The sequence below is a fragment of the Burkholderia metallica genome, assembly GCF_902832845.1.
GTDB lineage: Bacteria > Pseudomonadota > Gammaproteobacteria > Burkholderiales > Burkholderiaceae > Burkholderia > Burkholderia metallica.
The window spans coordinates 461374-519044 of sequence record NZ_CADFDB010000002.1 but is presented as its reverse complement, the minus strand read 5'-3'; the positions used below and the strand labels follow the sequence as shown (position 1 = coordinate 519044).

The following is a 57671-nucleotide window of genomic DNA, read 5'->3' as shown; positions in this document are numbered from 1 at the left end:
ATTTAGGTGATTCAGGACGTAGCGGACGGCAAGCTCAAGCCGTGGCGTGCGGCTGAGCGGCCTGGCGGCTTGATAGCGGTAACACAGGCGGTGCTACCGCAGTTCAGCGAGCGCCCGGCCGGCGTCGTCGTCAACATGACACAAGCCGTCACGCTGCGGGCACGCCCTCCGGTCTCTGCGTATACTGGCGAGCAAGGCGGCGGTGAACGCGTTCACCGAGTCGATGGCGCTCGAACCCGGGCAGTTCGGCGTGCACGCGCACCTTGTGATGCCGGGGCGCGTGCCCGAAACCCGCTTCGCAGAAAATGGACGGCCGCATTTGCAGGGGCATGAGGCCTGAACCGCGCCGGTGCAAAGCGTCATGCCGGGATTGAGCGGGCCGGGCCCGATCACGCCTTCGCACGATGGCGCCGAAGCGGGGCGGCGTGCGGCGACCAATGCAGCGAGTCCGCTGCGGATTCCTGCGGGCGCCGACGCGATGGACTGGGCGGTGGCGAAATGCCCACTCACACGCCGCGCCATAAAGCTTGTCACGGCGCCGACGTCAGTGGACTGAACTCGAGCGACCACCGCCGCGCTCTGCGAAGCACGCGAGCGGGCAAACTGCGATGGCGGGGCGTGCTGACAACACTTGAATGTACCTTTCAGGACCGTAAAGGAGATTCAGATGCTGTACGAACTCACGACGCTTTCGTGCTCCCTTCTGGAACAGGACGCCGTATCCGACGGTGCGCGCCGCTGGGTGTCCGATACCAGCGCGACGGGCATCGTTCTTGGGTCGTGGCGCACGGAGATTGGCGAGCTCGGTCGAATCATCGTCCTGCGCAAGTTCGAGACCCTGTCCGAACTCCAGCATGAACGTGAGCGGGCTTATCTGGACCAGCGGCCGTTTCATGCCGAGAACCCGCGGATCCGGATAGACATGGAAAGCTATGCGCTGTTTCCTTTTTTGCCGGAAGTCGAACCCGCGACATTGGGCAGATTCTACGAGTTTCGCCGCTACGCGTTGAAGGCCGGTGGAATTGCGCCAACCATCGCGGCCTGGGAGAAGGCCGTCGGCCCGGCCAAAGCGTACACATCGCATCTGGTCGCGAACATGTACGCACTCGACGGCCCGCCTCGCATCACCCACATCTGGGGATTCTCCAGCCTCGAGGAGCGTATGGCGTTACGCGCACGTCACTATGCCGAGGGGTTATGGCCGCCTGACGGCGGCCCGCAGCAGATCGAGCAGGCGACCTCGACGATTTGCCTGCCTGAAACGTGGTCGCCCATGTGCTGAAGTCATGCGCGTGACGTGCAGATCCAGCGCACGTCACCGGCGAATATCGATGGATGCACCTGCAAGCTTCCAAACCCGTACAGACTACCGGGACGACAATGACGATGACAGACAATCCAACGATCGCCCTCGTTGGGCCGGGGGCAATCGGCACGACCGTGGCAGCGGCTCTCCATGAGGTCGGCCGCACACCGGCCATTTTTGGCCGCTCGGCGCACGAACACCTGGAACTGCGCTTCGACGGCGGTCGCATCGCGGTGCCGGGACCCGTGCGAACCGATCCCGCTGAGGTCGAAAGCACGTTCGACCTGGTCTTTGTCGCCGTGAAATCCACGCAGGTGGAGGCGGCGGCGCCGTGGCTGTCTGCGTTGTGCGGCAACGGGACTGTGGTCTGCGTGTTGCAGAACGGCGTTGAACAGAAAGCGCTCTTCGCGCCTTACGTGCCCGCCAGCGCAGTCCTGCCTTCGGTGGTATGGTTTCCTGCCCAACGCGAATCCGACGCCTCGGTCTGGCTTCGTGGCAACGCGCGCGTTACGTTGCCGGACACGCCGGAGAGCAACGTTGTCGTTTCGGCATTGAGCGGCACCCGGTGTTCGGTCGACGTATCGGCCGATTTCACGTCCGTCGCGTGGCGCAAGCTGCTACAGAACGCGGTCGCCGGTTTAATGGTTCTTGCGGGCCGTCGCGCCGGCATGTATTCCCGCGCCGACATCGCCGCGCTGGCCCTTGCTTATCTCCGGGAGTGTCTTGAGGTTGCCCGGGCCGACGGCGCGACGCTGGGCGACGAGGTTCCGCAAGAGATCGTCGATGCATTCCAGCGTTATCCGGCCGACCTCGGCACGTCGATCCTCGCTGACCGGCAGGCAGGCCGCCCGCTCGAATGGGATTGCCGAAATGGAATCGTGCAACGACGTGGTCGACTGCATCGCATCCCTACGCCGATCAGCGATCTGGTCGTGCCGCTTCTGGCGGCCGCGAGTGATGGGCCCGGCTGACACTGACCTGCCCCCAGCAAACCGGGCCAGTCGGTATCGAGTAGACCGCTACGGAAGCCCCGGCAGGCCCCGCTACCGAAACGCCCGCATCTGCCCCGTCATCATCTGCAGCATCTTGTTGGCGGCCACCGAGAGCTTGCGGCCCACGCGCGTGACCATGTGCGCTTCGGCGTTCTCGAGAATCGGATGCGCGATCTCGATCGCGAACAGCTCCCTGGCCTGCAGTTCGGCCGTCACCGCGAAGGCCGGCATGACCGAGATGCCGAGTCCCGATTTCACGAACTCCTTCAGGATTGCAAAGGAATTGGTGGTGACAACCGGCGTGAGCCGCACGCGCTCGGCGTATTCCACCGCCTCCATCATCTGCCGCGTGCCGTAGGACGGGTGAGTGGCCGCCAGCGGGTAGGTGGCGAGCTGCTGCACGGTCAGCACCTTGTGGCTGCGGCGCGGAAAGTCGGGGCCGACGATCGCCATCATCGGCTGCCGCTTCGACGCACGCGACACCAGCTTGGGCTCGGCGGGCGGGTTGTACACCAGGCCGATCTCGCCCTCGTCGTTCGAGATCTTGCGGATCACGTCATTGGTGCTGCCCACGTCGAGGTTGACGCGGATCCCGGGGAACTGCCGGCAGAACTGCTGCATCGGCCCGGCCAGCAGGTCCGAGACGAAGCCCTCGCCGAGCACCAGGCTGACCTCGCCGGTCTTGAGGCCGCGCAGTTCCTGCAGGCGCGAGATCAGGTCGTCGCGGTGCGCGAGCTGCTCGCGGAAATACTCGATCACGCAGCGGCCCGCCTCGGTGGGCGTCACGCCGCGCGCGTGGCGCTCCATCAGGGTGGCGTCGAGCTCCTTCTCCAGCAACCCGATCTGGCGGCTCACGGCCGAGGGCGCCACGTCGAGCCAGTCGGCCGCGGCGCGGATCGTGCCGCAGCGCACGGCCTCGTAGAAATAGACGATCCGGCTGTCGGTCAGGGTATCGCTCATGATCCTGGTGTTCTAAAAAAGAGAACAAACTCAATATTGGCGTTGATTGATTATACGGATTGCCCGACCGAACATCGTGACCATGCAAGGCGTGCGCAAGCTGGCGCGCCGGCCTCGAACCAACAGCTAACGGAGTCGTCGGATGAAAACGGTGGGCGTGATCGGTCTGGGTAACATGGGGCGCGGCATGGCGGGGTCGCTGCGACGCGGCGACTACACGGTGCTCGGCTACGACGCGGCGCCCGGTGTGGCGCTCGCGTTGGCCGAACAGGTGGGACTGTCGGCGCGCGATTCGGTGGCCGAGATTGCGCGCGACGCCGACGTGCTGCTGCTGTCGCTGCCGACGTCGGCGGTGGTCGAGGCGGTGGTGCTGGGCGCAGGCGGCGTGCTCGAGAACGCAAGACCGGGCACGATCGTGATCGACACCACCACGGCGGATCCGGACAGCACGCGACGCGTGGCCGCGGCGCTGGCCGAGCGCGGCATCGGCTTCGTCGACGGCCCGGTGAGCGGCGGCCCGAAGGGCGCGGCCACCGCCACCATGACCATGGTGCTGGGCGGCTCGGACAGCGATATCGCGGCCATCGAGCCGATTCTCGCGGCGATCAGCGCCAAGCGCGTGCACGTGGGCCCGGTGGGCGCCGGCCACGTCACCAAGCTGCTCAACAATCTGCTGACCGGCGTGCACCTGCTGGTCGCCAGCGAGGCGGTGCGCACCGCGCGCGCGGCCGGCGTCGATCCGGAAAAGCTGGTCGAGGCGCTCAACGGCGGCTCCGGCCGCAACAGCGCGACGCTGACCAACTACCCGACCTGGATCTTCAACGGCAAGTTCGATTCCGGTTTCACGATGAAGTTGATGCGCAAGGACGTGCGGCTCGCACTGGGCCTGCTGGATCAATTCGACAGCATTGCACCGGTGGCGCGCGAGGCCGCGCGCGTATGGGCCGCCAGCGAGGGGGCCGTCGCCGACGGCGAGGACTTCAACCGCATCGTCGACTTTCTCGACCCCGCCTGAGACCGGGCAGCCCGCGCCACGATCCCGCTCGACCCACAGATACGGAAACCTGACATGACTCAGCACGCAGACCAGTTGCTCGCCGCTTTCGCGCATTTCTTCCCCGGTGCCGCCACGATCGGCTCGTATATCGACGGCGAACTCGTCGCCGGCCAGGGCGACACGATCCAGCTTTACGATGCGGCGACGGGCGAGGCCACGCTCGCGTATCGCGACGCCGGCGCAGCCGTGATCGACCATGCCGCCGAAAGCGCGCACCGCGCACAGCGCGAATGGTGGGCACTCACGCATGCCGCGCGCGGCCGCGTGATGCAGGAGGTGGCGCGCGCGATCCGCGCCGAGGCCGAGGCGATCGCGCGGCTGGAAGCGCTGGGCTCGGGCAAGCCGATCCGCGACTGCCGGGGCGAGGCGGCCAAGGTCGCCGAGATGTTCGAATATTACGCGGGCTGGACCGACAAGTTCTACGGCAGCGTGATCCCGGTGCCGACCTCGCACCTGAACTACACGCGGCGCGAGCCGGCCGGCGTGGTGCTGCAGATCACGCCCTGGAACGCGCCGGTGTTCACCTGCGGCTGGCAGGTGGCGCCCGCGGTGGCGATGGGCAACGGCGTGCTGCTCAAGCCGTCGGAGCTGACGCCCTTCACGTCGCTGGCGGTCGCGAGGCTCGGCGAAGGGGCCGGGCTGCCGCGCGGCCTGGTCAACGTGCTGGCCGGCTTCGGTCACACGGCCGGGCAGGCCGCGATCGCGCATCGCGTGGTGAGCAAGGTGGTGTTCGTCGGCTCGCCGGCCACCGGCGCGCGCATCGCCGAGGCCGCCGCGCGCCGCGTGCTGCCCTGCGTGCTGGAGCTGGGCGGCAAGTCGGCCAATATCGTGTTTGCCGATGCCGACCTCAAGCGCGCGGCGTTGACCGCGCAGGCGGCGATCTTCGCCGGCGCGGGCCAGAGCTGCGTGGCCGGCTCGCGTCTGCTGGTGCAGCGCGCGGTGTACGACGACTTCGTCGCGATGGTGGCGGCCGGCGCGAAGAAGATCCGCGTCGGCGCGCCGCTCGACGATGCGACCGAGGTGGGCCCGATCAACAATCGCAAGCAGTACGACCACGTGATGTCGATGATCGAACGCGGCGTGGCGGCCGGCGCCACGCTGGCCAGCGGCTCCGCCGAGCGCGTCGGGGAGGGCCGCGGCGGCTACTTCGTGGCGCCCACCGTGCTGGCCGGCGTGTCGAACGCGATGGAGGTGGCGCGCACCGAGATCTTCGGGCCGGTGGTGGCCGCGATCCCGTTCGACACCGAGGAGGAGGCGATCGCGATCGCCAACGACACCGATTTCGGCCTGGCCGGCGCGGCGTGGACCACCGACGTGGCGCGCGCGCATCGCGTGGCCGCGCAGGTGAATGCCGGCACCTTCTGGGTCAACGGCTACAAGACCATCAACGTGGCTTCGCCGTTCGGCGGCTACGGCATGAGCGGCTACGGCCGTTCGAGCGGGGTCGAGGCGCTGTACGAATACACGCAGACCAAGAGCGTGTGGGTCGAGACGGCCGAAGCGCCGCCCACCGCGTTCGGTTATCTGTAATCACCGGCCCGCATTCGACGGCAGCCGGGCTTCAAGGGGAGACTCGTCATGGAACACGCACTGGGTATCGAACGCCGCGAGCTGGGCGGCGCGGCCACCGCCAAGGTGTTGCTTTACGCGGCCGGCATCCTGCTGGTTGCCGAATGGATCGGCTCGTTCACGTTCAAGCTCGGACCGGGCAAGGTCGTGCTGCTGCCGATGATCTGGGCGCTGCTGCTCGGCGCCGCGGTGGGGCTGGCCAGCGCGCGCTGGAACAGCAGCGCGCGCCTGAGCGTGCCCGACCAGTTCTTCGCGGCCGCGATCCTGCAGCCGGCGCTGCTGCTGTTCGTCTCGAAGCTCGGGCTGATGGTGGGCAGCGCGCTGCCCAAGCTGGCGTCGGCGGGCTGGGCGCTGGCCTTTCAGGAATTCGGCCACTTCGTCGGGACCATCCTTCTCGGCCTGCCGCTCGCGTTGCTGCTCGGCATCAAGCGCGAGGCGATCGGCGCGACCTTCTCGGTGGGCCGCGAGCCGAGCCTGGCGATCATCGGCGAGAAGTACGGCATGGATTCGGCCGAGGGCCGCGGCGTGCTGGCCGAGTACCTGACCGGCACCGTGTTCGGCGCGGTGTTCATCGCCGTGTTCGCGGGTTTCGTGAGCAGCCTCGGCATCTTCGATCCGCTCGCGCTGGCGATGGGCTCGGGTGTCGGCTCGGGCAGCATGATGGCGGCCGCCTCGGGCGCGATCGCCGCGCAGCAGGACCCGGAGACGGCGAAATCGGTACTCGCCTTCGCCGCGGCCAGCAACCTGATCACCACCACCATCGGTACCTACTTCACGCTGTTCATCTCGCTGCCGCTCGCGGTCTGGGGCTATCGCGTGCTGGAGCCGCTGATCGGCCGCACCACCAAGGCATCGGCGCAGCCCGAAGCGGCGAGCCCGTCGCTGGGCGACGTGCGGACCGAGGCGCCCGCGCTCGGCTACGGCGGCAAGCTGCTGGCCTGGATCGTGACGGCCGCGATGGCGCTGGTGTGCGACTGGATCGCGCACGGCACGACACCGCTGGCGGGACTGCCGGGAATCGCGATCATGGTGTGCGCGACGATCGTCGGCGATGCGCTGGCGCGCGTGACGGGGCGGCGGATTCCGGCGGTCTGCTGGGTGTCGGTGGTGGCGATGTTCCTGACCTCGCCGTGGTGCCCGTGGGCGTCGCAGATCGCCGCGCTCAGCTCGCACAACGATTTCCTCGGGGTCACCACGCCGATGCTGGTGTTCGCGGGGCTGTCGATCGCCAAGGACATCCCGGCCTTTCGCCGGCTCGGCTGGCGCATCGTGCTGGTGTCCTTCGTGGCCAATGCCGGCACCTTCATCGGCGCGACCCTGGTGGCGCAGCTGTTCCATATCTGATGCCTCGCGGCGCGGCGGCGGCCGGCATGGACCGGCACGCCGCCGCGTCGTGACGACCGACAAAAGCGCTTCTATCCGCATGAAACTGATCGATTCCATCGTCGCGCACGCCGACGAACTGACGGCGATACGCCGCGATATCCATGCCCATCCCGAGGTGGGCTACGACGTGTTCCGCACCGCCGAACTCGTTGCCGAGCGGCTCGAGCAATGGGGTTATGCCGTCACGCGCGGCGTCGGCCGCACCGGCGTGGTCGGCACGTTGAAGCGCGGCGGCAGCGCGCGCGCGATCGGCCTGCGCGCCGACATGGATGCGCTGCCCGTGCAGGAGGCCAACACGTTCGCGCATCGTTCGACGGTGCCCGGCGCGATGCATGCGTGCGGCCACGACGGGCATACCGCCATGCTGCTGGGGGCTGCGCGCCATCTGGCGCGCCACGGCGAGTTCGACGGCACCGTGCAGCTGTTCTTCCAGCCGGCCGAGGAGTCGGGCGGCGGCGCGCGCGCGATGATCGAGGACGGCCTGTTCGAGCGCTTCCCGGTGGATGCCGTGTTCGGGCTGCACAACTGGCCCGGCATCGCGGCCGGCGATTTCGCGGTGCGGCCGGGGCCGCTGATGGCGTCGACCAGCCTGTTCCGGATCAACTTGCGCGGTGCCGGCTGCCACGCGGCCATGCCGCATCTGGGCCGCGATCCGGTATTCGCGGCGGGGCAGGTGCTGAACGCCCTGCAGGGGATCGTCACGCGCAACCGGAATCCGATCGACGGCGCGGTGCTGTCGGTCACGCAGGTGCATGCGGGCGAGGCGATGAACGTGGTGCCGACCGATGCGTGGCTCGGCGGCACGGTGCGGACTTTCTCCGATGCGACGCTCGACCTGATCGAGACGCGCATGCGCGCCGTGGTGGCCGCGACGGCCGCGGCTTTCGATTGCGAGAGCGACGTGGATTTCGAGCGCCAGTATCCGGCTACCGTGAACGACGCCGAGCAGACGGCCGTGGCGGTGGCGGTGATGCGCGAGCTGGTGGGCGACGCGCATGTGAATGCCGCCGTCGATCCGACCATGGCGGCGGAGGACTTCTCGTTCATGCTGCGCGAGAAGCCGGGTTGTTATGCATTCCTCGGGAACGGGGTAGGCGACCATCGAGTGCATGGGCATGGCGGCGGGCCTTGCCTGCTGCATAACGCCAGTTACGACTTCAACGATGCGTTGCTGCCGGTGGGGGCGAGTTATTTCGTGAGGCTGGTGGAGCGGGTGTTGGGGCGGTAGGGGTTCGGGACTGGCGAGCGCCGCCGGGGTGATCCCGGTATCGGTGGCGCTCGTGGAATACGTTCTTTCAGTTGCTTGCCGGGGAGCGGGATGGGCAGCGCACACTCGATGACATCCGGCTCGGGACCGGTTAACCGCCCGACGGCCCCGGCCGGCTGAAACGCTGCTCGATCACCTCGGTTCCCCATTGCGTGCCCGCGGCTTCGCTCGTCAGCGTGAAGCCGAACGACTCGTACAGATGGCGCGCCGCATCCAGCCCCTTGAACGTCCACAGGTAGGTCTCGCGAAACCGGTGCGCGTCGACGAAGCGCATGGCTTCCGTCATGAGCCGGCGGCCGACGCCTGACCCGCGCAACGCACCGTTCACGATGAACCAGCGCAGGTGCGCGACGCCCGTTGCCGGATCGCCGTCGATGGCGAGCGACGCGAGTGTCCGCCCTTCTTCCTGGCACAGCCAGAGTGTCTTGCCGTCGGCCGGCAGCCTGCCGGCGAATTCGGCCAGTCCGGTCGCCACCTGCTTTTCGAAAAAGGCGCCGAATCCCCAGTGCTCCGAATAAAAGCGCGCGTGAAGGCTCGCGATATCGCCGATGCAGCCCGGCTGGTAGCCTTCGCGAATCGACGGCGCATCGGGCGCCGCGGCGGGCGCCTTCGCGGCGTTGTCCCGTGCGAGGGCATCGGCATACAGCGCGAGCGAGCGCAGCAGCGCCTGCTGATCGGCCGGCATCATGCGGCGCAATGCATTCGACACCTGATCCGTCGCGAACGTGTCGATTCTTTTCTGGAGCTTTTTGCCGTCGGCGGTCAGGTACAGCTCGGTCGCGCGCGCATCGTCGCTCGACACGCGCCGTTCGACGATACCGGCCGCCTCGAGCCGCGCGAGTTGCCGGCTCGTGTTCGATTTGTCCAGCCGCAGGATGTTGGCCAGATCGCGGGCGTTGATGCCGGGCGACGTCCCGATCTCGAGGATCGCGTGCACGGCCGAAGGCGCCCAGTCGCTGTCGGCCAGCGTCGCGCGCATGAAGCCGAGCTCGCGAACCAGTTTGCGGGAGAAGTCGCGCAGCTCGAGGATGGTGGCGTCGCGAGGCTTCGCGGGAGCGTCGATGAGGTCCATGGTGGGCCCGAAAGGTTGCGGATCGCAATCAATAATAGTTGCGGGTCGCAACTTGAGCAAGGTGGATTTTCATGGGATCGGGGCGCTGCTTCCGAAGGCCGGCGGCGGCGTATCGCGAGGGCCGGAGTGGTACTGGCGCCAATGGCGGCGCGCCGCGAATCGGACGCATACTGGGTGTATCCGGCCGGCCTGCCATGCAATTCGAGCGAGGGCGTCGGCCGGTCATCGATCCGCGGCCGCGGACAACGGAGCGCACCATGAACAATCTGAAGCCGATGACGATTGCGTTGCTTGCCGGATGCGGGATCAGCGCCGGCGCGGTCTACGCTGCCGGCAGTCTGGATGCGCCGCCTTGCAGCGCGGCGCAGGTGACGGAGCAAGGCGGGATCGCCGCGATGCCGGGCACGTCGGTGCGCAGCTTTTCGACCGCCGGTTGTTCGGGCGCGGTGCTGCAGGGCGAACGGGCCACCGCGACGGTCGACGGCGACCGGGTCGAGCTGCGCGGCGGCACCGTCTACGTGAACGGCCGATCGTACGGTGCCGTCACGCCCGCGCAGACGGTCGAATACGAAGCCGCGCACGACCGCCGCACGCTGAAGGTCGACGGGAAAGTCCGCACGCCGGTGCGCTGAGTCCCGGTTCGAGTCCCGCAGCCGGTGCACCGACGCACCGGCCCGCAAACGGCTCAGTGCGGGGCGGTTGCCGCGACCGCTTCGACAGGACTGCCGGGCGGCTGGCCCGTTTGCCGGCGCGAGCGGCCCGAGCTCAGGTACGCGGCGATCGAGTCCTGCGTGATCTCGCCGAGCCACACGCCGTCCGGGTCGAGCACCGGCATCCACGACGCGCTGTACTGGTACATCTTCGACAGCACGATGCGCAGGTTGTCGTCCGCCGCGACGCCCGCCGGGAACGGCGTCACGCGTTCGCCGCACACGCCGCCGTCGGTGCGTGCCGCGCGGCGCGTCACGTAGCCGAGCGCGCGGCCCGCGTCGTCGAGCACGGTCAGGTAGCGGCAGTCGGTTTCGTCCATCACCGCCAGCGCATGCGCGAGCGGCGTCTCGACCCGGGCCGTTTCGGGCTGCGTGGCGGCGTCGCCGGCCTTCACGAGCAGCAGGCGCTTGAGCGTGCTGTCCTGGCCCACGAACTGCGCGACGAATTCGTCGCGCGGGCGTGCGAGCAACGTGTCGGGATGATCGTATTGCACGAGCCGGCCGCGCCGGAACACGGCGATGCGATCGCCGAGCTTGATCGCTTCGTCGATATCGTGGCTGACCATGATCACGGTCTTGTTCAGTTGCCGCTGCATCTGGAAGAACTCGTTCTGGATCGATTCGCGATTGATCGGGTCGACCGCGCCGAACGGCTCGTCCATCAGCAGCACGGGCGGGTCGGCGGCCAGCGCGCGAATCACGCCGATGCGCTGCTGCTGCCCGCCCGACAGCTCGCGCGGATAGCGTTTCAGGTACAGCTTCGGATCGAGCGCGACCATCGACATCAGGTCGCGCGCGCGTTCGGCGCAGCGCTTCTTGTCCCAGCCGAGCAGGCGCGGCACGACGGTGATGTTTTCCTCGATCGTCATGTTCGGGAACAGGCCGATCTGCTGGATCACGTAGCCGATGTGGCGCCGCAGGTCGACTTCGTCGAGCCCCGCCGTGTCCTCGCCGTTGATGAGCACGCGGCCCGAAGTGGCGGCGATGAGCCGGTTGATCATCTTCAGCGTGGTGGTCTTGCCGCAGCCCGACGGGCCGAGAAACACGCAGATTTCTCCCTCGGGCACCGACAGGCTCACCGAGTCGACCGCGCGTACGGCCTGGCCGTCCTTGCGCGTGAAGGTCTTGGTCAGTTGGTCGAGTTCGATCATGTCTTCTGCACTCCCTTCGGTGTCAATGCACGCTGCAGGATCTGCAGCAGCCGGTCGGCGACGATCGCGAGCAGGCTCACGAGCACCGCGCCCACCAGCAGTTTCATCATGCTGCTCTGGCCGATCGCGCGCAGGATCAGCGTGCCGAGCCCGCCCGCGCCGACCACGGCGGCGATCGTCATCACGCCGATGTTCATCACGACCGCGGTGCGCACGCCCGCAAGAATCACCGGCACCGCCAGCGGCAGTTCGACGAGGCGCAGGCGCTGCCACGCGGTCATGCCGATGCCGGTGCCCGCTTCCTTGATGCCCGCATCGACGTTGTGCAGCGCCAGGTAGGTGTTGCGCATGATCGGCAGCAGCGAGTACAGGAACACGGCCGTGATCGCGGGCGCGGCGCCGATACCCTGGCCGAAGCGCGAGAAGATCGGGATCATCAGGCCGAACAGCGCGATGGACGGCAGCGTGAGCACGAGGGTCGCGACGCCGAGCAGCGGGCCGGCGAGCCAGTCGTGGCGATTGATCAGGATGCCGAGCGGTACGCCCGCGACGATCGCGCAGCCCACGGCGATCGCGACGAGCCACACGTGCTGCAGCGTGAGCTGCAGCAGCTCGGGCCAGCTCGATGCGAGATAGTCGAATACGCTCATCGGGTCTCCTTCACGGTAGCGAATGGGTGCGCAGGAACGCGTCGGCGACGTCGCGCGGCGACTTGCCGTCGAGGTCGACCGCCTTCGCCATCGCCTGCATCGCGTCGTTGTCGAGCGCGGCCGACAGCGCGTTGAGCTGCGCCGCGAGCTTCGGGTTGCGCTCGAGCGTGCCCTTGCGCACCACGGGCGTCGCGTTGTACGGCGGGAAGAAGTGCTTGTCGTCCTCGAGCGGCACGATGCCGAAGCCCTTCACGCGCCCGTCGGTCGTGTAGACGAGGCCGATCTTCAGCTGGTTGTTGTGCAGCGCCGTGTAGACGAGCCCAGGGTCCATCTGCTTCAACTGCGCGCGGCTGAACTGCATCCCGTAGGCGGCGAGCAGCGGCTTCAGGCCGTCGGGGCGGTTCGCGAATTCCGCGTCCATGCCGAATACGTAATGCTTCGCGGCCGGATCGGTCTTCAGGTGCTCGGCGAGCTGCGATACGGTGCGGATGCCGGTCGCCTGCGCGAGCTGGCTCGGCAGGCCGATCGCGTAGGTGTCGTTGAGCGGCGACGCGTCGAGCCACACGAGCCCGCGCGGCACGTCGAGCGCCTTGACGCGCCGGTACATGTCTTCGGGCGACAGCTTGTCCTGGATCTTGTTGTAGACCAGCGCGGCCGTGCCCGTGTAATCCCACATCAGGTCGAACTGGCCGTTTTCCAGCGCACTGCGCGCGAGCGTGCTGCCGAGGCCCGAGCGGACTTCCACGTCGTAGCCGCGCGAGCGCAGGTACTGCGACGTGAGCTCCGCGAGCACGTATTGCTCGGTGAAGTTCTTTGCACCGAGCACGAGCTTCGCGGCGAATGCGGGCGTGCCGGCCGCGACGCACAGCGCGCCGGCGGCGCACAGGCGTGCGAGATATCGAAGGGTGCGGTGAAGCATCATGCCGTTCCTCCGTGGCGTGCGAGCCAGTGGCGGCTGCCGGCCGCGACGATGCCGTCCAGCACGAGCGCGAGGATCGCGGTGAGCGACGCGCCGAGCAGCAGCAGCGGCTGGTTGTCGAGGTAGATGCCGGGGAAGATCAGCGAGCCGAGGCTGTCCGCGCCGATCAGGTACGCGAGCGGCGCGGTGCCGACGTTGATCGCGAGCGCGGTGCGCACGCCGCCGACGATGATCGGCAGCGCATTGGGCAATTCCACGCGCACGAGCGACTGCCAGCCCGTCATGCCGATGCCTTTGGCCGCTTCGCGCAGCGCGGCCGGCACGTTCTTCATGCCTTCGTACGCATTGCGCGTGACGGGCAGCAGCGACGCGAGGAACAGCGCGACGATCGCGGGCACGTTGCCGATCCCGAAGATGCCGAGCGCGATGGCCAGCACCGCGAGAGAAGGGATCGTGTTGCCGATGTTGAACACCTGCATGAAGCGCTCGGCCTGATGCTGAAACCGCGGGCGGCTCAGCAGCACGCCGGCCGGCACGCCCACGACGATGGCCAGCGCCATCGAATAGAAGACCAGCAGCATGTGCTGGCCCGCGTAGTACGCGAGATCGTCCGCGCGCTGGCGGAACGTGTCGGCGCCGATACCGCGCACCAAAGCCCATCCGACCAGGATGATGGCCATCAGGCTGCCCACCAGCTGGACAGTGCGTCGAGTCATGTAGATACGCCTCCTCGATCTCGGTGCGGCACACGCGCAGGCGCGCGCCGCGTGGACGCCGGATGGCGCCGCGATGGAAGTTCGTGATCCCGGCATGGCCGCGATTTGAACTGACGGAAACAGTCCTGCCGGCCGCAACGAGGTGCGACTGGCGGTCGAGTGAACGCAATGCTGCGTTCGTCTGATTGTCATGTTCAGCCCGGCGGCGCCGTAACGGCGAGGCGCGTTCGAGCAGGGCACCGTCCTGTGAAGACGGCATGGATGCGGGCGGCTCGAAACCGACCGCTGGGGCCGGAGGCCCCTTTGACGTGGCGAAACGGATGCATGCGCAACGAAGTGCGAAATGGCATCACGTTGCGCACGAGATCATGCGTTTTGTGATGAAGTTGGGGCGAGTATAGAACAATCGATGGATCGCGTCTACCGGGGGGAGCGATCGCGGCGATGCGTAGCCGGTCAAGCGGTGATCGCGATGAGGATCGCGCCGCGTGCCGAGGAAAATGATTCGATATGCGAATCATGAGGTAACGATGTGGTCTGGATACCGATGATCCGGCCGGTCTGGCCGCATGCGTCGTCGAAGCGCTAGCGCGTCCGGTTCATGCGTCGCCCGCCGCGTCCGCGCGCGGCGTCCTGCCGGTCCAGCGCCGGTACGCGTGACGGAAGCTGCGCGGCTCGCTGTAGCCGAGCCGTTCGGCGATCGCGGCGACCGTCAGCGTGGGGTCGTCGAGCAGGCGCACGGCTTCGTCGCGGCGCACGTCGTCGAGCAGCGACTGAAACGTGATGCCGTCCTTGTCGAGCCGCCTGCGCAGCGTGCGTTCCGTCAGATGCAGTGCGCGCGCGAGCGACGTCATCGACTTGAAACGTGTGAGGTCGCGCGCCATCAGTTCCTTCGCGCGGTCGGCGAAGCGCGTGCCGACCGACGCGGCCCACTGCCGTTCGAGCACCTCGCACTGGCCGTGCAGCGCGTTGAAGCTGACTTCGTTCGCGAGGCGCGGCGCTTCCGTGCCGTTCACGGACGTGAACACGAGACGGTTGTCGCCCGCGTTGAACACGACCGGGCAGCCGAAGTGGCTGGCGTAGTCGGCCGCGTTGCGCGGCGTGCGGCGGGCGAGCTGCAACTGCGCGGGCCACACCGGCTTGCCGACGAGGTCGGATACGATCAGCCGCAGGCTCGACAGGCACATGTCGACCTGGAATACCTCGAGGTCGGGCTCGCCGTTGTAGCGGCTGATGGTCACGCTCATGCCGCCTTCGTGCGCGTCGACGCGCACGTCGAAATACAGCCCCATGAACAGCGGAAACTGGCTCATGCACCGGAATGCCTGCAGCACGGAGCCGCTGATCAGCATCGCGTAGCCGGCGAGGCCGAGCGTCGACACGTGCAGCCGCGCGCCGATCGACAGCCCGATCGACGGCACGCCGCTGCACCGCAGCAGGTTGCGAAAGCAACGCTGCTCCTGGCCGCGATTCACGTGCAGGTTCGGCGACGCGACTTCGTCCGCGCCGAGCCCCGTGCCTTCGAGCAGCGCGGCGCCGTCGATATGCCGCACGCGGCACTCGTCGAGCGCGACCGCGATCGCGTGGACGGTGGCGGGAATGTCCTCCTGGCGCCCGGCCGGACGCGCGAGGCCGAGCGACGAACGCAGGCGGCGTTCGGCGCGGCTCTGGTCTGGATGGGCGCGGCGGTTCATGGTGCTGGCGGGGCGATGGGGTCGCGTAGAACATAGCCGGAATGTCCGGAAAACGCCAGTGCCGCACAGCACCATGCATGACTCGCCGGCGCGACGCGCGGCAACATGTCCGGAAATATCCCTCCATTACGTCCGCTTTTCTCATTCGTGGCCGATTTTTTGGCGCACCACACTTTGTTCCACTCGTGCGCCGCCGGCCGCGCCGGGCAAACGAGTGTTGACGCCGTGAACGCCACCCACGTGAGGACAGCATGGACAACGACAGCCCGGGTCGATCCGCATCGGCCACCGCGACGAACGACCTCGGCGGGACGCACGACCGCCGCAAGCCGCACCTGCTCGGCCTCGCGACGCTGGTGATCTTCGGCCTCGCGTACATGCTGCCGATGACGGTATTCACGACCTACGGCATCGTCACGAGCGAGACGAACGGGCACCTGACGGCCGCGTACGCGGTCACGCTGGTCGCGATGCTGTTTACCGCACGCAGCTACGGCCACATGGCGCGGCTGATGCCGAGCGCCGGCTCCGCCTACACGTTCGCGAGCCGCAACTTCGGTACGTCGGCCGGCTTCATGGTCGGCTGGGCCTTGCTGATGGACTACCTGTTCATCCCGATGATCAGCTACCTCGCGATCGGCATCTACATGAAACAGATTTTCCCGATGGTGCCGGCCAGCGTGTGGATCGTCGGCAGCATCGCGCTGATCACCGGGCTGAACATCGTCGGCATCCGGCTCGTCAATCGCGTGAACCTGATCCTGATCGCGAGCCAGCTCGTGTTCATCGCGATCTTCGTCGTCGCATCGGCGCGGGTCGCGGCCGGCGAAGGGCTGTCGATGGCCGTTGCGCTGCCGTCGTCGGGCGATGCGCGCGCGATCTTCGCCGGCTCCGCGATCCTGTGCCTGTCGTTCCTCGGCTTCGATGCGGTCACCACGTTGTCGGAGGAAACGCGCGAGCCGAAGCGCACGGTGCCGCGCGCGATCCTGCTCTGCACGCTCGCGAGCGGCGCGCTGTTCATGCTGATCGCGTACGTCGGGCAAGTGGTGTTTCCCGACTGGCACGCGTTCAAGGATCTCGATTCGGCCAGCCTCGACCTGATGCGGCGCGTCGGCGGCGGCACGCTGGCGGCGTTTTTCGTCGCGGTGTACGTGGCCGGCTGCTTCGCGAGCGCGATGGCCGGGCAGGCGAGCGTGACGCGCGTGCTGTTCGCGATGGGCCGCGACCGCGTGCTGCCCGAATGCGTGTTCGGCCATCTGCATGCGCGGCTGCGCACGCCGGTGCGCGCGACGCTCGCGGTCGGCGTCGTGTCGCTGTCCGCACTGTTCATCACGCTCGATCTCGCGTCGACGATGATCAGCTTCGGCGCGCTCGTCGCGTTCGCGATCGTGAACCTGTGCGTGATGCGCAGCTATCTGGGCCGGCCCGAGCATCGCCGTTTCGCGGGCTGGATCACGTTCGGCGCGATGCCGGCGATCGGCTTTGCAATGAACGTGTGGCTGTGGTCGGGGTTGTCGCGCCAGACGTTCTACGTCGGCATCGGCTGGCTCGTGCTCGGCCTCTGCCAGCTCGTGTGGCTGACGCGTGGCTTCACGCGTCCGGCGCCGACGCTGTCGATGAATTGAATGACCGGTGGCCGGCCGCCGGCCGCCGGCTCTGAAACCCTGAAGGAGGAATCATCCATGAACGCTCTCGACGTCAATCTCGATGCGGACCTGCAGGCCATCGGCAAACGCCACCTGCTGATGCACTTCACGCACGCCGATGCGTATCGCGACCACGCGCTGACGGTGTTCGACCGCGGCGAAGGCTGCTGGCTCGTCGATCGCAACGGCAAGCGCTACTTCGACGGGCTGGCCGGCTTGTATTGCGTGCAGGTCGGCTACAGCCACGGTGCGGAAATCGGCGACGCGATCCGCGAGCAGATGGTGCGGCTGCCGTTCGCGACCAACTGGGGTTACGGCCACGAGCCGGCGATCCGGCTCGCGCAGCAGCTCGCGGCGCTCGCGCCGGACGGCCTGAACCGCGTGTTCTTCACGTCGAGCGGCTCGGAGTCGAACGAAGCGGCGATCAAGCTGGTGCGCCAGTATCACCAGTCGCGCGGCGAGCCGCAGCGGCGCAAGTTCATCGCGCGGCGCGTCGCGTATCACGGCACGTCGTTCGGCGCACTCGCGCTGAACGGGATGACGAACTTCCGCAAGCACTTCGAGCCGCTGATGTCGGGCGTGCGGCATGTGGGCAACACGAAGCGTTACGGGCGCCCCGCAGGCGAGACGGAAGCGCAGTTCACGCGCCACCTGCTCGACGAGATCGAGTCGCTGATCGTTCAGGAAGGGCCGGACACCGTCGCCGCGATCGTCGTCGAGCCGCTGCAGAACGCGGGCGGCAGCCTGACGCCGCCGGCAGGGTATGCGGCCGGGCTGCGCGACATCTGCGACCGGCACGGCGTGCTGCTCGTTGCGGACGAAGTGATCTGCGGGTTCGGCCGGCTCGGCGAATACTTCGGGTCGGCGCGCTACGGGCTGAAGCCGGACATCATCACGTTCGCAAAGGGCATCGCGTCGGGCTACGTGCCGCTCGGCGGCGTGATCGCGAGCGATGCGGTCGTCGACACGGTGCTCGACGGCCCGCAGCAGATGTTCCTGCACGGCGCGACGTACGGCGGCCACCCGGTCGCGTGCACGGCCGCGCTCGCGAACCTCGCGATCATGGCGCGCGAAGGGGTGCTGGAGAACGTGCGCAATAACGAAGCGGTATTCCGCCAGGCGCTCGACGGGCTGCTCGAACTGCCGTGCGTGGGCGACGTGCGCGGCGACGGCTACCACTACTCGCTCGAACTCGTGACCGACAAGGCCGCGCGGCGCTGGGCGGCAAACATCAGCGCGCAGACGTTCGTGTCGACGCTGCTTGCGCCCGCGATCTTCGACGCGGGGCTGCTGTGCCGCGCAGGCGTCGATCACGAAGGCACGCCGATCGTGCAGTTCTCGCCGCCGCTCGTGATGTCGCGCGACGAGATCGTCTGGTTCGTCGCGCAGATCCGCGACATCCTCGTCGACACCTTCGCACGCGCGACGCGCTGAGCGCGACACCGGCATCCAACACCCCAGGAGCATTCGATGCGAACCTCGCAACAATCCTATATCGACGGCCAGTGGCTCGATCCGGCCGATGCGCGGGCGATCGACGTGATCGACCCGGCCACCGCGCGGCCGTATGCGCAGCTCAGGATCGGCGGTGCGGCCGATGCCGACCAGGCGGTCGGCGCGGCGAAGCGGGCCTTCGACACGTATGCGCGCTGGCCGGTGGCCGAGCGCGTCGCGCTGCTGCGGCGCGTGCTCGAAATCTACCAGCGCCGCTACGAGGAGGTCGCGCAGACTATCAGCCAGGAGATGGGCGCGCCGATCGCGTTCGCGCGCGCGATGCAGGCCGCGGTCGGCACCGCGCATCTCGAACAGACGATCCGCGCGCTGCAGTCGTTCCGCTTCAGTACGCAGACCGATTCGCTGCTGGTGTCGCACGAACCGATCGGCGTGTGTGCGCTGATCACGCCGTGGAACTGGCCGATCAACCAGATCGTGTGCAAGGTCGCGCCGGCGCTCGCGGCCGGCTGCACGATGGTGCTCAAGCCGAGCGAGATCGCGCCGTTCAGCGCGATCCTGTTCGCGGAGATCCTGCACGAAGCCGGCGTGCCGCCCGGCGTGTTCAACCTCGTGCACGGCTACGGGCATGAAGTGGGCGACGCGCTGTCGCGGCATCCGGACGTCGACATGGTGTCGTTCACCGGGTCGACACGCGCGGGTGTCGAAGTCGCGAAGGCGGCCGCCGATACGGTGAAGCGCGTCCACCAGGAACTCGGCAGCAAGAGCCCGAACCTGATCCTGCCCGATGCCGACATCGACGATGCGGTCACGCGCGGCGTGCGCAGCTGTTTCAGCAACAGCGGCCAGTCGTGCAACGCGCCGACGCGCATGCTCGTGCACGTCGACCATCTCGCGCAGGCGGAGCGGGCCGCGCGGCGGGAGGCGGAACGCACGGTCGTCGGCGATCCGCGTTCGACGGAAACCGGTATCGGGCCGGTGGTCAGCCGCACGCAGTTCGATCGCATCCAGCACTTCATCCGGCTCGGGATCGAAGAGGGCGCGACACTCGTCGCCGGCGGCGCCGGGCGGCCGGACGGGCTCGGCGACGGCTTTTACGTGCGGCCGACGGTCTTCTCGAACGTCACGCCGGACATGACGATCGCGCGCGAGGAGATCTTCGGGCCGGTGCTCGCGATCATGACGTACCGCACCGAGGACGAAGCCGTCGCGCTCGCGAACGATTCGGTCTACGGGCTCGCGGCGTACGTGCAGTCGAAGGATGTCGAGCGTGCGCGCAGGGTGGCGGCGCGGCTGCGGGTCGGTAACGTCCACATCAACTACCCGCCGTGGAATCCGGCCGCGCCGTTCGGCGGCTACAAGCGCTCGGGCAACGGCCGCGAGTACGCGGAGTTCGGCCTCGTCGAATATCTGGAGACGAAGGGCACGACGGGGTACGCTTGAGCGACGCGCGGATGCGCCTACCCGGCGACGGCGTGCTGCGGCGCGCCGCGCGCCTTTCACCGATGGATCGATGGATCGCCTGAACGATTGAGAGGAATGCGACGATGCGGATGACGGAGACGACCGAGGGCATGCACGATGCGGCGGCGCTCGCGAAGGGGCGTGCGCGATGAAGATCCTGATCGCGCGGATGAACCACGAGACCAACACGTTCTCGCCGGTGCCGACACCGCTTGCCGCGTTCGGCCGCAACGGCCCCGACTGGGGCGACGACGCGTATCGCGCGAATCGCGGGATGCGCACCGCGATGGCCGCGTTTCTCGACGCGGCCGCGCGCGAAGGCGCCGCGATCGTGACGCCCGTGTCGGCGGCCGCGAATCCGAGCGGGCCCGTCGCGGCGGACGCGTATGCGGCGATCTGCGATGCGATCGTCGCGGCCGCGCCCGGCTGCGACGCGGTGATGCTCGACCTGCACGGCGCGATGGTCGCCGAGGCGAGCGCGGACGGCGAGGGCGACCTGCTTGAGCGCGTGCGCGCGGCGCTGCCCGATGCGCCGATCGCGGTCGCACTCGACCTGCACGCGAACGTCACGCAGAAGATGATCGATCACGCGGACGTGATCGTCAGTTTCAAGACCTATCCGCACGTCGACATGTACGAAACGGGCGAGCACGCGGCGCGCGTGCTGCTCGACCGGCTGCACGGCCGCGCGCGGCCGGTGCTCGCGTGGAGGCAGCCGCCGTTGATGACGTCGACGCTGCGCAGCGCGAGCGCGGAAGGCGCGATGCGGCGCGCGGTGGAGGCCGCGCGCGCGGCCGAGGCCGACGGGATGCTCGCAGTATCGGTGCTGCCCGGCTTCTCGCTCGCGGACATTCCGGCGCCGTGCATCAGCGTGGTCGTGGTGGCCGATGGCGACCGCGCCGCGGCCGACGCGGTGGCCGAGCGCATCGCGCGGCAGATCTGGGACGAACGTGACGCATTCGTCTATCGCAGCGCGCCGCTCGGCGAATCGGTCGCGCAGGCCGCGACGCTCGCGCGCGGCGCGGATCGTCCCGTGCTGATGCTCGATCACGGCGACAACTGCATGTCGGGCGGCCCGTGCGACACGATGGATCTGCTCGAGGCGGCGCTTGCGCACGGGCTCGACGGGATCGTCAGCGGGCCGCTGTGCGACCCGCAAGCGGTCGCGGCGCTGATCGACGCGGGCGTCGGCGCGAGCGTCACGCTACCGGTCGGCAACCGCATGCCGTCGCACGGCGGCGTGCGGCGCGAGCCGTTTCGCGCGACCGGCATCGTGCGTGCGCTCACCGACGGCGAATACGTGATCACGGGGCCGACCTACACTGGCCAGCGCGCATACATGGGCCGCACGGCCGTGCTCGATATCGGCGCGGCCACGCTGGTCGTCACCGAGCGCACGCAGGAGCCGTGGGATCTCGGCGTGTTCGAGAGCGTCGGCGTCGATCCGCGCCGCGCGCGCTTCCTGCTGCTGAAGTCGCGGATGTATTGTCGGCCGGTGTTCGTGCCGATCGCGGCCGCGCTGGTCGAATGCGACAGCCGCGGCGTGACGGGGTCGGACTACGGGCTGTTCCGCTACGAGCGGCTCGCGCGGCCCGTCTATCCGCTCGACGACGTCGGCGAGTGGCCGTGCGGCGCGCACCGGAACGATTGACGGAAAGGAACCGGGAGAAGGATGCCGGATTCGCCGGCTTTCGGGCATCATGCGATGGCATCGACCCGTCGGGCAGCAGGGTCGAGCCATCCATTGCGTCCGCAACCAATCCGGAGAAAACGACCGCCATGCATTCGAACCCTTTCCGTGCGCGCAGCGCGCGCCTGCTCGCCGCGCTGACCCTCGCCACGACCGCCGTTGCCGCGCACGCCGCCGACTGGATCGTGTCCGGCAACGACGGCAAATACCAGCGCGTCGAGGGCCGCGACACTTTTCCGGCATCGCCGCCGGCCGACACGCTGACGCTGCTCGACGCCAGCACGTTCCCGCCGAAGGTCGCGCTGCAGGTCGACGTCGAGAACGGAATCCAGGGGCCGCCGCAGGCCGTCGCGATCACGCCCGACGCGAAGCTCGCGCTCGTCGGCGCGCCGACGCGCTACGACACGGCCGCGAAGCAGCTCGTGTTCGACACGTTCCTGCAGGTCGTGAGCCTCGACACGACGCCGCTCGCGATCACGCGCGTCGAGCTCGGCACGCATCCGCAGGGCATTGCGATCGACCGCTCAGGCACGCTCGCGCTGGTCGCGAACGTCGACGGCAGCGTGTCGATCCTGCGCATCGACGGCACGCACGTGACGCTCGGCGGCAGCCTGAAGATCGGCAAGAAGCGGCTGGCCGGGATCAGCTTCACGCATGACGGCAAGCACGCGCTCGTGTCGCTGCGCGACGAGCAGGGCGTCGCGGTGCTGAACGTCGACGACGGCAAGGTGACCGACAGCGGCGCGCGCCTGAGCACGGGCGTCGCGCCTTACACGATCGACGTGTCGAGCGACAACCGCTGGGCCGTCGTCAGCAACGTCGGGCTCGCGGGGTTGCCGGGCTATACGGGCACGCTCGCGGGCGATGCCGATTCGGTCGCGCTGATCGACGTGTCGCGCGTGCCGTTCCGCACGGTCCAGTACCTGACGGTCCCGTCGCTGCCGGAAGGCGTCGCGATCTCGCCCGACGGGAAGTGGATCGCCGTGCAGGCGATGGACGGTTCGAACCTGACGGCCGACAACCCGGGCCGCCGCAAGCTCGGCAAGGTGCTGCTGTTCGAGATCCGCAACGGGCAGGCCGTGAAGGTGAGCGAGGTGCCCGGAGGCGAAGCCGCGCAGGGCATCGTGTTTACCGCCGACAGCCGGCACGTGATCGTGCAGTTCAACGTCGAGCGACAGCTCGCGCTCTATGCGGTGGACGGCGGCAAGCTGCGCGATACGGGCAAGCGGATCGCGCTGACGGGCGGGCCTTCGTCGTTGCGGACGTTGCCGCGCTGACGCGTCCTCAGTCAGTCCCGCTCCTCCGCTTCAAGCGGCGCCCGCATTCGCCGGGCGCCCGTCCTTGTGCCGTCCCGCGCGCCGCGGTGCAGCGCAACAAATGGCGGAGAATTGTAATCAAAGCCACTTAACCTCGAATTGTTTAGTTAAACAAACTGAAAATTCGGGAAACTTCGTGTGGTGAATAAACACGCGATGCGGCACTGTCAGCCCCTGGGAATGCAGGACATAACGATCCCGAACCAGGAGGCCTACGTTGAAACACCATGCACGCTGGATCGTGGCGGCCATGATGGTCGCGACAGGGACCGCGGGATGCGGCGGCGATTCGATGGACGGCGCGCCGGCGCCGAGTGCCGCGGGCGCGGTGTCGACGAGCCCGTCGACGCAACCGCAGTCCACCGCGCCGGCCACCCCCGACGTGCCGGCCGCTTCCGCCGTCGCCGCCGACCTGAAGCTGACGCAATACGTCGATCCGCTGATCGGCTCCGACCAGGTGCCGCCGCTCGTCCCCGACATCGCGAACACGGAATCGCCGCCTGAAGACCTGCTCGGCGGTTTCACGACACCGGCCGCGACGCTGCCGTCCGGGATGGTCCAGTGGGGGCCGGACACGCCGTCCGTGCCGAACACGTGGAGTCCGCCCGGCTATCACTACAGCCAGACCCGCATCACGGGTTTCAGTCTCACGCACCTGAGCGGCGTGGGTTGCAGCGCGGGCGGCGCGCTGCCGGTGTTTCCGACCGTCGCGGGGCAGCCGGCCCCCGCCGCGTTCAAGCACGCGAACGAAACGGCGCGGCCCGGCTATTACGGCGTGACGTTCGACAACGGCATCCGCACCGAACTGAGCGCCACGCTGCGGACGGGCGCCGCGCGTTTCGTGTGGCCGGCCGGGCAGCGCGGGCAACTGAACGTCGCGGCGAAGACCAATGCATCGTCGTGGGGCGGCACGATCGCGCAGGACCCGAACGACCCGCAAGCGCTGTCGGGGTCGATGACGGGCGGCGGCTTCTGCAGCAGCGGGCAGACTTACAAGCTCTACTTCTACGCACGCGTCGACCGGCCGTTTACCGCGAAGCTCGGCAGCGGCAGTGCGCAGCTGACGTTCGCGGCATCGTCCGGCGCGCCGTCGACGGTGAACATGAAGGTCGGGATTTCGTACGTCAGCGTCCAGAACGCGAAGGCGAACCTCGACGCCGAGAGCGGCACGCAGACCTTCGACCAGCTCGCCGCGCAGGCCGACGCGACCTGGAACGGCGCGCTCAATGCGATCCAGGTAACGGGCGGCAGCGCCGCCAACCTGAAGAAGTTCTACACCGCGCTGTATCACGTGCTGCTTGCGCCGAGCGTGTTCAGCGACGTGAACGGCGATTACCCGACGATGGGCGGGAAGACCGCGAATGCGGGCAAGGACCGCATCCACTACACGACGTTCTCGAGCTGGGACACCTACCGGTCGCTGATGCCGCTGATCGCATGGCTGAAGCCGGCCGCCGCGAGCGACATGATGCAGTCGCTCGTCGACGACGCCGGGACCTGCGGCGGCGCGTTTCCGAAATGGGTCGAAGGCAACACGAGCAGCGACGTGATGCCGGGCGACAACGTGCCGATCCTCGTCGCGCAGAGCTATCTGTACGGCGCGACGGGTTTCGATGCGAAGAAGGCGCTGTCGATCATGCTCGACACCGCGTCGGGCGCCGTCACCGCGTGCAGGGGCGTCACGGCGCTGCCGGGGCTCGCCGAGTACCGGAAGTACGGCTACCTGCCGGCCGATGCGTCCATCCGGGTCGACAGCAGCCACAGCGGCGGCACGGCGTCGACGACGCTCGAATACGCGGCGACCGACTACGCGATCTCGCGCTTCGCGCAGGCGCTCGGCGACACGGGCAACGCGGCGACGCTGCTCGCGCGCTCGGCGAACTGGAAGAACGTGATCGATCCGGCCGCGCCGGGCAGCAACGGCGCGACGCTGCCGCGCCTGTCCGATCGCAACCGCGACGGCAGTTGGGTCGCGAATGCGTTCGACGAGATCGAGGGGAACGTCGAGCAGTACACGTGGATGGTGCCGTTCGACATTCCGGGGCTGATGGGTGTGCTCGGCGGCGACGCGGCGGTCGTCGCGCGGCTCGACACGTTCAACACGTACCTGAACGCCGGCTCGAAGAGCCCGCATCTGTGGATCGGCAACGAGCCTGCGTTCGCGACCCCGTGGCTCTACAACTGGACGAGCCGCCCCGACAAGACGCAGGCGCTCGTGCGCCGGATCCTCGACGAACAGTTCACGACGGCCGCGTCCGGCCTGCCGGGCAACGACGACGAAGGCGCGACGTCGGGCTGGTTCGTCTGGGCCGCGCTCGGCCTGTACCCGGAAATTCCGGCCGTGCCCGGCTTCACGCTGACGAGCCCGCTGTTCGCGCATGCGGCGATCCGGCTCGGCAACGGCAAGACGCTCACGATCGATACCGTCAACCCGGGCGCGGTCTACGTGCAGCGCGCGACGCTGAACGGCGCCGCGCTGACGGGAACCTGGGTCGATTTCGCGCAGGTCGCCAACGGCGGCGCGATTGCGTTCGGGCTGGGCGATGCGCCGGCTGCGTGGGGGAGGTTGCCGGCCGCGCGATAGCGCGTGCGGGAGGCAGGCGGCGATCGCCGCCGGGTCGTCGAGGCAGCGGCCGGCGCCGGGGTTCAAAAAAGGAAGTCGGCGCGACGCCGGTTGGGGGGACCTCCCGCCGTCGCGCGATGCGGCACCGGTGTGTCGCGCAGGGCCGCGAGCCTGGCGGCGCGTCGGAACATCGTCGACGCCGGGATACGCATTTTAATTAATGGTGCTAAACGAAAATGAAAAATCCACGACTCTTGATCGTCGCTGCACTGGCCTGTGCAGCGCTCGCCGCGTGCGGCGGCGACGACGTGAACGGCAGCAGCGGTGCGTCGCCGTCGACATCGACCGGGCAAACCGGCGGGGGCGGCAGTCCGGCCGGCAATACCGGCGGCGGCTCGACCAGCCCGACCCCTCCGGTCGACCCGACACCGCGACCCACGATGCAGCTGACGCAGTTCGTCAACCCGCTGATCGGCACGCAGGTCAATTCGGACTCGGGCTACGCGGGCAACGTGAACCCGGGCGCGACGGTGCCGTTCGGCATGGTGAATTTCGGGCCGAACACGCCGCGCTACGATTTCAACGGCTCGGGCGGCTACCTGTCGTCGAGCGGCGCGTCGAGCGGCACGATCGACTTCTTCAGCGTCACGCACCTGAGCGGCGTGGGCTGTCCGGGGCAGGGCGCCGTCGCGATGCTGCCGAGTGACAGCGCGAACGCGATCGCGCCGAACGGCTCGCCGGCCGGCGTGGGCTACAACTATTCGGATGAAACGGCGCAGCCCGGCTACTACAAGGTGCGTCTCGCGAACGGGATCGTCACGGAGCTGAGCGCGACCGTGCGCTCCGGTCTCGCACGCTTTACCTACACGGACAAGGACAAGGGCTTCTTTTCGATCGACGCGAAGCTGAACGGCAACAGCGACTCGGGCAGCACGAGCATCACCGCGAACAACGTCGCGCTGCAGATCGCCGCAGACGGCAGGTCGATGAAGGGGCAGGCCGTCGCGCCGGCGTTCTGTACGCCGTACGGCACCATCTGGAACGCGCCCGTCTATTTCTACGCGACCTTCGACAAGCCGCTGCGCAAGCAGACGGGCACGTCGTCGGTGAATACCGCGAGCAACGGCGCGGCGACGCTGCAGTTCGACCTGACCGACGCGGACAAGCGCGTCACGGTGAGAGTCGGCATCTCGTCGGTCAGCACCGACAATGCGCAGGCCAACCTGCAGGCGGAAGGCGCCGCGCTGGCGTTCGACGATGCCCGCACGCGGGCAGCCGGGTTGTGGAACGATCGGCTCAACACGATCCAGATCGACGACGCAGGCAATCTCGCGTCGCTGAACCCGACGCAGAAGGCGAATCTCACGAAGTTCTACACCGCGCTGTATCACGTGTTCAGCGCGCCGACGCTCTACAGCGACGCGAACGGCGATTTCCGCAGCATGCGGCAGCCGCGCGGCGCGAACGGCAGCTATCCGACCTCGGTCGACCGTACCGGCACGATCCCGCCGCGGGCGAAGGCCAACGTCAAGGACTATGCATTCAGGCGTCCGGACGGTTCGCAAGGCGGCGCCGCGAATCACTACACGGGCTTTTCGCTGTGGGATACGTACCGGTCGCAGGCGCAGCTGATCGCGTTGCTCGCGCCGAAGGAGACGAGCGACATGATGCAGTCGCTCGTCGTCGACGGGCTGCAGTGCGGGGCGTTCCCGCACTGGGTCGACGGCAGCGACGATTCCACGCCGATGTCGGGCGACAACGCGCTGAACGTGATCGCGGGCGCATACAAGTTCGGCGCGACCGATTTCGACCTGGTGTCGGCCGCGCGCCTGACGAAGCAGTCGGTGTTCGATCCGTCGAGCGCGTGCAACGACCGCCCGAGCGCGCCCGGGCTGGTCAAGTTCCTGACGGCCCGCTATCTGTCGCAGAGCGACGACGGCCACTCGTCGTCCGCGACGATCGAGCGCGTGCTGAGCGACCGTTCGGCGGCCGCGTTCCTGCAGGCGCTGCCTGCCGGCGTGCTGAATGCGCCGTCGGTCGGCGTGAGCGCGGACAACATCGGCACGCTGTACACGCGGGCCGGCTGGTGGCGCAACATCTTCGACTACACGAACCAGGTGATCGCCGCGCGCAACGCGCCGCCGGCCGGTGCGGCGCCCGGTACGCTGGGCACGCTCGTGCAGGGGGCGTTCCACGAGTCGACGGAGCCGAACTACTTCTGGAGCTTCGCGCAGGACTGGACCGCGCTGATCGACGCGATCGGCGGCAAGCAGGCGGCCGTCACGCGGCTGAACAAGCTGTTCGCAATCACGACGCCGTTCTCGACGGTGCCCACCTCGGGCAGCCTGAACGGCGGCGAATCGTCGAGCGGCCTGTACATCGGCAACGAACCGTCGTTCCAGTCGCCGTGGGGCTACAACTGGGCCGGGCAGCCGAGCGGCGCGCAGTACATCCTGCCGATCATCATGGCGCAGGCCTTCACGACCGGCCGCGACGGCCTTCCGGGCAACGACGACATGGGCGCGACGTCGAGCTGGTACGTGTGGGCGACGCTCGGCATGTTCCCGGTGATTCCTTCCGAAGCGGGTGTGGCGTTGTCCACGCCGCAATTCAGCGGGATCACCGTCTGGCTCGGCAACGGCCATTCGCTGCGGCTCGAAAGCGACAAGCGGGTCGCCGCGGACGACACGGGCCACGCCGCGTTCCCGTACATCCAGTCACTGACGGTCAACGGCGCCGACTACGCGGGTTCGTGGCTGCCGCTCGCCAAGATCGCCAACGGCGGGACGATGCGCTACGCGCTGTCCGCGACGCCGACGCAATGGGCGGCCGCCGACAACCTGACGCCGCCGTCCGGGCCGAACGCGGACTACACGCAGATGACGGCCGGCGGCGCGTCCGCCGCGACCCGCATGCGCGAGGCCGGCGTGCGATGACCGCGACCGGGCGCGCGCGGTTGCCAGCCGCACCGCATGCGCGCCCGTTCCGGTGACGACGACACAATCTGGGAGACGACACCATGACCTCGAAGGAACGCCGCAAATTCCTGTCGTATGGCGCCGCGCTGGTCGGCACGAGCTGGCTCGCCGGCTGCAACGGCGACGTCGATTCGACGTCGGGCGCACCGGGCACACCAGGCGCACCGGGCCCCGACGGCCCGGCCACGGTCACGCCCACCGTCCCGGGCGTGCCGCCCGATCCGGAGCACGGCCTGCTGGCCTCGCAGCGGCTCACGAAGAACTGGACGTTCGCGTCGGCGGGGAGCCTGCCGGGCGCGAGCGGCGCGCAACTGTCGAGCGCGGGCGACGTGGCGGGCATGGCGCCGGCGACGGTGCCGGGCACCGTGCTGAACAGCATGATCGTCAACGGCAAGTACCCCGATCCGTTCTACGGCCGCATCGTCACCGATACCATTCCCGACACGCTGAAGGACACCGACTACTGGTACCGGACGACTTTCGTGGCGCCGGCGCGGCAGCCGGGGCAGCGGCTGTGGCTGAACTTCGACGGGATCAACTATTGCGCGGAGATCTGGCTGAACGGCGCGCTCGTCGGCCGGCTCGAAGGGGCGTTCAGGCAGCGCGCATTCGACATCTCACGGCTGGTGCCGCAGGCGGGCGGCGCGGTGAATCTCGCGGTGCGCGTCGTCAAGCTGGATTTCTCGGAAGGGCCGCTGCTGCCGAACTACCGGAGCGGCGTCACGCGCGGCGGCCGCAACGGCGGGCCGACCGGCGTCACGCTGAAGAACGGCCCGACGTTCTTCTGTTCGGCCGGCTGGGACTGGCTGCCGACGATCCCCGACCGCAACCTCGGTATCTGGCAACCCGTGTCGTGGTTCACGACCGGCGCGGTGCGCATCGCGGCATGCCATGTCGCGCACACGCTGTCCGCCGATCTGTCGCGCGCGGAGCTGCGGCTCGACCTCGAACTGGACAACGGCTCGGGCGTCGATCTCGTCGCGACGCTCGTCGGCACGATCGGCAACGGCGCGCCGTTCAGCCACGACATCGCGATTCCGGCATCGGCCACCTCGACGAAGGTGTCGCTCACGTCGTCGGACATCGCGGCGCTGTCGATCGGGCAGCCGAGCCTGTGGTGGCCGAACGGGTATGGCGATCCGCATCTCTACGCGGTGACGGTGGGCGTCAAGGTAGGGCGCTTGCTCTCCGACGAGCGCACGCTGAACATCGGGCTGCGCCGCATCGACTATTCGCGCGACATCGGCATGGGCAAGCAATTGAGCATCACGGTCAATGGCCTGCCGATTCTCGTGATGGGCGGCAACTGGGGGCTCGACGAAGCGTTGAAGCGCATTCCGCGCGAACGGCTGTTCAACCAGGTGCGTCTGCATCGCGACGCGAACCTGAACCTGATCCGCAACTGGAACGGGCAGAGCACGAGCGACGATTTCTTCGATGCGTGCGACCGCTGCGGGATTCTCGTCTGGCAGGACTTCTTCTTCTCGACCGAAGGCGACGGGTCGGGCGCGGCCGACGTGCCGCGCGATCTCGACAACATTCGCGACGTGATCGCGCGCCACCGTCATCGTCCGTCGATCCTGCTCTGGTGCGGCGGCAACGAGGGCTCGCCGCCGCCGGCGCTCGTCAAGGGGCTCGACGCGCTCGTCGCCGAGCTGGACCCGCAGCGCCTGTGCCTGACGAGTTCGGCAGGCGACACCGGCGCGGGCGCGGTGAACGGCTATTCGTCCGGCGGCCCGTACAACTGGGCCGCGCCGCGGGATGCGTTCACGCGCGGCTACGGCACGACGCAGGTCGCGTTCCACAACGAAGTCGGCTCGCACTCGATCCCGACGCTCGAATTCGTCGAAGCGATGCTGCCGCCCGGCTCGTACGCATGCCCGGACGATTTCTGGGCCGACCGCGACATGAACGGCAACGGCGCGGGCTACTGGCAATACGGGATCGGGGCAAGCGGCGGCGCCGGCTATCTCGCGGTGACCGCGCTGCGCTACGGCGCGATCCGCAATCTCGCGGATTTCGTGCGCAAGGCGCAGATGATGAACTACGAATGCATCCGCGCGATCTACGAAGCGAATGCGGCGGTGATGATCGGTCCGGCAGCCGGCAGGATCAAGTCGCCGGCCACCGGCGTGATCATGTGGATGACGAACCCCGCGCAGCCGAGCTTCGTGTGGCAGATGTACAGCCACGACCTCGACGCGCATTCGTCGTTCTTCGCGGTGCAGCACGGCTGCCGCCGCGTCAACGCGATTCTCGATGCGAGCACGGCCGACGTGACGATCGCGAATCACACGGGCGCGGCCGTTACCGGCCGTGTCGAGATGCGCGTGTACAACCTCGACGGCACGCTGAGCAGCCGGGCCACGGCCGATGTCGGCGGCGTCGCGAAGGCGTCGTATCGCGTGGTGGCGAACCTCGCGTCGGCGCTGGCCGCCGCGAAGTCGAACGTGTGCATCGTCGCGCTCGCGCTGAGCGATGCGGGCGGCAACACGCTCGCGGAGAACGTGTACTGGCGGCAGCGCGACGGCGGCGACACGTCGTACACGTCGCTCGACACGATGCCGGGCGCGGCCGTTTCCGTCAGTGCGACGTCGGCCGAGACCGACGACGTGACGACGCGCATCACGGTCGACGTGGCGAACGTCGGCGCCGCCGTCGCGCTGATGACGCACCTGCAGGTATTCGATCCGTCGACCGGTGCGCGCATCCTGCCCGTGTTCTACAGCGACAACTATCTGAACCTGGTGCCGGGCGCGAAGCGGCAGCTCACGATCGACGTGCCGCATGCGAGCGGCGCGCCGGTGTCGCGTGTCGCGCTGCGGATCGACGGATGGCGGCTCGATCGCCCGAACTGCCGGCTCGGGCTCGGCGGCGTGCCGGTCGTGTTCAACGAGCGTGCGCTGGCGGTCGATCCGGCGGTGCCGACGTTCGGCGCATGCGGAAGCTGACGCTGATGCGTGCGGGATGCCGCGCTGGCCGCGCAGCGTAGCGTGCCGATGAAGCGCCGCGTGCCTGTGCGCGGCGCGCGTTGCATGCCGGACGGCCGGCACGCCGTTACGGTTTGAGAAACCTGTCGAGCCAGCGCGGTGTCGCCGCACGCTCGAAGACGACGTGCAGAGACGGACTGAACGCGCCGTATTCGAGCCCGTGGCGTTGCGCGAGCAGCGTCAGGGCTTGCGGGGTGTAGAACGAGATGTGCCCGTTGCGCGGCACGCAGTACCACCATTGAGCAATCCCGCTGTCGAGGATGTCCTGCGTGATCGGCGTCGTCTGGAACAGCAGCGCGCCGCCGGGTTTCCGGTAGCGCATGATCTGGTCGAAGAGGTCGATCGGCGCCGGATGATGCTCGAACACTTCGAACGACAGGATCGTATCGAACGTGCCTTCGGGCGGCACCGGGTGCGAGAACGGATCGTACGACGTCACGTCGGTGAAGCCGCGCGACAACAGTTTGCGTTCCAGCAAGCCGAGCCCCGAGCCGAAATCGAGCACGCGGCTGTCCCGCATGTCCGGAAAGCTGGTGCAGATCAGGTCGGCCAGCTGCTGCGGACGGATCTCGAGATACTCGGGGTCGTGGCGCACGTAGTCGGCGTTGTACACATGCTGCGCGAAATCGTCGTGGGTCCAGCTGTCGAACATCGGCGCCCACGTGAAGCCGCACTGCCGGCAAGCGTGGTAGTAGACCGGCACTCCCGCATACGGGTCGACTTTCTTGCCGGCCATGTAGTCGGCGCCGCAGCTCGAGAAATCGACCAGACCGCAGATGGGAGCGTGGCCCGAACACACTTTGCAGGCGAGGGCTGTCGGATGGCGGTTCAGGTCGTGATTCAAGTTCCCGTCTCCTGGTCGCCTACGAGGCGCGATGGATGGTGCGGGAAGGCTATCACAGTCGCGTCGGCCGTCGCGGCCGCGCACGGGTGCGGCGCGCGTGCTTACGGACGCAGCAGATCGAACCCGCCGAATACGACGACGCCGCTCAACGCGATCATCGCGACGGAGTGCTGGCCGAAGTAGAGAATCGCGGCGGCAAGCCACGTCGTGATGCAGAAGGCGCCGATGCGGGCCATCGTGGGTTCCTCGAATGCTTGATGAAGTGAGTGCGCGCCGCACGGCGATCGCCGCTCGACCGGGCGAGCGGGGCGCGCGGGCGCATGGAACAGGCGACCCTCGCAGCCGCGTGTGCGGCGTCGGCACGCGTTGCGTGCCGCGCCCGCGCGGGCGGGAGTCGAAGCCGGCGGGGTTGCGCGCTTGCTCGCGCCCGGAGGCGCGCGCGCGAATCCCGCCGGCGAAACCGCGATTTTACCAGCGCCGCAGTGCCGGCAGTCTGGCCCTTTCGTCGCCGAAATACGGCGAACAGGCGCTAAATCAGTCCGACCCAATACTCAAGTTTCGTGTGACGAATGCCGTAAACGCATTGGAAGGTATTTCCCCCTTTCACGATTCGCTCACCGACATACGGACCGACACGATGCAGATCGATTTCTCCACGACCTCACGCGCCCCGCTGACGGACGGCAGCCCCGGCACAAACGCTTCGTCCGGCACCGCGGCGGCGACGCCCGCCGCGACGTCGTCCACCGATGGCGCCACCGGTACGCAGGGTTCGACCGGCGCGACCGGACAAACGCCCGGCGCATCGGGCGCATCGGGCGCGTCGTCGGACAGCCCGGCGGTCGCGCAACTGAAAGCGCTGATCGACCGGCTGCAGAAGCAGCTCGCGACGATCGAGCGCCAGATGGCGAGCGCCGCACAGCGCGCGAAGGACGACCCGGCCGCGGCGGTCGAACAGCAGTCGCTGAGCGCGGAAGCCGGCGCGATCTCGGGGGCGCTCGCGACCGCGGTCTCGCAACTCGCGGCGGCGATCGAGAAGGCGGGCGGCTCGTCGGCGGGCGGGCTGGTGTCGACGCAGGCCTGACCGGCGGCGGCCGCGTCAGCCGCCCGCATTACAATCGCAAGCACGTCTCCCTCGAAAGGACGGCAGAACGATGAATGCGGAACTCGACGACGACGATCTCACCCGCTTCGACGCGCAAGGCGGCACGCCGCTGCCGGCGGCCGACGTGCAAGGGTGGCTCGAACACGACGGCGCGCGCATCTGGCACGCGTCGTTCGGCCACGGCCCGCCGGTCGTGCTGCTGCACGGCGGCCTCGGCCATGGCGGCAACTGGGGCAACCAGGTGCCGGCGCTGCTCGCGGCCGGCTACCGTGCGATCGTGATCGACAGCCGCGGCCACGGCCGCAGCACGCGCGACGACCAACCCTATTCGTACGAACGCATGGCGTCGGACGTGCTCGCCGTCCTCGACGCGCTACACGTCGACCGCGCGCGCTTCGTCGGCTGGAGCGACGGCGCGTGCATCGCGCTCGTGCTGGCCGATCGCGCGCCGGAACGGGCGGCCGGCGTGTTCTTCTTCGCATGCAACATGGACCCGGGCGGGACGAAGGAGATCGTGCCGGGCCCGCTGCTCGACCGCTGCTTCGCACGCCACCGCAAGGACTACGAAGCAATGTCCGCGACGCCGGACCGGTTCGATGCGTTCGTCGCGGCGGTCAGCGAAATGATGCGCACACAACCGAATTACACCGCGCAGGATCTCGCGGCGATCGCGGTGCCGGTGACGATCGTGCTGGGCGAGCACGACGAATTCATCCGGCCCGAGCATGCGGCTTACCTCGCGGATACGATTCCGGGCGCGACGCTGACGATCCTGCCCGGCGTGAGCCATTTCGCGCCGCTGCAGCGGCCCGCGCGGTTCAACGCGGCGGTGCTGGCGTTTCTCGACCGGCTGCCGGGGTGACGCACGCACGCCCCGCCGGTGCGCGGGCGCGTGAGAGTGTGCGTATGCCGGTCGTGCTCGGGCCATCGCGTGGTCGGCGCCGGGAATCCAGTGCGCCTCGATCTGCCTGCGCAGCAGCGGATAGCGCAGCTTGCAGGGCATGCCTTCCTCGTGGCTCGGCAAAACGGCCTGCGGCCCGGAAATGGCGTCGCGGCATTGCAGCGCTTCGCCTGCCCCATTAGTTTTTCTTTCGGCTCGCGCAACATATCGTCGATTGTTGGCGGCGGCCCGGCGGTGGATAGTCCTGCTTCGGCAGGGACGCCGCAGCGAATTTCGCGTGGCGCGGCCCGATCCGTTGTTCACGCAACCATTCGAAATCAAAGGAACCGCAACCATGCGATTCAACGCGATGCGCATCGCCACGACCCTCTTCGTCGCTGCGTGCGCCACCGTCACGGCCGGCCGCGCGGCCGCCGCCACGCAGGACGACCTCCACGACACCGTCACCCGCCACATCGCGCCGCTGATGAAGCAGTACGCGATTCCCGGCATGGCGGTGGGCGTCGTCGCCGACGGCAAGCCCTACGTGTTCGATTACGGCGTGATGTCGAAGCAGACCGGCAAGCCCGTCACCGGCGATACGCTGTTCGAGATCGGCTCGGTCAGCAAGACGCTGACCGCGACGCTGGCATCGGATGCGCAGGAGGGCGGCGAACTGTCGCTCGCGGACCCGGCGGCCAAGTACCTGCCCGCGCTGCAGGGCAAGCCGTTCGGCGTCGTGACGCTGCTCCAGCTCGGCACGCACACGCCCGGCGGGACGCCGCTGCAGGTGCCGGACGGCATCCGCGACGACGCCGGCCTGATACGTTATCTCGCCGCGTGGCGTCCCGAGTATGCGCCGGGCACGCACCGCAAGTATTCGAACGTCGCGATCGGGATGCTCGGCTGGCTCACCGCGAAGGCGATGCACAAGGACTTCGCGACGCTGATGGAGCAGCGGCTTTTTCCCGCGCTCGGGATGACGCACACGTACATCAACGTGCCCGACGCCCGCATGGCCGACTACGCGCAGGGCTATACGAAGGACGGCAAGCCGGTGCGGATGACGCAGGGCATGCTGTGGCAGCAGGCGTACGGCGTGCGGACCACGGCGGCGGACCTGTTGCGCTTCGTGCAGGCGAACATGGGGATGATCGAGACGGCGCCGCGCCTGCAGCGCGCGATCGAACGCACGCACACGGGCTATTTCCGCGCGGGGCCGCTGACGCAGGACCTGATCTGGGAGCAGTACCCGTATCCGGTCGCGCTGCCGACGCTGCTGGCGGGCAATGCGCCGAAGATGCTGTACGAAGCGGTACCGGCCAGCGCGATCGCACCGCCGCTGGCGCCGAACCCCGATACCTGGATCAACAAGACCGGCTCGACCGGCGGCTTCAGCACGTATGTCGCGTTCGTGCCGTCGAAGCGGATCGCGATCGTGATGCTCGCGAACGGCAACGTGCCGATCGAGGATCGCGTGAAGGCGGCCTACCAGATCCTCGGGTCGCTCGGGGGCGGGCGGTAACGTTGTCACGGCCGGGCCGGATGCATCGCCCGGCCCGGCGCGTGCAACCGCGCACAGCAGCACGCTGGTCGACGAAGGTTTCGTGTGACGGCGTCGCGCAGCCGCGTCACCGCCTTACCGCTCAGGCAGCCGCCGTATCCTTTGCCGCGACAGCCGTCGCACCGCGCGCGGCCGACGCCCGAGCCTGCTCCGCCGCGCCCGCCAGCCGCCGATAGCGCGCGAGCGCCCACAGCGGGAAGTACGCGGTATAGCCGTGATACTTCAGGTAGAAGATGCGCGGAAAGCCCGGCGCATTGTGCGAACGGTGCCACCAGAAGCCGTCGTCCTGCTGCACCGACAGCAGATACGCGATGCCGCGCTTCACCGAATCCGATTCGCAGTCGCCGAATGCCATCTGCGCGAGCAGCGCCCATGCGGTGAAGTTCGACGTGCTCTCGCCGCCATTGGTGCCGGCCAGCTTCGGATCGATGTAGCTGTCGTTCGTCTCGCCCCAGCCGCCGTCCGCATGCTGCCGCGCGCGCAGCCAGTCGATCGCGCGGGCGATATACGGCTGCGACTTGTCCTCGCCGGCGAGCGCGAGGCCGGCCAGCACGCTCCACGTGCCGTAGATGTAGTTCGTGCCCCAGCGGCCCCACCAGCTACCGTCGGGCTGCTGCGTGCGCTTCACGTAGTCGATCGCGCGCGCGAGCGATGCGCGTTCCTCCGCGCGCTTCGTCACGCCGAAGCACAGCAGCACGCGGCCCGACACGTCCTCGGTCGGCGGATCGAGCAGCGCGCCGTGATCGGCGAACGGGATCGCGTTCAGGTACATGCGATCGCAGTCGGCGTCGAACGCCGCGAAACCGCCGTTGCGCGATTGCAGCCCGCGCATCCAGTCGAGCGCGCGCGCGACGCGCGACGCATACGGGTTCGTGCCGTCCGCGTTGCGATGCGTGCGGCCGCGACGGTCGAGCATCGCGGTGACGACCGCGGTGTCGTCGATGTCCGGGTAGTACGGGTTCGCATACTGGAATGCCCATCCGCCCGGCTGAACGTCGGCCGGTGCATTCTCGGTCCAGTCGCCGCGCAGGTCGTTCACCTGGCGTTCGGCCAGCCAGTCGTACGCGCGCGCGATGCGCGCGTCGAGGGCGCGCTGCGCGTCGTCCGGCGCGCCGTCTTCCGGCGCTGCCACGGCGCGCGCCTGCTCGAGCGCCATCGTGCTCCACGCGGTGTCCCACACCGGCGACAGGCACGGCTGGCAATACATGCTGCCGTCCGGCCGCGTGACCAGCAGCTTTTCCAGCGCGTTCTCGCAATCGCGCCGCAGCGGATGGTCGTCCGGATAACCGAGCACTTCCATCATCTGGTAGCTGTATACGATCGGCGGGAAGATCCCGCCGAGCCCGTCCTCGCCGTTCATGCGTTCCGCGCACCACGCTTCGGCATGGCGGATCGCGCGCTGCCGCAGGCCCTTCGGGATCAGCGGTTCGAGGTGACGCACCGTGCGGTCGAGCGCGAGGAACAGCCTGCGCATGCCGCGCGCGGGCGGGAAGTACCGGCGCTCCTCGTCCGGCGGCGTGACGAACAGCTCGCGAATCGACACGTTGCGCGGATTGTGCGCGCGCGCCTTCAGCGAGCACAGCACCAGCAGCGGCACCATCGTCGTGCGCGCCCAGTACGCGACCTTGTACATCGAGATCGGCACCCACTTCGGGAACAGCACGAACTCGATCGGCATGAACGGCGCCGCGCGCCACGGCACCTGGCCGAACGTCGCGAGCAGGATGCGCGTGAACACGTTCGCGCGCGCCGCGCCGCCGAGCTTCAGGATCGCGTCGCGCGCGCGGATCATGTGCGGCGCCTGTTCGCTGTCGCCGGCCGCCTTCAGCGCGAAGTACGCCTTCACGCTGCACGACACGTCCGGGTCGCCGTCGACGTACAGCGCCCAGCCGCCGTGCGTGTCGAGCCGCTGGTTCGCGCGCAGGTAGCGCGCCATCTTCTCCTGGCGCACGTCGTCGATCCTGCCCATGAAATGCATCATCAGGATGTATTCCGCGGTGATCGTCGCGTCGGATTCGAGTTCGAAACACCAGCTGCCGTCGGGCTGCTGAAGACGCACGAGAGCGTCGCGTCCACGGGCGATCGCGGTGTCGAGCGCGGACCAGGGGGAGGAGGTGGGTGTAGTCATGCGGCGGATCATACCATCCGGCCGGAATGTTTATATCGAGACGCCGGGTGCTACCATCCGCACCATGAAAAAACACCTCGAACCCGCGCCGCACGATGCGTCCGCGCCCGCCGTTGCCACGGCCGGCGTGCGCCGGAAAAAAGCGCCGGACCAGGTGCGCGCGCAGTTGCTGGCGGCCGCATCGGAAATCGCGACACATCAGGGCGTGGCCGCGTTGACGCTCGACGCGGTGGCCGAGCGTGCCGGCGTGACGAAAGGCGCTCTGCAGTATCACTTCGCGAACAAGCAGGGGTTGCTGGATGCGCTGTTCGGGCAGGCGACCGAGCGGTTCGCCGCGCAGATGGCCGCGCGGATGGCGGCGGATGCCGACGGCGCCGGCGCGGCGGCGCGGGCGTACATGCATGCGGTGCTCGACGAATCGCACCCGGCCGCGAGTACCGACGTGCTGCGCGTGCTGGTCGCGTCGATGATCACCGACCAGGACACGCGCGAGCGGTGGTCGGTGCCGATGCGGGAATGGACGCGCCCCGATCCCGTGCCGCTCGAGCAGGCCGCGACGCTGATGATCTGCCGGCTTGCTGCCGACGGACTTTGGATTTCGAAGCTGCTCGACAGCATCGAGATCGCCGACGACCTGCGTGCGGAGATCGTCCGGCAGCTCGATGCGATGAGCCGGGGTGCGTTTCGGGACGCGAGCGACGGTCCCGCGTGACGCATGCGTCGCCGCACACCCGGCGGCGATCGCTCAGAACTGCGCCTGCAGCTTGACCTCCGTGGCATCGCGCCAGACCGTCAGCGGCACCGCCGTGCCCTTCGGTGTCGCATGCACGGCGTTCGCCAGGTCGGCCATCCGCTTCAGCGGCCGATCGCCGAACCGCATCAGCAGATCGTAATTCTTCAGGCCGGCGCGATCGGCGACGGCGCCCGGCAGCACGCCTTCGATCCGCACCGCGCCGCCGGGGACTTTCAGCGCTGCCAGCTCCTGGTCGTCCATTTCGACGAAGTACACGCCGAAGGTCGTCGGCTGGTTCAGCATGTCCGGCGGCACCAGGTGGAGGTCGTTCGGAACGCCGGCGAGAAAGCGCGACAGATACGCGGCCGGAATCCGGATCCTGAACGCGTTGTCGGGCGCGTCGTAGTCCGACAGGCTGAGCACGAGGTCGGTCCCGCTGACTTCGTAGGTCTTCAGATAGAGGCGATCGAGCATGATGAAGACCCCACCGTTCACGGGCCACGTTTTGCCGCCATCGGCGGCCGGGCTCCAGTTCTCGGTGTCCGCGTAGCCGCCGCCGTTCAGCGTCGGAATCGCGACCGGGATCTTCGGTTGCCGAAAGCGGGTGCCGAATTTCCCGTAGTCGCGCACGGTGTTGAAATACTGCTTCTCCGCTGTATGAAAGGCGACGGCGAGCCCCAGCATGGAATCGTTGCCTTGCGGAGACTGGATCAGCGTCAATTGAGCGTTGACGATGCCTTGCGCTGCCGATAACCCGGAATCGCCGACGGTCAAGACGGGGGAATCGTAACGAACGTTTTCGGGGAAACGTTCGGACAGCCACGTATAGACGGGCGGTGAGGCCTTTTCCTGAGCCAGCGCCGCCGGTGCGGCCAATAACGACGTCGCCAGCACGGCGGTTAATGCAAAAACACGTTTCATCCCGGAATGTCCTTTTATGGAAACTTATTTTAATGGTGAGTTAATTCGGACAACAGATCAGTCAGCGTGGAGCCCGCACGCTTGACGGAGCCGATGGAAAGTCTTGACGGCACTCCGCCCATTTCAGGATCGCATCGAGTGCCGGGCACAGCGCCTGTCCCCAGTCAGTCAGGCGATAGTCCACCTTGGGCGGCACCTCGTGATAGACCGTGCGCGTCACGATGCCGTCCTCTTCGAGGCGGCGCAGCTGTTGCGCCAGCATCTTTTGCGTGATGCCGGGAATCAGCTTTTCGAGGTCGGAAAAGCGTCGCACCTGGCCACCGAACAGGTGAAACAGGATGACGAGCTTCCAGCGTCCTTCCAGCAGCTTGAATGCGGCTTCGACGTCGATCGCGGCGGTCGTGGGCGTGTAGGCTTTTCGGTTGGGCACGGCTTACTTACTTTTTAGTGCGTTCTTGCGATGCGGTAAGTATAGCGACATCATTGGGACTGGAAATCATGATCTTCAGGGAAAGTATGATGAACGTGACCTTGCCGTCGCCGCTGGATGTCTATCTGAACGCGGAGGCCGACAGCGACACCGCTCCTCTCGTCCACTGCTTCGCTTCGGATGCCGTCGTGCACGACGAGGGACGCACGATCAAGGGGCTCGCAGCAATCCAGGCCTGGAAGAAAGACAGCAAAGCCAGGTACCAGTACGTCATCGAGCCGTTGGACTCGTCCCGGAATGGCGACGTCGTCACGATGCGCGCCAGGCTCACCGGTTCCTTCCCCGGTAGCCCGCTCGAACTGACCTACACGTTCGTCCTGGCCGACGGCAAGATCGCGTCACTCGAGATTCGCTGATGAGCGCGACATTCGAACTTCAAGGCCTTCGGGCACTTGTGACGGGCGGGACCAAAGGAATCGGCAAGGCCGTTGTCGCGCAGCTTTGCGAGGCCGGTGCGACTGTCCTTGCGACGGCACGTTTGCGTCCCGATGACCTTTCCGAAGAAAGGTTCGTCGGTGCGGACATCACGACGGCCGACGGCTGTAAAACCATTGTCGACGCCGTGCTCGAACGGCTCGGCGGCGTCGATATCCTCGTGCACGTGGCGGGGGGCTCATCTGCGCCGGCGGGTGGCTTCAGCGTGCTCGACGACGACGAATGGAACAAGGCATTGAACCTGAACTTGCTCGCGGCGGTACGCATCGATCGCGCGCTGCTACCCTCGATGATCGAGCAACGCTCGGGCGTCATCGTCCACGTGACGTCAATCCAGCGGCAATTGCCGTTGCCGGAAGCCACGATTGCCTACGCCGCCGCGAAGGCTGCCCTGTCGAACTACAGCAAAGCGTTGTCGAAGGAAGTCAGTCCGAAAGGCGTTCGGGTCGTACGTGTCTCTCCGGGCTGGGTCGCAACGGATGCCGCCGAGAATCTCGTCGCCAGAATTGCCGAGCAGAACGGCATCGATTCGGACGGCGCCCGGAAAGTCATCATGGATTCGCTCGGCGGCATTCCGCTGGGCCGGCCATGTTCTCCCCGGGAAGTGGCGGAACTCATCGGTTTCCTTGTCTCCGCACGCGCTAGTGCCATCACCGGCACCGAGTACGTCATCGACGGCGGAACCGTTCCGACCGCGTGACCTGAGCCGCTTGTCGGTGGGTGTCGGCGTCGCATTGGATGCGCGGCGAGATCGAAGCGTTTGGCTTTGGGTTGACCGTCAACGGGACGGGTATGCCGCTGATTGCCCGGATGCGACGCGGGAAAAGAGACGTCATGCCTGCAAGACTCCCGGAGCGCGACTCGCGGGAGGTGAGCTTGTTCTAGCGAGTAGCGCAATGACGCCTCCTCGAAAAAGCAGGCGAACGCAGGTCAGACGAAAGGCCATCCATCGAAGTATTCCGGAATCTGCCATGTCGATCTTGTCTTCGGTAATTCAGTGTTGCGTCGTTGTTGTTGCTGTTGCTGTCACTGGCGGGGTGAACGCATTCGCGGGCGAACAGGCGCCGTCCTCGGTTCGGTTGTCGAATGGACTTCAGTTCCGACCGACTGAAGATGGAAAACGGCTGGTTGAAGTCGATATGGCCCATCACCGCACAATTTCGGTGAAGTTGCCTACGGCGTTTCGTCGGGCCGTCGCCTCGTCGTCGGGCATCGGATTCCCGTCGGCGATATCGAAGGTTGTCGACGGAAAAGAGTTCGTGCTGGTGGTCGTCAACCAATCGTCGAGCAATCAACCGATGGGCTTTTGCGGTGCCGGCGACGAAAGCACCCTGTATGCGCTGAAGGTCAACGGCAACGCCGCGGCCCCGGTCTATTCGATGCCGGTACAAAGCTGTTTGCACAGCGTGTCTCTCGATGACAACGGAGGCGACCGGTCGCCGTGGCTCGCGATCGAGTGGCTCGAGAACCCGGTTGGATTCAAGATTACCTGGACCAATATCGACGACGCCGGTAATGCGACGCGCGAGTACCGGTACAACGGAAGCACGTTTACTCGTAGCAAGTAGTCCGCGCTCGTAGATCAAAGCGCTCGGGCCACGAGTTGACGACTTTATTGACGGACTTGCCAAAGCAATGACGTCAACTCGCACGTGTCCGGAATAAATTTATCAACTTGCGTCGTTGACTTCGAATCCCGGCCGGGCCCCGGCAAGTGAATCGCATCATTCGCTCAAGGTATGGGGCCACACGCGCCGACCGGGCGGAAACCGCACCGATCGTCGACCCGGGTCGATGCGACACGCTTCATCGTCGATCGAAGCGGGCGGCGGCCGTGGAAGACCCGTTGCAGACCTCGGATGCCGGGACGACAATATCCGCCGGATTCGCTTCAGAGGTGGCCCGACATGGTCAAATTCCAGCCCGACGGATGGCACACCGTCACGCCGCGGATCGTCGTGCCCGATCCGCACAACCTGATCGAGTTCGTTCGCGCGGTATTTCACGCGCAGGGCGCATTCCGGCCCGGGCTGCCCGCCGAAATCAGGATCGGCGATTCCGTCGTGATGATCAGCGGCGAAGACGGCCTGCGCGATCCGATGCCCGCGTTTCTGTATGTCTACGTCGAGGATGTCGATCTGGTTTATCAGCGCGCGCTCGCGGCGCATGCGATTTCGCTCGAAGCGCCGGCCGACCTGCCGTACGGCGACCGGCGGGCGATGGTGCAGGATCCGTGGGGAAATCGTTGGCAGATCGCCACGCATCAGCGCGACCTCCCGGTCGACGAGATCCGTGCAAGGCTGGCCGGCGGCGGCTAGGCACCCGTCGGCGCACGTCGCTTGCCGTGCAGCGCGCGCGACAATCCGTCCAGGCGATCGTTGGTACTGCTTGGTGCATGAGTCAGGCACAGCTTGCCCGTTCCTCTGTCGCAATCGTCAAGATCCACGTCGCGTACAGATAAAACCTTCCCGTTCCCGCCGCCGTTAACCCGTTCGCAGCCCATGCGCCCCGTGTTGCGACGCGGCGCGCGTCGTTCGTGATCCGGAATCCACATCCGCCGCTGGCCGTGCCCGGCCGGGGCAAGGGAACGTCATGCGAAAACAACTCACTATCCGTGGTGGTCTCGTCGCGACCATCGCCGGCTATACCGTGCTGCTCGTACTGGTGGTCGCCGCAAGCATCGCGGCCCTCTACGCGGGCAACGGGTCGCTCGAGGCGATGTACCGCGACGACACCGCGTCGCTGCTGCACCTGAAGACCAGTTCCGAGCGGATGCTCGTGCTGCGCGAGCGCATGAGCGACGTCGCGCAGATCATCAGCGCCGGCCACTCGGGCAAGGAGGAGATCGCGGCGCTCCACACGCTCCTCAAGCAGAGCAACGACGAACTGGACGCCTATACGCGCCTGCACGCGCGCAATGCGGACGAGCAGGCGCTGTTCGACACGCTGCAGCATCACCGCCGGGCGCTGCTCGACGGCGTGTTCCTGAAGGCGCTGTCGCAACTCGACGGCGATGACGCATTCGGCTTCCTCGACACGCAACGCAATGTGCCGCCCGCGTTGTTCGCCGCGTACCAGGCGGCGATCGACGCGCTCGAAGCGTTCCAGGTTGCACGCGAAAAGGCGCGCTACGACGCGGCCGGCGTGAATTTTCACCGGATCGTGTGGGGGATGGCGGCGGTCGCGGCACTCGCGCTCGTCGTCGGCTTCTTCACGCAGCGCGTGCTCGCGAAGGCGATCATCGAACCGATCCATCTCGCGGTCGGCCAGTTCGACAAGATCTCGAAAGGCGACCTGACCGGCACGATCGTCGTGCCCGGCGACAACGAGATGGCCTATCTGCTGCATGCGCTGAAGCGGATGCAGGACGGCCTCGTCGATACCGTGAACCAGGTGCGCGCGAGCACGGAGACGATCGTCGGCGACGTCCGCACGATCGCGAGCGGCAACGTCGACCTGTCGGCGCGCACGGAGCAGCAAGCCGTATCGCTGCAACAGGCGGCGGCGAGCGTCGAGCAACTGACGGCGGCCGTGCGCCAGAACGCGGACAACGCGCGCGATGCGCGCACCTATGTCGAAGGCGCGGCGGGCATCGCGTCGCGCGGCGGGGACGCGATGCAGCGCGTCGTCGAGACGATGTCGGAGATCTCGCACAGCTCCGCGCGGATCTCCGGCATCGTCGGCGTGATCGAGAGCATCGCGTTCCAGACCAACATCCTCGCGTTGAACGCGGCCGTCGAAGCCGCGCGCGCGGGCGAGCAGGGGCGCGGCTTCGCGGTCGTCGCGACCGAGGTGCGCGGCCTCGCGCAGCGCTGCGCGTCGGCGGCGAAGGAAATCCGCGAGCTGATCGGCCATTCCGCGCAGCGTGTCGAAGACGGCAGCGGCCTTGTCGCACGGGCCGGCTCGGCGATGACCGAGCTCGTCGCCGCGGTCGAACGCGTCAACCTGATCATGAGCGAAACCAGCAACGCGTTCGAAGAACAGTCGGCGGGCATCGAGCAGGTGAACGCCGCGGTCATCCAGATGGAGCAGACGATGCAGCGCAATGCCGCGCTGGTCGAGGAGGCGGCGGCCGCGGCGCTGTCGCTCGACGAACAGGGCGCGCGGCTGAGCGCGGCGGTCGCGCAGTTCCGGCTGCGTGATGCGGCGCTCGCGTGACGCGCCGATGCGGGCGTGCGGCGCCGGGTCGTCGAGCCGGGCGCACGTTTGCGGTGCGCAAGTCACGGCTGCCGGTCACGATGCGATCCGTGCACCGGTTCGGTGAAGCAGGGGATCGGGACGATCGCCGAACCCGATGCGACGCTGTCGGGGGGTGTCGTGAGCGCGAGGCGGCGACGGCCGCGCAGCCGTGCGCGTCGGCCGACGCTGGAGCGCATTGGTCACAAAGTTCTCCACAGGGTTATGCACGGAAATTGTGGATAACTTGCGATGCGGTAACTGAGTGCCGGCGATCCCGAATCGCGCATGTCGCGACGCGACATCGCGCGCCGCGAATTGCTTTGCCGAAAAGATCGTTTAGCGGCCGCCGCGGAACGCAATAGCATGAAACGCTCCCTCAATCGGCCGCGCATGCACGGCCGTTCATTGCGACCGTACCGGCCCGACATGACGACACTGAACGACTATCTCCAACAGAAGCGCGACGCGTGGCGCGCGAAACTGGACGCCGCCCGCAGCCATCCGGACCTGAAGGCCACGCCGCTGAAGGCGACCGTGCGCGCGCTGGGCCGCAGCGGCGTGCGGGAAATTCGCATTCGCGATTTCCAGGTGATCAGCGACAGTCCGCCCGATTTCGCGGGCTACGACCTCGGGCCGGCATCGCCTGAGCTGCAGCTCGGCGTGCTCGGCAGTTGCCTCACGCACATCACGCTGATTCAGGCCGCGGAGCGCGGCCTGAAGATCGACTCGATCAAGGTCGAGGTGACCGGCGACCAGCATCCGCTCGCGCAGCAACCGGGCTTCGAGCATGTGCCGGTGTTCCCGCACAACCTCCGCTACACGCTCGACATCGTGTCGCCGGAACCGCCGGAGACGATTCGTGCGCTGCATCAGGCGGTCGAGGCCGTTTGCCCGATCTTCAACCTGCTGAAGCTGCCGCAGACGATCGACGGCGAATTGCGGCATACGCAAGGTTGACGTACGCCGGCGCACCGACGCATCGCAGCATGCGACGGTGTCGCGGCATGAACGAACTCACTCGATACCCTGTGCACCCCGTTGGCACGATCCGGAAGCTGCTGGAATACGTCCAGTCTCCGCGCGCAGAACCGCCAGCGACGGGTCGCCGGTCGCACGGCTGCGCGACGTCGAGTAGCGAAGCATCGGCGAAGCGAGAACGAAGCAATCCGCGATTGAACATGCACGTTGCTGCCAAGCGCGGGCGGCGAGCAACTTTATGACGCGGGCCGATTAATTTATCGGTTTATATCGCTTGGGATCGCGGGACCGGGAGAACAGAATGCGTGCTGCGCGGAGCGCGACGGCGTCGCCGTTCATCCTGTCATGAAATTAAGGAATGCGATGAGTTCGATCGATATCAAGGCCCTCTCCCCGGTTTCCTCGCCCATCCGCTCGGCAAGCGACGTCGCGCGCCTGATCAACACGGTGGACAGTTCGGTCAGCCATGCGCGGATGATCGTGCTGCTGGCGCTCGGCGGCGTTTTTCTCGACGCGTACGATCTGACGACCCTGTCCTACGGGATCGACGACGTGGCGCGCGAGTTCGCCCTGACGCCCGCGCTGACCGGGCTGGTCGGATCGGCGATCATGATTGGCACGATCTTCGGCAGCCTGATCGGCGGCTGGCTGACCGACCGGATCGGCCGCTATCAGGTGTTCATGGCCGACATGCTGTTCTTCGTGGTCGCGGCCATCGCGGCCGGGCTCGCGCCGAACGTCTGGGTGCTGATCGGCGCACGCTTCGTGATGGGGCTCGGCGTCGGCATCGACCTGCCTGTCGCGATGGCGTTTCTCGCGGAATTCTCGAAGTTCAACGGCCGCGGCAACAAGGCGTCGCGGCTCGCGGCGTGGTGCCCGATGTGGTACGTGGCGTCGTCGGTCTGCTTCCTGCTGATCTTCGGCCTGTATTTCCTGCTGCCCGCCGAGCATGCGGGATGGCTGTGGCGCGCGTCGCTGATCTTCGGCGCGGTGCCCGCCCTCGTCATCATCCTGTTCAGGAACCGCTTCATGAACGAGTCGCCGCTGTGGGCCGCGAACCAGGGCGACCTCGCGAATGCCGCGAGAATCCTGCGCGAGTCGTACGGGATTCACGCACACGAAGCGGAGGACGCACGACGCACGCCGAGCCAGCCGCCCGTGCGCATTCGCGTGCTGTTCCAGCGCCCGTACCTGGGGCGCACGATCGTCGCCAGCGTGATGAACCTGTGCATTCCGTTCGAATACACGGCGATCGCCTTTTTCCTGCCGTCGATCCTGTCGCAGTTTCTCGGTGCGGGCGTGTTCGAAACGATCGCCGCGTCGCTCGCGTTGAACGTGTTGTTCGCGTTTACCGGCGGGTTGCTCGGCATGCATCTCGCCCATCGGCACGCGTCGCGTCATGTCGCGATCGCCGGTTTCGCGCTCCAGTTCGTCGCGCTCGTGGCGCTTGCGCTGGCCGGACATCCGCATGGCGCGCTTGCGATCGGCTTCGTGCTGTTGATGCTCGGCACCTGGTTGTTCGCGGAAGGGTTCGGACCCGGCGCGCAGATGATGATCTATCCGACGCTGTCGTATCCGGCGACGATCCGCGGCACCGGTGTCGGCTTCGGACGTTCGCTGTGCGGGATCGGTCAGGCGCTCGCGCTGTTCGTGCTGCCGATCCTGCAGGCGCGGCTCGGCACGGACATGTTCTGGGTCGTCGCGATCAGCGCCGCGACGCCGATCGTGTTCCTGTTGATCGTGCGTTACGAGCCGACCGCACGCGATATCGACGACGACGGCGTGGCGTGAATGCGGGCGGGATCGCCCGTCGTCATCCGGAATCGTGTGAAAGGAAAGCGCGCGCGTCGTTCGACGCGCGCGTTGTCGTTGGTGTAACCGCAAGGTTTGCGCAGTCGATGCGCGAGCATGCGGCAGCAGAACGCGCATCGGCGCAGCGTCGTTTCGAATTGGAGGCGGGAGAGGGTTGGGCGGCGTGCCGGCGCGCCGGTTGCGGTTGATCGCGAAGCCGGCCGGCCCGCACGGGAGCCGGCCAACCGCCGCGATTGCGTGACGCTCAGGCAGCCGCGCGTTCGGCCGCGCGCTTGACCTGCTCGATGTCGCGGAACTGCGCGGCAGGATGCTCGTCGGGCAACCGCGCCGAGCCGCCGAACAGTTTCTCGCGCAGCGTGCCCGGCGCATAGCCGGTCGGATACACGCCGCGGCGCTGCAGTTCGGGGACGAGATAACGCACGACGTCCTCGAAGGTTTCGTGCGCGACCGCATACGCGAGGTTGAAGCCGTCCACGTCGGTGGCGGCGACCCATTCCTGCAGGATGTCCGCGACGGTTGCCGCCGAGCCGACAAAAACCGGGCCCATGCCGCCGATCCCGCCCCAGGCCGCCAGCGCCTCGATCGTCCACGCGGTGTCGCCACCCGCCAGGTGTTCGACTGCCGACACGATCGCATTCGTTTCGACACGGCGGACCGGATCGTTCGGCGCGTACTGGCCGAAGTCGATGCCGGTCCAGCCGGACATGAACACCAGCGAGCCGTCGTACGACACGTATTGGCGATACTCGTCGAACTTCGCCTGCGCCTTCTCGTCGGTTTCGTCGACGATCACGGTGACGAGGTTGTAGATCAGCACCTTGCTCGCGTCACGCCCGGCGGCCGCGGCCTGCGCGCGCACGTCGGCCACGTAGCGCGCGAGCTGCGGGCGGGTCGGCGCGGCGACGAACACGCATTCCGCGTGCTGCGCGGCGAACGCCTTGCCGGGGCCGGACGCGCCGGCCTGGAACAACACCGGCGTGCGCTGCGGCGACGGCTCGCACAGGTGGTAGCCGGGCACGTCGAAGAAGCGCCCCTTGTGGCCGATCTCGTGCACCTTCTCCGGGTGCGTGAACACGCGGCCGTCGCGATCGCGGACCACCGCGCCGTCTTCCCAGCTACCCTCGAACAGCTTGTACAGCACCTCGACGTATTCGGCCGCGACCGCATAGCGGTCGTCGTGCGTGCGCAAGCCGTGATCGCCGATGTTCTTCGCGCCGCTTTCGAGGTACGACGTGACGATGTTCCATGCGAGCCGGCCCTTCGTGTGGTGGTCGGCGGTCGACAGCCGGCGCGCGAACGTGTACGGATGCTCGAACGTCGTCGACGCGGTGATGCCGATGCCGAGATGCTCGGTCGCCATAGCGATCGGCGCGGCGAGCTGCAGCGGATCGTTGACCGGGATCTGCGCGGCCTGGTGCAACGCGTGGTAGTTGCTGCCCTTGTAGACGTCGTAATAGCCGATCACGTCCGCGATGAAGATCGCATCGAAGATCCCGCGTTCGAGCACGCGCGCGAGGTCGGTCCAGTAGTCGAGATCCTTGTACTGCCACGAGCGGTCGCGCGGATGGGCCCACAGCCCGGGCGACTGGTGGCCCACGCAGTTCATCTCGAACGCATTGAAGCGGATCGACTTGCTCATCGCGCGGCCTCCGTTTCCGCCTGCGTGCCCGCACCCGTGCCCGAGCCGTTGCCGACCTGCCACACGAACGGCGGCGTGCGCCCGTTGATGACCCAGTCGCCGACGATGCGCGCCTTGTACACGAGCGGATTGTGCGACGACACGGTGCGCGCGTTGCGCCAATGGCGGTCGAGCGCCGTCGTGCTGCGGGTCGCGGACGCGCCGAGCGCGTCGAACAGGCGCGTGGCCGCGCGCAGCACGAGTTCCGACACGACGAGCTGGCTCTGAGCGGATTCGATCTCGGCCGCGACGTTCGCCTCGTGCTCGGCCGCCGCGTCGCCGCCGAAGTGCGTTTCGTACGCCCGTTGCAGCGGCTGCGCGGCGCGCTGCGCGAGCGCGTCGGCCGCATAGGCCCACGATGCGATCTCGCCGATCACCTGCTGCAACTGCGCGTCGTCGGCCGCGCGCGGGGCGTTGCCGTGGCTATAGACGCGGGTGCGGCGGCGCACCAGGTCGCCCGCGTCGCGCACGATCGCGTGGCCGATGCCGGCCAGCGTCGCGACGTGGAAGAGCTGGTAGAACGCGGTCTGATACTTGAAGCGTCGCGCGAAGTCGATCACGTCGCGCGCGTCGACGGCCGCGTCTTCGAAGCGCGTGGTGCCGCTGCCGGTCGTCGTCTGGCCGAAGCCGTCCCAGTCGTCCTCGCGGATCACGCCGGGCTGCTCGGTCGCGACGGCGACGATCACGTCGGCGCCGTCTTCCGCGCGTTGCGCGAACACGTCGATCCAGTCGGCGAACAGGCTGCCGGTGCTGTAGAACTTCCGTCCGTTCAGCACGAGCCGGCCATTCTTGTTCGACACCTGCGTGACGGTCTGGCCGAGCGCCACGTCGCCGGTTTCGGTCCATGCATTGCCGACGAGCTGGCCGCTCGCGAAACGGTCGAACCACGTCTGGCGGTCGGCGCCGGGCGGTGCGTTCAGCCAGTCCTCGACGAACGCGAAGTGCCCGCGCAACGCCTGCGGCAGATTGGAATCGGCGGCCGCGAGTTCGGTCAGCAGCCGGAACAGCTGCGGCACCGACGCGCCGGCGCCGCCGTCGCGTACCGGCAGCCGCACGGCGCCGAAGCCGGCGGCCTTCAGCCAGCCGATCGCGTCGTGCGGCAGTTCGCGGCGGCGTTCGCGTTCCGCGGTGCCGGCCGCGATGCGGTCGAAGATCGGCCGGAAGCGGAGGGCCAGCGCGTCGTAGTCGGTGCCGATGGAAAGTTCGGATACTGCGGGAGACGAAGTCATGCGGTAGTCCTTGAAAGGCAGGGCCGTCGATGCCGGCAGGCCAGTATAGGAAGCGCGCCGCGGACGATCCAATAACGGATTCGTACATCGTTATCGCGATCGCGCATTACGCGGGCGACGTGGTGTTGCATCGATGCAGCGGCGTCGATGTCGCCGTTGACGCGCGGTTCGCGCCGGGCGGCGCATCGCATCGCTTGTCGTTCGCGGGAATATCGTTGTGCGAATCGATCGGTTTGCCGGTGTGCGGGGCGCTGCTAGATTGAACGTTTCCGACAATCAGCAGGAGAGCCCGATGTCACCGACGAGCGCCACGATCCAGGAACGGCCGGCCGATACGCAATCGCAAGCGGCCCATGTGATCGCCGACGACGCGCAGGCGATTGCGGCCGCGCATGCGCTTGCGCAGCGGCTCGCGCAAGGCGCGGCCGAGCGCGACCGGGAGCGCCGGCTGCCGCGTGACGAGATCGAATGGTTCTCGCAGTCGGGGCTGTGGGCCATCACCGTGCCGAAAGCGTACGGCGGTGCCGGCGTGTCGCACGTGACGCTGACCGAGGTGGTGAAGATCGTCGCGGCGGCCGATCCGTCGCTCGGGCAGTTGCCGCAGAATCATTTCGGGCTGGTCGACGTGATCGCGCTGACCGGCACCGACGCGCAAAAGCGCCATTTCTTCTCGGAAGTGCTGAGCGGCAAGCGGTTCGGCAACGGTTTTTCGGAGAAGGGCACGAAGCACGTGCTCGACCTGAAGACGCGCGTGCGGCGCGACGGCGACGACTACGTCGTCGACGGCACGAAGTTCTATTCGACCGGCGCGCTGTTCGCGCACTACGTGCCGGTGCTCGGCCTCGACGACGAGCGTCGCGCGTGGCTCGCGTATATTCGCCAGCCGTCGCCGGGGCTGACCGTGATCGACGACTGGTCGGGCTTCGGGCAGCGCACCACCGCGAGCGGCACCGTCGTGCTCGACAACGTGCGCGTGCCCGCGTCGCACGTGCTGCCGGCCCAGCGCGTGTCGGATCTGCCGACGCTGAACGGCCCGCTGTCGCAGATCATCCAGGCCGCGATCGACGCGGGTATCGCGCGGGCCGCGCTCGACGATACGCTCGCGTTCGTGCGCACGCGCACGCGGCCGTGGGTCGACAGCGGCGTCGAGCGGGCGGCCGACGATCCGTTGACGATTCGCGAAATCGGCCATCTGCACATCCAGCTGCATGCAGCGGAGGCGCTGCTCGAGCGCGCGGCGCGCACGCTCGACGAGATCGCGGCACGCGGCGACGTGACCGAGGACGACGTCGCGCGTGCGTCGGTGGTGGTGGGCGAGGCGAAGGTGCTGACGACCGAAGTCGCGCTGCTGGCGGGCGAGAAGCTGTTCGAGCTGGCGGGCACGCAGTCGACGCTGGCCGAGCACAACCTCGACCGGCACTGGCGCAATGCACGCACGCATACGCTGCACGATCCGGTGCGCTGGAAATATCACCTCGTCGGCAACTATTACCTGAATGGTGTGCGGCCCGCGCGTCATGCGTGGAATTGAGCGCGTGGCGATTCGGGCGTTGCGGCACGGCGACGGGTGAGCGCGTCGCCGTGCCGTAGTCGAACGCATTCACGCGATCATGGGCGAACCTGATCGTGCCGTCGAAGCAAGCGTGCCGGGGATCGGGCGTTGCGTAGGTGTCACGGCGCGTGCGTGGCGACGCCATCGAGCAGCCGCATTCCCGTGAATCGCATTACCCAGGCGAGTCGGGCAGCGTGTAGTCGAAGCGGTACGCATGCCGGCCGTTGTCGATGTCGATGTCGATGATCATCGAACCGGCGAGCCCCAGCAATTCTCCCGTGCCGGAATCGGGCACGACGGTGATCGACTGCTGCGGTTGCCCGCGGGTCATCGTCGAACTGTGCTGCAGGACGAAACTGCCGTGGCGGCCGTCCAGCGCGCCTTGCACGGTTTCCATCGCCACGTAGCCCGCCGAGCCCTGGACGCTGCTTCGAAACGCAAGCATCTCGCCCTGACTGACGGCTTCGAGGTCGCCGTGATAGTGCTTGTCCAGCGACATGCGGCCGAGCCCGGATTGCTCGGCGACGGTACTCAGGGATTCCGGATTCAGCTTCACTTCAAACGGACCATTGGCCAGCCGTGTCATGGCAGCGCTCCTCGTCGAATCGGCATTCCGCACTATAAGCCAACCGGGTTCAAAAACATCGCCGCGTCGCGTCTGGCGATGATTCGTCGCGATCGGTTGCAGTGCTTTCTCGACGGCGCCGCTTTCAGATACCGCTGTCGTCCGATGCGCCCGGCTCGATACGGATCACGGTCGCGGCTCGGCAGTAGAGCAGGATATCGAAGCCGGTTGAAGGATTCAGGTCGATCTGGATGCGACCATCGTCGCAGTGAGAAAACCGTAGATCGTAAATCCATGACGGGTAAGTGACGTTTTCGGTCGTGAACTCGCTTCCCTCCACCGCCTCGAACCGGAACGTAATCCGGCAAGGCGTTTGCGGCCCGCTCCATGCCGGATTGTCTTGCCCCTCGTGACGGATCGTGAGTTCCATGTCGGTACGCCAGCCACCGTTCGCGTTGACCCGGCGCAGCGCGAGGGCCAGCACCTCGGCATCGTGAAACGTCGGCCAGTAACCGAAGACGCTGCGTATCAGCCATGCATGCCCGACCGCGCTCTCGTCCGTCTCCTTGCGGTTTCTGTATCGATCCGATTCCCACGACTCCGGCAAATCCTCGACCATCGTTTCGAGCTTCCTGATCAAGTACCGTTCCGCTTCTTCGAGCGCGCCCCGGAAATCGAGCGTGGTCGCGCCACAGCCGAGGCGACCGTTGTGCGATGCCTGCACGATCTCGTAACCGACGATGATCGTCCCGTCGGAACGCGGGGTCAGGTAGTAGCCGATGTCGTACGGCAGCCGGCGCGCATTCTGCCGAACGTACCTGAACGTGTTGGGGTAGTTTGACTGAAGCTGCATGTTGTTCTCTCGGTATCGTTGGCTGGCAGTTCATCGGCGCCGTGTGGGCCGTAGGTGCCATTCGCGTTCATGGCAGCCGAGGCCCGGCATTCCGTTCAGCACGTTCGAGCAGCAATGCCGGAACTGTCGGCCGTTGGCCGGCGGCTGTCAATCGCTTGCTGATGGCGGATCGAGGCGGTGATCGGCGGCGATGGCGAATGCGAACGCAATCCGATTCACCCCTCTATTTCGCGCCTTGACCTTTAAGTTGACTTCAATCTTAGAGTGTCGGCAGACGACTGTGAGTCAGCGGGCTTCGGGTGTGGCCTGCCACGGTCGATCATCGACGAGAGGCGACGAGCATGGACAGGCGGTTGACACAGGTCGAATTCGGTCCCCACCAGGTCGGCGTGCCCGAAGGCGGGTACTACGACCGGTTCCGGATGAATCCCGATCTTGACGAAGTGGCGCGCGATCCCGCGGCGGGAAACATCGATTTTTTCCGTCGGATTCCGAAGCGTCAGGTCGTGTCGAGGGTCGGCCCGACCTGGGCGCCGAATTTCTACTACCGTTCCAGCAGCATCCAGCTGCTGTTCCTGGCGCCGCTCGAACGTCTGCGGGCCACGTTGCCGGCGCCGCTCGAACCGCTGCGCGCGTTTCCCGGATACGGGCTGGTCGCGCTGACCTTCTTCTCGTATTCGGTCTGCGACAACGATCCGTATGACGAAGTGTCGGTCGCGGTGGTGATCCGCCGGCCCGGCGCGACCGGGTCGCACGCTTTCGAGTTGATCGATTCGATGCGGCGCCGCAGCTTCTTCGCGCACGTGCTGGCGCTGCCCGTTACCACGGAAATCGCGCGGGTGCGCGGCGTGCACGGTTATCAGTTGCCCAAGTGGCTCGCCGATATCGACGTGCACCTCGGCGCCACCGCGCGCGCCCGCATCGCGGGCCCGGACGGCCGGCCCGACCTGAGCCTGAGCGTGCCGATGCCCGGGCTGACCGATGTTGCATCGCAGTCGCACATGGGCACATCGACGATGATCAATCGCATCGACGGCGAATGGCATCAGACATCGGTGCAGACGAATACGCTATCGTTCGCCCAGCGCCTGTTCCCGCGCAACGTCGAGCTCGTGCGCCACGGCGGCCCGCTGAGCCAGTTGCTCGACGGGCTCGGCGCGTCCACCATCCTGCGTCTCGACGTGGTGAAGGACGCGCAGCTGGTCCTGAACCTGCCGACCCCTTTGAAGGCGTTCGATGAACCCGCAAAGCAACGCTGACACCACGCATATCCGCGCTACGCCCATGCCCGAGGAATCGCTCATGAACCGGCCGACCCACGATCTCGTCGTATTTGGCGCCACCAGTTTCGTCGGGCAGATCCTGGCCCGCTACCTGTGCGAGTACCTGTCGGGTGCCGGCGAGACGCTGCGCTGGGCCATCGCCGGGCGGTCCGAAGCGAAGCTCCGGCAGGTCAGGGAGTCGCTGGGCGCGGCCGGGCAGGCCGTGCCGATCATCGTGGCGGACGCGGCCGACGACGCACAGCTGCGGGCGCTCTGCGCGCAGACGCGCGTGGTCGTGTCCACCGTCGGCCCGTATGCGCTTTACGGGGAGCCGCTGGTGAGGATCTGCGCGGAAACCGGCACCGACTACTGCGACCTCACCGGCGAGACGCAGTGGATCAAGCGGATGATCGACAAGTACGAGCCGGCGGCCCGGCAATCCGGTGCGCGAATCGTCCATTGCTGCGGCTTCGATTCGGTGCCGTCGGACATGGGCGTGTTCTTCCTGCAGCAACAGGCGCGGCAGCAGTGGGGCGCACCGGCCGCGCAGGTGAAGATGCGCGTCAGAACGCTGAAGGGCGGCGCGTCGGGCGGCACGGTGGCGAGCGTGATCAACGTCGTTCGGGAAGCGGCGGCCGATCCCGCCCTGCGCCGCGCACTGCTCGATCCTTATGCGCTGTGCCCGAAGGGGCACGGCTTCACGGTACGCCAGCATGCGGTGCGATCCGCCGAATTCGATCGCGACTTCGATGCGTGGATCGCGCCGTTCGTGATGGCGGCGATCAACGAGCGCGTCGTGCATCGCTCCAACGCGCTGGCCGGCAACGCGTACGGCAGCCGCTTCACGTATGACGAAGCGGTGATGACGGGCGCGGGCCTGAAGGGCCGCCTGACCGCGGTGACGATGGTGGCCGGCCTCGGCGCGTTCATGGTCGGCGTGCTCGTCAAGCCGGTGCGCAGCCTGATGGAGCGCTTCCTGCTGCCGAAGCCCGGCGAGGGGCCGAGCCCGGCGGCGCAACTGGCCGGCCGCTACGACCTGCGATTCTTCGGCCGCGCCGACGACGGGCGCACGTTGCGCGTGAAAGTCACCGGCGACCGCGACCCGGGCTACGGTTCCACCGGCAAGATGCTCGGCCAGGCCGCGATCAGCCTCGCACTGGATTGCGCGGACGACGGCGTGAAGACCGGTCGCGGCGGCGGCTTCTGGACGCCCGCGACGATGTTCGACGCGCGCTACATCGAGCGGCTGGTTCGTCACGCGGGGTTGCGTTTCGAGGTGATCTGAGCGCGCGTGCCGTTACTCGTTACTCGTTACTCGTCATTCGACAGGAAGCCGGTAAATATCGGATTGCGAATCAATATTGAGGGATGCCGGAAGCGGGTGTTGCGCGGCCGGTCGCCCCGAGCCTGACGGCCGCGCGCCGGCGCGTCACGTCAGCAGCGCGACGACCTGCTCGGCGGTCGCCTTCGCCGATTGCGGATTCTGGCCGGTCACGAGGCGGCCGTCGACGACGACGTTCGACGTGAACGGCAGCAGCGCCTTTTCGTAGCGCGCGCCGCGCTGCTGCATCAGCTGCTCGGCGTTGTAGGGCACTTTCTTCGCGACGCCGGCCAGGATTTCCTCCACCCACGAGTAGCCGGTGATCCGGCGTCCGGCCACCAGCAGCGAGCCGTCCGACAGCGTCGTGTTCAGCAGTCCGCAGTAGCCGTGGCAGACCGACGACACGATGCCGCCGTGCTCGTAGATCTCGCGCGTGAGCCGCTGCAGCCCCCCATCGTCCGGGTAATCCCACATCACCGCATGGCCGCCGGTGAAGTAGATCGCATCGAAATCGGCCGGATCGATCTCGTCGGGGCGCGCGGTGTGGGCGAGCAGCGCCGCATTGGCCTCGTCGGCATGCCACGCTTTCGCGGCGGCGTCGACATGCGGCCATTTGAGCGAGCGCGGCTCCAGCGGCGACACGCCGCCCTTCGGGCTCACGAGCCGCTGCTCATAGCCTTGCGCCGCGAAGATGTGATGGGCGTGCGTCAGTTCGGACAGCCACAGGCCCGTCGGCTGCGACGGATCGGCGTAGTGCGCGACGTTACTCACCACGTGAAGGATGCGTTTGCTCATGATGCGGTGTCCTTTTATCGGCCACGGGCGGGCGTCGTCGACGCACCCCCGGATTGTCGGAGGGCAGTTTCCATACCCTGGCCTCGATACGCTGCCGACGCAAACCATAACCTTTAAGCTCAGTTGAAGGTCAAGACCTTTTCGCTTTCGCCGACCGCGCGGGGGCGGCGGGCTGAACGAGGCCGTCGAGCAAGGTGGTCAGCGCATCCTCGATCGCGTGATCGCCGACCTTCTCGCGCACCAGCCGCCCGTCGATCGCGAGCATCGTGAGGCCATGCAGATGCGCCCAGCAGGCGGTCGCCTGGCCGAGCGCCGGACGCGGGCGGATCGTGCCGGCGCGCTGGCCGCGTTCCAGGATCTCGACGACCAGCTGGAAAGGCGCCTGCACGCGCGGATCGAGATGGATGTCCGTGGGTTCGCCGGCATCGGCGGCAAACATCAGTCGATAGAGATCCGGGTTGCGCTGCCCGAACGCGAGGTGCGCGTACGCAAGGGCGTGCAGCACGTCCGGCGCGCCGGCCGCGGGATCGATGGACGCGACGAGCGCGTCGTGCAGGCGATCGAAGCCGATCAGCGCGAGCTCGTGCAGCAACGCGGCCTTGTCCGGGAAATGCCGGTACGGCGCCGAGTGGCTGACGTTCGCCCGCCGCGCGATCTCGCGCAGCGTGAACTGCCAGCCCTGTTGCTCCTGCAGCGTGTCGAGCGCCGTTTCGATGATCGCGCGACGCAGATCCCCGTGGTGATAAGCCTTTTGCCCGGCGTCCGCCTCTACTTCCGACGACATCGTGTTGCTCCAATG

At 67.5% G+C, this 57671-nt stretch carries 48 protein-coding genes; 30 read left to right on the top strand and 18 right to left on the bottom strand.

Annotated elements, in window-relative coordinates:
• Positions 1-202: 202 nt before the first annotated feature.
• From HWX08_RS09640 to HWX08_RS09630, 3 genes are all read left to right on the top strand, one after another.
• A complete protein-coding gene (locus HWX08_RS09640) occupies positions 203-340 on the top strand; it encodes a hypothetical protein (protein WP_174921424.1) in 138 nt (45 codons plus the stop codon).
• Between the two features lie 327 nt (positions 341-667).
• Positions 668-1282, top strand: coding sequence for an NIPSNAP family protein (locus tag HWX08_RS09635; RefSeq protein WP_174921423.1), 615 nt, complete (start codon positions 668-670; stop codon positions 1280-1282).
• A gap of 98 nt (positions 1283-1380) precedes the next feature.
• A complete protein-coding gene (locus HWX08_RS09630; protein ID WP_174921422.1) occupies positions 1381-2277 on the top strand; it encodes an oxidoreductase in 897 nt (298 codons plus the stop codon).
• A 72-nt stretch (positions 2278-2349) separates the two neighbouring features.
• Here the strand turns inward: HWX08_RS09630 and HWX08_RS09625 are convergent, their stop codons facing one another.
• Complete coding sequence (locus HWX08_RS09625) at positions 2350-3258, bottom strand: LysR family transcriptional regulator (protein ID WP_069258681.1); 909 nt, start codon at positions 3256-3258, stop codon at positions 2350-2352.
• Between the two features lie 142 nt (positions 3259-3400).
• Between HWX08_RS09625 and HWX08_RS09620 the strand changes: the two genes are divergently transcribed.
• From HWX08_RS09620 to HWX08_RS09605, 4 genes are all read left to right on the top strand, one after another.
• Positions 3401-4273 (top strand): NAD(P)-dependent oxidoreductase, encoded by an 873-nt coding sequence (locus HWX08_RS09620; protein ID WP_174921421.1) that lies wholly within the window; start codon positions 3401-3403, stop codon positions 4271-4273.
• 54 nt (positions 4274-4327) lie between these two features.
• Positions 4328-5845, top strand: coding sequence for an aldehyde dehydrogenase family protein (locus HWX08_RS09615; protein ID WP_174921420.1), 1518 nt, complete (start codon positions 4328-4330; stop codon positions 5843-5845).
• A 48-nt stretch (positions 5846-5893) separates the two neighbouring features.
• Positions 5894-7228: a DUF3100 domain-containing protein gene (locus tag HWX08_RS09610; protein WP_085043346.1), complete on the top strand. Its 1335-nt coding sequence runs from the start codon at positions 5894-5896 to the stop codon at positions 7226-7228.
• A 79-nt stretch (positions 7229-7307) separates the two neighbouring features.
• Positions 7308-8498 carry a M20 aminoacylase family protein gene (locus HWX08_RS09605; RefSeq protein ID WP_069258677.1) on the top strand — a complete coding sequence of 397 codons (1191 nt, stop codon included), beginning with the start codon at positions 7308-7310 and terminating at the stop codon, positions 8496-8498.
• 130 nt (positions 8499-8628) lie between these two features.
• Here the strand turns inward: HWX08_RS09605 and HWX08_RS09600 are convergent, their stop codons facing one another.
• Complete coding sequence (locus HWX08_RS09600) at positions 8629-9609, bottom strand: bifunctional helix-turn-helix transcriptional regulator/GNAT family N-acetyltransferase (protein WP_174921464.1); 981 nt, start codon at positions 9607-9609, stop codon at positions 8629-8631.
• 257 nt (positions 9610-9866) lie between these two features.
• Here HWX08_RS09600 and HWX08_RS09595 point away from each other — a divergent pair, with 257 nt between their 5' ends.
• Positions 9867-10241 carry a S26 family signal peptidase gene (locus HWX08_RS09595; RefSeq protein ID WP_107311546.1) on the top strand — a complete coding sequence of 125 codons (375 nt, stop codon included), beginning with the start codon at positions 9867-9869 and terminating at the stop codon, positions 10239-10241.
• A 53-nt stretch (positions 10242-10294) separates the two neighbouring features.
• Here HWX08_RS09595 and HWX08_RS09590 read toward each other — a convergent pair whose 3' ends face one another.
• The 5 genes from HWX08_RS09590 to HWX08_RS09570 form a co-directional block, all read right to left on the bottom strand.
• Positions 10295-11470: an ABC transporter ATP-binding protein gene (locus HWX08_RS09590; RefSeq protein ID WP_174921419.1), complete on the bottom strand. Its 1176-nt coding sequence runs from the start codon at positions 11468-11470 to the stop codon at positions 10295-10297.
• Entirely contained in the window at positions 11467-12120 is a 654-nt protein-coding gene (locus tag HWX08_RS09585) for an ABC transporter permease (RefSeq protein WP_069258673.1), read from the bottom strand. Before HWX08_RS09585 ends, HWX08_RS09590 begins: the two co-directional genes overlap by 4 nt.
• Before the next feature lie 10 nt (positions 12121-12130).
• On the bottom strand, positions 12131-13042 hold the full coding sequence (locus HWX08_RS09580; protein ID WP_069258672.1) for a glycine betaine ABC transporter substrate-binding protein: 912 nt from the start codon (positions 13040-13042) through the stop codon (positions 12131-12133).
• On the bottom strand, positions 13039-13755 hold the full coding sequence (locus HWX08_RS09575; RefSeq protein ID WP_174921418.1) for an ABC transporter permease: 717 nt from the start codon (positions 13753-13755) through the stop codon (positions 13039-13041). The genes HWX08_RS09580 and HWX08_RS09575 overlap by 4 nt, the downstream gene beginning before the upstream one ends.
• A gap of 599 nt (positions 13756-14354) precedes the next feature.
• Positions 14355-15449: an AraC family transcriptional regulator gene (locus HWX08_RS09570; RefSeq protein WP_174921417.1), complete on the bottom strand. Its 1095-nt coding sequence runs from the start codon at positions 15447-15449 to the stop codon at positions 14355-14357.
• Between the two features lie 251 nt (positions 15450-15700).
• Between HWX08_RS09570 and HWX08_RS09565 the strand changes: the two genes are divergently transcribed.
• The 8 genes from HWX08_RS09565 to HWX08_RS09530 all read left to right on the top strand — a co-directional run bounded on the left by HWX08_RS09565 (position 15701) and on the right by HWX08_RS09530 (position 31509).
• The gene (locus tag HWX08_RS09565) at positions 15701-17074 is read left to right on the top strand and encodes an APC family permease (RefSeq protein ID WP_174921416.1); all 1374 of its coding nucleotides are present in this window, start codon (positions 15701-15703) and stop codon (positions 17072-17074) included.
• Between the two features lie 57 nt (positions 17075-17131).
• A complete protein-coding gene (locus tag HWX08_RS09560) occupies positions 17132-18529 on the top strand; it encodes an aspartate aminotransferase family protein (protein WP_174921415.1) in 1398 nt (465 codons plus the stop codon).
• A 36-nt stretch (positions 18530-18565) separates the two neighbouring features.
• Positions 18566-19990 (top strand): aldehyde dehydrogenase family protein, encoded by a 1425-nt coding sequence (locus tag HWX08_RS09555; protein WP_174921414.1) that lies wholly within the window; start codon positions 18566-18568, stop codon positions 19988-19990.
• Positions 19991-20159: 169 nt separating this feature from the next.
• A complete protein-coding gene (locus HWX08_RS09550) occupies positions 20160-21662 on the top strand; it encodes a M81 family metallopeptidase (RefSeq protein WP_174921413.1) in 1503 nt (500 codons plus the stop codon).
• A 128-nt stretch (positions 21663-21790) separates the two neighbouring features.
• Positions 21791-22978 (top strand): YncE family protein, encoded by a 1188-nt coding sequence (locus tag HWX08_RS09545; protein WP_174921412.1) that lies wholly within the window; start codon positions 21791-21793, stop codon positions 22976-22978.
• A gap of 256 nt (positions 22979-23234) precedes the next feature.
• Positions 23235-25601: a GH92 family glycosyl hydrolase gene (locus HWX08_RS09540; protein ID WP_174921411.1), complete on the top strand. Its 2367-nt coding sequence runs from the start codon at positions 23235-23237 to the stop codon at positions 25599-25601.
• Positions 25602-25816: 215 nt separating this feature from the next.
• Complete coding sequence (locus tag HWX08_RS09535) at positions 25817-28516, top strand: GH92 family glycosyl hydrolase (protein WP_244122695.1); 2700 nt, start codon at positions 25817-25819, stop codon at positions 28514-28516.
• Between the two features lie 83 nt (positions 28517-28599).
• Positions 28600-31509 (top strand): glycoside hydrolase family 2 protein, encoded by a 2910-nt coding sequence (locus tag HWX08_RS09530; RefSeq protein ID WP_174921410.1) that lies wholly within the window; start codon positions 28600-28602, stop codon positions 31507-31509.
• A gap of 106 nt (positions 31510-31615) precedes the next feature.
• Here the strand turns inward: HWX08_RS09530 and HWX08_RS09525 are convergent, their stop codons facing one another.
• Together HWX08_RS09525 and HWX08_RS34590 are read right to left on the bottom strand one after the other, a co-directional pair.
• A complete protein-coding gene (locus HWX08_RS09525; protein ID WP_174921409.1) occupies positions 31616-32392 on the bottom strand; it encodes a class I SAM-dependent methyltransferase in 777 nt (258 codons plus the stop codon).
• A gap of 101 nt (positions 32393-32493) precedes the next feature.
• On the bottom strand, positions 32494-32628 hold the full coding sequence (locus HWX08_RS34590) for a hypothetical protein (protein ID WP_006405345.1): 135 nt from the start codon (positions 32626-32628) through the stop codon (positions 32494-32496).
• Between the two features lie 401 nt (positions 32629-33029).
• Between HWX08_RS34590 and HWX08_RS09520 the strand changes: the two genes are divergently transcribed.
• The 3 genes from HWX08_RS09520 to ampC all read left to right on the top strand — a co-directional run bounded on the left by HWX08_RS09520 (position 33030) and on the right by ampC (position 35902).
• Positions 33030-33476 (top strand): hypothetical protein, encoded by a 447-nt coding sequence (locus HWX08_RS09520; RefSeq protein ID WP_174921462.1) that lies wholly within the window; start codon positions 33030-33032, stop codon positions 33474-33476.
• Between the two features lie 70 nt (positions 33477-33546).
• On the top strand, positions 33547-34359 hold the full coding sequence (locus HWX08_RS09515; RefSeq protein ID WP_174921408.1) for an alpha/beta fold hydrolase: 813 nt from the start codon (positions 33547-33549) through the stop codon (positions 34357-34359).
• A 373-nt stretch (positions 34360-34732) separates the two neighbouring features.
• Positions 34733-35902 (top strand): class C beta-lactamase, encoded by a 1170-nt coding sequence (ampC, locus tag HWX08_RS09510; protein ID WP_174921407.1) that lies wholly within the window; start codon positions 34733-34735, stop codon positions 35900-35902.
• Positions 35903-36023: 121 nt separating this feature from the next.
• On the opposite strand, the gene shc is transcribed toward ampC, so the two are convergent.
• Positions 36024-38081 (bottom strand): squalene--hopene cyclase, encoded by a 2058-nt coding sequence (gene shc, locus HWX08_RS09505; RefSeq protein WP_174921406.1) that lies wholly within the window; start codon positions 38079-38081, stop codon positions 36024-36026.
• A gap of 52 nt (positions 38082-38133) precedes the next feature.
• Here shc and HWX08_RS09500 point away from each other — a divergent pair, with 52 nt between their 5' ends.
• Complete coding sequence (locus tag HWX08_RS09500; protein WP_174921405.1) at positions 38134-38781, top strand: TetR/AcrR family transcriptional regulator; 648 nt, start codon at positions 38134-38136, stop codon at positions 38779-38781.
• 33 nt (positions 38782-38814) lie between these two features.
• On the opposite strand, the gene HWX08_RS09495 is transcribed toward HWX08_RS09500, so the two are convergent.
• Together HWX08_RS09495 and HWX08_RS09490 are read right to left on the bottom strand one after the other, a co-directional pair.
• A complete protein-coding gene (locus tag HWX08_RS09495; protein WP_174921404.1) occupies positions 38815-39723 on the bottom strand; it encodes a PDZ domain-containing protein in 909 nt (302 codons plus the stop codon).
• A 61-nt stretch (positions 39724-39784) separates the two neighbouring features.
• Positions 39785-40153: a winged helix-turn-helix transcriptional regulator gene (locus HWX08_RS09490; protein ID WP_279610505.1), complete on the bottom strand. Its 369-nt coding sequence runs from the start codon at positions 40151-40153 to the stop codon at positions 39785-39787.
• A 68-nt stretch (positions 40154-40221) separates the two neighbouring features.
• Here HWX08_RS09490 and HWX08_RS09485 point away from each other — a divergent pair, with 68 nt between their 5' ends.
• The 7 genes from HWX08_RS09485 (at position 40222) to HWX08_RS09455 (ending at position 47596) form a co-directional block, all read left to right on the top strand.
• Positions 40222-40569 (top strand): nuclear transport factor 2 family protein, encoded by a 348-nt coding sequence (locus tag HWX08_RS09485; RefSeq protein ID WP_244122696.1) that lies wholly within the window; start codon positions 40222-40224, stop codon positions 40567-40569.
• Entirely contained in the window at positions 40569-41348 is a 780-nt protein-coding gene (locus tag HWX08_RS09480) for an SDR family oxidoreductase (RefSeq protein ID WP_174921403.1), read from the top strand. The genes HWX08_RS09485 and HWX08_RS09480 overlap by 1 nt, the downstream gene beginning before the upstream one ends.
• Positions 41349-41619: 271 nt before the next feature.
• Positions 41620-42216, top strand: a complete 597-nt coding sequence (locus HWX08_RS09475) for a hypothetical protein (protein WP_174921402.1) — start codon at positions 41620-41622, stop codon at positions 42214-42216.
• A gap of 339 nt (positions 42217-42555) precedes the next feature.
• The gene (locus HWX08_RS09470; RefSeq protein ID WP_174921401.1) at positions 42556-42966 is read left to right on the top strand and encodes a VOC family protein; all 411 of its coding nucleotides are present in this window, start codon (positions 42556-42558) and stop codon (positions 42964-42966) included.
• Positions 42967-43240: 274 nt separating this feature from the next.
• A complete protein-coding gene (locus HWX08_RS09465; RefSeq protein WP_174921400.1) occupies positions 43241-44806 on the top strand; it encodes a methyl-accepting chemotaxis protein in 1566 nt (521 codons plus the stop codon).
• A gap of 447 nt (positions 44807-45253) precedes the next feature.
• Entirely contained in the window at positions 45254-45784 is a 531-nt protein-coding gene (locus tag HWX08_RS09460) for an OsmC family protein (protein WP_174921459.1), read from the top strand.
• Positions 45785-46168: 384 nt separating this feature from the next.
• Positions 46169-47596, top strand: coding sequence for an MFS transporter (locus HWX08_RS09455; protein ID WP_174921458.1), 1428 nt, complete (start codon positions 46169-46171; stop codon positions 47594-47596).
• 265 nt (positions 47597-47861) lie between these two features.
• Here HWX08_RS09455 and HWX08_RS09450 read toward each other — a convergent pair whose 3' ends face one another.
• Entirely contained in the window at positions 47862-49256 is a 1395-nt protein-coding gene (locus HWX08_RS09450) for an LLM class flavin-dependent oxidoreductase (protein ID WP_174921399.1), read from the bottom strand.
• Entirely contained in the window at positions 49253-50524 is a 1272-nt protein-coding gene (locus tag HWX08_RS09445; protein WP_174921398.1) for an acyl-CoA dehydrogenase family protein, read from the bottom strand. Before HWX08_RS09445 ends, HWX08_RS09450 begins: the two co-directional genes overlap by 4 nt.
• Positions 50525-50816: 292 nt before the next feature.
• Between HWX08_RS09445 and HWX08_RS09440 the strand changes: the two genes are divergently transcribed.
• Positions 50817-52055: an SfnB family sulfur acquisition oxidoreductase gene (locus tag HWX08_RS09440; RefSeq protein ID WP_174921397.1), complete on the top strand. Its 1239-nt coding sequence runs from the start codon at positions 50817-50819 to the stop codon at positions 52053-52055.
• 193 nt (positions 52056-52248) lie between these two features.
• Here HWX08_RS09440 and HWX08_RS09435 read toward each other — a convergent pair whose 3' ends face one another.
• Together HWX08_RS09435 and HWX08_RS09430 are read right to left on the bottom strand one after the other, a co-directional pair.
• Positions 52249-52662, bottom strand: coding sequence for a DUF3224 domain-containing protein (locus HWX08_RS09435; RefSeq protein ID WP_174921396.1), 414 nt, complete (start codon positions 52660-52662; stop codon positions 52249-52251).
• A 124-nt stretch (positions 52663-52786) separates the two neighbouring features.
• Positions 52787-53494, bottom strand: a complete 708-nt coding sequence (locus HWX08_RS09430; protein WP_174921395.1) for an Imm50 family immunity protein — start codon at positions 53492-53494, stop codon at positions 52787-52789.
• Between the two features lie 341 nt (positions 53495-53835).
• Between HWX08_RS09430 and HWX08_RS09425 the strand changes: the two genes are divergently transcribed.
• Together HWX08_RS09425 and HWX08_RS09420 are read left to right on the top strand one after the other, a co-directional pair.
• Positions 53836-54753: an acetoacetate decarboxylase family protein gene (locus HWX08_RS09425; RefSeq protein ID WP_174921394.1), complete on the top strand. Its 918-nt coding sequence runs from the start codon at positions 53836-53838 to the stop codon at positions 54751-54753.
• Between the two features lie 43 nt (positions 54754-54796).
• Complete coding sequence (locus HWX08_RS09420; RefSeq protein ID WP_174921393.1) at positions 54797-56041, top strand: saccharopine dehydrogenase family protein; 1245 nt, start codon at positions 54797-54799, stop codon at positions 56039-56041.
• Positions 56042-56185: 144 nt separating this feature from the next.
• On the opposite strand, the gene HWX08_RS09415 is transcribed toward HWX08_RS09420, so the two are convergent.
• Together HWX08_RS09415 and HWX08_RS09410 are read right to left on the bottom strand one after the other, a co-directional pair.
• Positions 56186-56872: a type 1 glutamine amidotransferase domain-containing protein gene (locus tag HWX08_RS09415; RefSeq protein WP_174921392.1), complete on the bottom strand. Its 687-nt coding sequence runs from the start codon at positions 56870-56872 to the stop codon at positions 56186-56188.
• A 130-nt stretch (positions 56873-57002) separates the two neighbouring features.
• On the bottom strand, positions 57003-57656 hold the full coding sequence (locus HWX08_RS09410; RefSeq protein WP_174921391.1) for a TetR/AcrR family transcriptional regulator: 654 nt from the start codon (positions 57654-57656) through the stop codon (positions 57003-57005).
• Positions 57657-57671: the final 15 nt, after the last annotated feature.

Coding starts and splice junctions, on each gene's coding strand:
- HWX08_RS09635 (WP_174921423.1), top strand. CDS start 668: ATGCTGTACGAACTCACGACGCTTTCGTGCTCCCTTCTGGAACAGGAC.
- HWX08_RS09630 (WP_174921422.1), top strand. CDS start 1,381: ATGACGATGACAGACAATCCAACGATCGCCCTCGTTGGGCCGGGGGCA.
- HWX08_RS09625 (WP_069258681.1), bottom strand. CDS start 3,258: ATGAGCGATACCCTGACCGACAGCCGGATCGTCTATTTCTACGAGGCC.
- HWX08_RS09620 (WP_174921421.1), top strand. CDS start 3,401: ATGAAAACGGTGGGCGTGATCGGTCTGGGTAACATGGGGCGCGGCATG.
- HWX08_RS09615 (WP_174921420.1), top strand. CDS start 4,328: ATGACTCAGCACGCAGACCAGTTGCTCGCCGCTTTCGCGCATTTCTTC.
- HWX08_RS09610 (WP_085043346.1), top strand. CDS start 5,894: ATGGAACACGCACTGGGTATCGAACGCCGCGAGCTGGGCGGCGCGGCC.
- HWX08_RS09605 (WP_069258677.1), top strand. CDS start 7,308: ATGAAACTGATCGATTCCATCGTCGCGCACGCCGACGAACTGACGGCG.
- HWX08_RS09600 (WP_174921464.1), bottom strand. CDS start 9,609: ATGGACCTCATCGACGCTCCCGCGAAGCCTCGCGACGCCACCATCCTC.
- HWX08_RS09595 (WP_107311546.1), top strand. CDS start 9,867: ATGAACAATCTGAAGCCGATGACGATTGCGTTGCTTGCCGGATGCGGG.
- HWX08_RS09590 (WP_174921419.1), bottom strand. CDS start 11,470: ATGATCGAACTCGACCAACTGACCAAGACCTTCACGCGCAAGGACGGC.
- HWX08_RS09585 (WP_069258673.1), bottom strand. CDS start 12,120: ATGAGCGTATTCGACTATCTCGCATCGAGCTGGCCCGAGCTGCTGCAG.
- HWX08_RS09580 (WP_069258672.1), bottom strand. CDS start 13,042: ATGATGCTTCACCGCACCCTTCGATATCTCGCACGCCTGTGCGCCGCC.
- HWX08_RS09575 (WP_174921418.1), bottom strand. CDS start 13,755: ATGACTCGACGCACTGTCCAGCTGGTGGGCAGCCTGATGGCCATCATC.
- HWX08_RS09570 (WP_174921417.1), bottom strand. CDS start 15,449: ATGAACCGCCGCGCCCATCCAGACCAGAGCCGCGCCGAACGCCGCCTG.
- HWX08_RS09565 (WP_174921416.1), top strand. CDS start 15,701: ATGGACAACGACAGCCCGGGTCGATCCGCATCGGCCACCGCGACGAAC.
- HWX08_RS09560 (WP_174921415.1), top strand. CDS start 17,132: ATGAACGCTCTCGACGTCAATCTCGATGCGGACCTGCAGGCCATCGGC.
- HWX08_RS09555 (WP_174921414.1), top strand. CDS start 18,566: ATGCGAACCTCGCAACAATCCTATATCGACGGCCAGTGGCTCGATCCG.
- HWX08_RS09550 (WP_174921413.1), top strand. CDS start 20,160: ATGAAGATCCTGATCGCGCGGATGAACCACGAGACCAACACGTTCTCG.
- HWX08_RS09545 (WP_174921412.1), top strand. CDS start 21,791: ATGCATTCGAACCCTTTCCGTGCGCGCAGCGCGCGCCTGCTCGCCGCG.
- HWX08_RS09535 (WP_244122695.1), top strand. CDS start 25,817: ATGAAAAATCCACGACTCTTGATCGTCGCTGCACTGGCCTGTGCAGCG.
- HWX08_RS09530 (WP_174921410.1), top strand. CDS start 28,600: ATGACCTCGAAGGAACGCCGCAAATTCCTGTCGTATGGCGCCGCGCTG.
- HWX08_RS34590 (WP_006405345.1), bottom strand. CDS start 32,628: ATGGCCCGCATCGGCGCCTTCTGCATCACGACGTGGCTTGCCGCCGCG.
- HWX08_RS09520 (WP_174921462.1), top strand. CDS start 33,030: ATGCAGATCGATTTCTCCACGACCTCACGCGCCCCGCTGACGGACGGC.
- HWX08_RS09515 (WP_174921408.1), top strand. CDS start 33,547: ATGAATGCGGAACTCGACGACGACGATCTCACCCGCTTCGACGCGCAA.
- ampC (WP_174921407.1), top strand. CDS start 34,733: ATGCGATTCAACGCGATGCGCATCGCCACGACCCTCTTCGTCGCTGCG.
- shc (WP_174921406.1), bottom strand. CDS start 38,081: ATGATCCGCCGCATGACTACACCCACCTCCTCCCCCTGGTCCGCGCTC.
- HWX08_RS09500 (WP_174921405.1), top strand. CDS start 38,134: ATGAAAAAACACCTCGAACCCGCGCCGCACGATGCGTCCGCGCCCGCC.
- HWX08_RS09495 (WP_174921404.1), bottom strand. CDS start 39,723: ATGAAACGTGTTTTTGCATTAACCGCCGTGCTGGCGACGTCGTTATTG.
- HWX08_RS09485 (WP_244122696.1), top strand. CDS start 40,222: ATGATCTTCAGGGAAAGTATGATGAACGTGACCTTGCCGTCGCCGCTG.
- HWX08_RS09480 (WP_174921403.1), top strand. CDS start 40,569: ATGAGCGCGACATTCGAACTTCAAGGCCTTCGGGCACTTGTGACGGGC.
- HWX08_RS09475 (WP_174921402.1), top strand. CDS start 41,620: ATGTCGATCTTGTCTTCGGTAATTCAGTGTTGCGTCGTTGTTGTTGCT.
- HWX08_RS09470 (WP_174921401.1), top strand. CDS start 42,556: ATGGTCAAATTCCAGCCCGACGGATGGCACACCGTCACGCCGCGGATC.
- HWX08_RS09465 (WP_174921400.1), top strand. CDS start 43,241: ATGCGAAAACAACTCACTATCCGTGGTGGTCTCGTCGCGACCATCGCC.
- HWX08_RS09460 (WP_174921459.1), top strand. CDS start 45,254: ATGACGACACTGAACGACTATCTCCAACAGAAGCGCGACGCGTGGCGC.
- HWX08_RS09455 (WP_174921458.1), top strand. CDS start 46,169: ATGAGTTCGATCGATATCAAGGCCCTCTCCCCGGTTTCCTCGCCCATC.
- HWX08_RS09450 (WP_174921399.1), bottom strand. CDS start 49,256: ATGAGCAAGTCGATCCGCTTCAATGCGTTCGAGATGAACTGCGTGGGC.
- HWX08_RS09445 (WP_174921398.1), bottom strand. CDS start 50,524: ATGACTTCGTCTCCCGCAGTATCCGAACTTTCCATCGGCACCGACTAC.
- HWX08_RS09440 (WP_174921397.1), top strand. CDS start 50,817: ATGTCACCGACGAGCGCCACGATCCAGGAACGGCCGGCCGATACGCAA.
- HWX08_RS09435 (WP_174921396.1), bottom strand. CDS start 52,662: ATGACACGGCTGGCCAATGGTCCGTTTGAAGTGAAGCTGAATCCGGAA.
- HWX08_RS09430 (WP_174921395.1), bottom strand. CDS start 53,494: ATGCAGCTTCAGTCAAACTACCCCAACACGTTCAGGTACGTTCGGCAG.
- HWX08_RS09425 (WP_174921394.1), top strand. CDS start 53,836: ATGGACAGGCGGTTGACACAGGTCGAATTCGGTCCCCACCAGGTCGGC.
- HWX08_RS09420 (WP_174921393.1), top strand. CDS start 54,797: ATGAACCGGCCGACCCACGATCTCGTCGTATTTGGCGCCACCAGTTTC.
- HWX08_RS09415 (WP_174921392.1), bottom strand. CDS start 56,872: ATGAGCAAACGCATCCTTCACGTGGTGAGTAACGTCGCGCACTACGCC.
- HWX08_RS09410 (WP_174921391.1), bottom strand. CDS start 57,656: ATGTCGTCGGAAGTAGAGGCGGACGCCGGGCAAAAGGCTTATCACCAC.